51 protein-coding genes, 2 pseudogenes and 1 other annotated feature are annotated in these 54,091 nt (G+C 46.3%); of the genes and pseudogenes, 30 read left to right on the forward strand and 23 right to left on the reverse strand.

Features of this window, described 5'->3' with window-relative positions; translation table 11 throughout:
- The first annotated feature begins 264 nt into the window (after positions 1-264).
- The 3 genes from ACEW9I_RS15900 to ACEW9I_RS15910 all read left to right on the forward strand — a co-directional run bounded on the left by ACEW9I_RS15900 (position 265) and on the right by ACEW9I_RS15910 (position 2,549).
- Complete coding sequence (locus ACEW9I_RS15900) at positions 265-690, forward strand: fasciclin domain-containing protein (RefSeq protein ID WP_373541309.1); 426 nt, start codon at positions 265-267, stop codon at positions 688-690.
- Between the two features lie 113 nt (positions 691-803).
- Positions 804-1,853 carry a DUF3326 domain-containing protein gene (locus ACEW9I_RS15905; RefSeq protein WP_373541357.1) on the forward strand — a complete coding sequence of 350 codons (1,050 nt, stop codon included), beginning with the start codon at positions 804-806 and terminating at the stop codon, positions 1,851-1,853.
- A gap of 108 nt (positions 1,854-1,961) precedes the next feature.
- The gene (locus ACEW9I_RS15910) at positions 1,962-2,549 is read left to right on the forward strand and encodes a CPBP family intramembrane glutamic endopeptidase (RefSeq protein WP_373541310.1); all 588 of its coding nucleotides are present in this window, start codon (positions 1,962-1,964) and stop codon (positions 2,547-2,549) included.
- Between the two features lie 56 nt (positions 2,550-2,605).
- Here ACEW9I_RS15910 and cofH read toward each other — a convergent pair whose 3' ends face one another.
- Together cofH and ACEW9I_RS15920 are read right to left on the reverse strand one after the other, a co-directional pair.
- Positions 2,606-3,769 carry a 7,8-didemethyl-8-hydroxy-5-deazariboflavin synthase subunit CofH gene (gene cofH / locus ACEW9I_RS15915; protein WP_373541311.1) on the reverse strand — a complete coding sequence of 388 codons (1,164 nt, stop codon included), beginning with the start codon at positions 3,767-3,769 and terminating at the stop codon, positions 2,606-2,608.
- Between the two features lie 362 nt (positions 3,770-4,131).
- Positions 4,132-6,960: a Calx-beta domain-containing protein gene (locus ACEW9I_RS15920; protein WP_373541312.1), complete on the reverse strand. Its 2,829-nt coding sequence runs from the start codon at positions 6,958-6,960 to the stop codon at positions 4,132-4,134.
- 361 nt (positions 6,961-7,321) lie between these two features.
- On the opposite strand from ACEW9I_RS15920, the gene ACEW9I_RS15925 reads away from it, so the two are divergent.
- The 3 genes from ACEW9I_RS15925 (at position 7,322) to ACEW9I_RS15935 (ending at position 9,294) form a co-directional block, all read left to right on the forward strand.
- Positions 7,322-7,933, forward strand: a complete 612-nt coding sequence (locus ACEW9I_RS15925) for a Uma2 family endonuclease (protein ID WP_373541313.1) — start codon at positions 7,322-7,324, stop codon at positions 7,931-7,933.
- A gap of 108 nt (positions 7,934-8,041) precedes the next feature.
- Positions 8,042-8,671, forward strand: a complete 630-nt coding sequence (locus tag ACEW9I_RS15930; RefSeq protein ID WP_373541314.1) for a Uma2 family endonuclease — start codon at positions 8,042-8,044, stop codon at positions 8,669-8,671.
- Positions 8,672-8,979: 308 nt separating this feature from the next.
- A complete protein-coding gene (locus tag ACEW9I_RS15935) occupies positions 8,980-9,294 on the forward strand; it encodes a hypothetical protein (protein WP_373541315.1) in 315 nt (104 codons plus the stop codon).
- Positions 9,295-9,571: 277 nt separating this feature from the next.
- Here ACEW9I_RS15935 and ACEW9I_RS15940 read toward each other — a convergent pair whose 3' ends face one another.
- From ACEW9I_RS15940 to ACEW9I_RS15950, 3 genes are read right to left on the reverse strand one after another with little or no spacing between them, the layout of a single operon-like run.
- Complete coding sequence (locus ACEW9I_RS15940; protein ID WP_373541316.1) at positions 9,572-9,790, reverse strand: type II toxin-antitoxin system HicB family antitoxin; 219 nt, start codon at positions 9,788-9,790, stop codon at positions 9,572-9,574.
- On the reverse strand, positions 9,790-10,044 hold the full coding sequence (locus ACEW9I_RS15945; RefSeq protein ID WP_373541317.1) for a type II toxin-antitoxin system HicA family toxin: 255 nt from the start codon (positions 10,042-10,044) through the stop codon (positions 9,790-9,792). Before ACEW9I_RS15945 ends, ACEW9I_RS15940 begins: the two co-directional genes overlap by 1 nt.
- Before the next feature lie 41 nt (positions 10,045-10,085).
- Positions 10,086-10,409 carry a DUF433 domain-containing protein gene (locus ACEW9I_RS15950; RefSeq protein ID WP_373541318.1) on the reverse strand — a complete coding sequence of 108 codons (324 nt, stop codon included), beginning with the start codon at positions 10,407-10,409 and terminating at the stop codon, positions 10,086-10,088.
- Between the two features lie 261 nt (positions 10,410-10,670).
- Here ACEW9I_RS15950 and ACEW9I_RS15955 point away from each other — a divergent pair, with 261 nt between their 5' ends.
- Complete coding sequence (locus tag ACEW9I_RS15955) at positions 10,671-13,253, forward strand: M1 family aminopeptidase (protein WP_373541319.1); 2,583 nt, start codon at positions 10,671-10,673, stop codon at positions 13,251-13,253.
- A 318-nt stretch (positions 13,254-13,571) separates the two neighbouring features.
- Here the strand turns inward: ACEW9I_RS15955 and ACEW9I_RS15960 are convergent, their stop codons facing one another.
- Together ACEW9I_RS15960 and ACEW9I_RS15965 are read right to left on the reverse strand one after the other, a co-directional pair.
- On the reverse strand, positions 13,572-14,915 hold the full coding sequence (locus ACEW9I_RS15960; RefSeq protein WP_373541320.1) for a cytochrome P450: 1,344 nt from the start codon (positions 14,913-14,915) through the stop codon (positions 13,572-13,574).
- A gap of 266 nt (positions 14,916-15,181) precedes the next feature.
- On the reverse strand, positions 15,182-16,555 hold the full coding sequence (locus ACEW9I_RS15965; RefSeq protein ID WP_373541321.1) for a cytochrome P450: 1,374 nt from the start codon (positions 16,553-16,555) through the stop codon (positions 15,182-15,184).
- Between the two features lie 37 nt (positions 16,556-16,592).
- Here ACEW9I_RS15965 and ACEW9I_RS15970 point away from each other — a divergent pair.
- Both ACEW9I_RS15970 and ACEW9I_RS15975 read left to right on the forward strand, forming a co-directional pair.
- Positions 16,593-17,207: pseudogene (locus ACEW9I_RS15970) on the forward strand (TetR family transcriptional regulator); the annotation flags it as partial.
- Between the two features lie 57 nt (positions 17,208-17,264).
- Positions 17,265-17,364: pseudogene (locus ACEW9I_RS15975) on the forward strand (IS1 family transposase); the annotation flags it as partial.
- 203 nt (positions 17,365-17,567) lie between these two features.
- Here the strand turns inward: ACEW9I_RS15975 and ACEW9I_RS15980 are convergent.
- Entirely contained in the window at positions 17,568-18,251 is a 684-nt protein-coding gene (locus ACEW9I_RS15980) for a bacteriorhodopsin (protein WP_373541322.1), read from the reverse strand.
- Positions 18,252-18,446: 195 nt separating this feature from the next.
- Between ACEW9I_RS15980 and rpe the strand changes: the two genes are divergently transcribed.
- Positions 18,447-19,136 (forward strand): ribulose-phosphate 3-epimerase, encoded by a 690-nt coding sequence (gene rpe / locus ACEW9I_RS15985; protein WP_373541323.1) that lies wholly within the window; start codon positions 18,447-18,449, stop codon positions 19,134-19,136.
- A gap of 96 nt (positions 19,137-19,232) precedes the next feature.
- Here rpe and psbM read toward each other — a convergent pair whose 3' ends face one another.
- The 8 genes from psbM to ACEW9I_RS16025 form a co-directional block, all read right to left on the reverse strand.
- Positions 19,233-19,349 carry a photosystem II reaction center protein PsbM gene (gene psbM, locus ACEW9I_RS15990; protein ID WP_373541324.1) on the reverse strand — a complete coding sequence of 39 codons (117 nt, stop codon included), beginning with the start codon at positions 19,347-19,349 and terminating at the stop codon, positions 19,233-19,235.
- A gap of 109 nt (positions 19,350-19,458) precedes the next feature.
- The gene (locus tag ACEW9I_RS15995) at positions 19,459-19,755 is read right to left on the reverse strand and encodes a 2Fe-2S iron-sulfur cluster-binding protein (protein WP_373541325.1); all 297 of its coding nucleotides are present in this window, start codon (positions 19,753-19,755) and stop codon (positions 19,459-19,461) included.
- Between the two features lie 117 nt (positions 19,756-19,872).
- Positions 19,873-21,456 carry a TolC family protein gene (locus tag ACEW9I_RS16000; RefSeq protein ID WP_373541326.1) on the reverse strand — a complete coding sequence of 528 codons (1,584 nt, stop codon included), beginning with the start codon at positions 21,454-21,456 and terminating at the stop codon, positions 19,873-19,875.
- A 101-nt stretch (positions 21,457-21,557) separates the two neighbouring features.
- Entirely contained in the window at positions 21,558-22,916 is a 1,359-nt protein-coding gene (locus ACEW9I_RS16005; RefSeq protein WP_373541327.1) for a TIGR03279 family radical SAM protein, read from the reverse strand.
- A 47-nt stretch (positions 22,917-22,963) separates the two neighbouring features.
- Positions 22,964-23,401 carry a ubiquinol-cytochrome c reductase iron-sulfur subunit gene (locus ACEW9I_RS16010; RefSeq protein WP_373541328.1) on the reverse strand — a complete coding sequence of 146 codons (438 nt, stop codon included), beginning with the start codon at positions 23,399-23,401 and terminating at the stop codon, positions 22,964-22,966.
- Between the two features lie 160 nt (positions 23,402-23,561).
- Positions 23,562-24,260, reverse strand: coding sequence for a DevA family ABC transporter ATP-binding protein (locus ACEW9I_RS16015; RefSeq protein ID WP_373541358.1), 699 nt, complete (start codon positions 24,258-24,260; stop codon positions 23,562-23,564).
- Between the two features lie 39 nt (positions 24,261-24,299).
- Positions 24,300-25,484, reverse strand: a complete 1,185-nt coding sequence (devC, locus tag ACEW9I_RS16020) for an ABC transporter permease DevC (protein WP_373541329.1) — start codon at positions 25,482-25,484, stop codon at positions 24,300-24,302.
- 73 nt (positions 25,485-25,557) lie between these two features.
- Positions 25,558-26,967 carry a biotin/lipoyl-binding protein gene (locus ACEW9I_RS16025; protein WP_373541330.1) on the reverse strand — a complete coding sequence of 470 codons (1,410 nt, stop codon included), beginning with the start codon at positions 26,965-26,967 and terminating at the stop codon, positions 25,558-25,560.
- Between the two features lie 163 nt (positions 26,968-27,130).
- Between ACEW9I_RS16025 and ACEW9I_RS16030 the strand changes: the two genes are divergently transcribed.
- Positions 27,131-27,724, forward strand: coding sequence for a TetR/AcrR family transcriptional regulator (locus tag ACEW9I_RS16030; protein WP_373541331.1), 594 nt, complete (start codon positions 27,131-27,133; stop codon positions 27,722-27,724).
- 30 nt (positions 27,725-27,754) lie between these two features.
- Complete coding sequence (locus ACEW9I_RS16035; protein WP_373541332.1) at positions 27,755-28,111, forward strand: hypothetical protein; 357 nt, start codon at positions 27,755-27,757, stop codon at positions 28,109-28,111.
- 46 nt (positions 28,112-28,157) lie between these two features.
- On the opposite strand, the gene ACEW9I_RS16040 is transcribed toward ACEW9I_RS16035, so the two are convergent.
- From ACEW9I_RS16040 to ACEW9I_RS16055, 4 genes are all read right to left on the reverse strand, one after another.
- The gene (locus tag ACEW9I_RS16040; RefSeq protein WP_373541333.1) at positions 28,158-29,126 is read right to left on the reverse strand and encodes a histone deacetylase; all 969 of its coding nucleotides are present in this window, start codon (positions 29,124-29,126) and stop codon (positions 28,158-28,160) included.
- The gene (locus ACEW9I_RS16045) at positions 29,123-29,611 is read right to left on the reverse strand and encodes a hypothetical protein (RefSeq protein ID WP_373541334.1); all 489 of its coding nucleotides are present in this window, start codon (positions 29,609-29,611) and stop codon (positions 29,123-29,125) included. Before ACEW9I_RS16045 ends, ACEW9I_RS16040 begins: the two co-directional genes overlap by 4 nt.
- The gene (locus ACEW9I_RS16050) at positions 29,612-29,947 is read right to left on the reverse strand and encodes a hypothetical protein (protein ID WP_373541335.1); all 336 of its coding nucleotides are present in this window, start codon (positions 29,945-29,947) and stop codon (positions 29,612-29,614) included.
- 267 nt (positions 29,948-30,214) lie between these two features.
- Positions 30,215-30,496, reverse strand: coding sequence for a hypothetical protein (locus tag ACEW9I_RS16055; protein ID WP_373541359.1), 282 nt, complete (start codon positions 30,494-30,496; stop codon positions 30,215-30,217).
- Between ACEW9I_RS16055 and ACEW9I_RS16060 the strand changes: the two genes are divergently transcribed.
- From ACEW9I_RS16060 to ACEW9I_RS16070, 3 genes are all read left to right on the forward strand, one after another.
- Positions 30,433-30,789, forward strand: coding sequence for a recombinase family protein (locus tag ACEW9I_RS16060; protein WP_373541336.1), 357 nt, complete (start codon positions 30,433-30,435; stop codon positions 30,787-30,789). The two genes, ACEW9I_RS16055 and ACEW9I_RS16060, sit on opposite strands and share 64 nt — an antisense overlap.
- 98 nt (positions 30,790-30,887) lie before the next feature.
- Positions 30,888-32,048 (forward strand): CBS domain-containing protein, encoded by a 1,161-nt coding sequence (locus tag ACEW9I_RS16065; protein ID WP_373541337.1) that lies wholly within the window; start codon positions 30,888-30,890, stop codon positions 32,046-32,048.
- A 167-nt stretch (positions 32,049-32,215) separates the two neighbouring features.
- Positions 32,216-32,401 carry a hypothetical protein gene (locus ACEW9I_RS16070; protein WP_373541338.1) on the forward strand — a complete coding sequence of 62 codons (186 nt, stop codon included), beginning with the start codon at positions 32,216-32,218 and terminating at the stop codon, positions 32,399-32,401.
- Between the two features lie 49 nt (positions 32,402-32,450).
- Here ACEW9I_RS16070 and rsgA read toward each other — a convergent pair whose 3' ends face one another.
- Positions 32,451-33,527: a small ribosomal subunit biogenesis GTPase RsgA gene (gene rsgA, locus ACEW9I_RS16075; RefSeq protein ID WP_373541339.1), complete on the reverse strand. Its 1,077-nt coding sequence runs from the start codon at positions 33,525-33,527 to the stop codon at positions 32,451-32,453.
- 295 nt (positions 33,528-33,822) lie between these two features.
- Positions 33,823-33,986: a sequence feature (ribosomal protein L10 leader region), on the forward strand.
- Between the two features lie 48 nt (positions 33,987-34,034).
- Between rsgA and rplJ the strand changes: the two genes are divergently transcribed.
- The 10 genes from rplJ to ACEW9I_RS16125 all read left to right on the forward strand — a co-directional run bounded on the left by rplJ (position 34,035) and on the right by ACEW9I_RS16125 (position 46,311).
- A complete protein-coding gene (gene rplJ, locus ACEW9I_RS16080; protein ID WP_373541340.1) occupies positions 34,035-34,556 on the forward strand; it encodes a 50S ribosomal protein L10 in 522 nt (173 codons plus the stop codon).
- A gap of 54 nt (positions 34,557-34,610) precedes the next feature.
- Positions 34,611-34,997, forward strand: coding sequence for a 50S ribosomal protein L7/L12 (rplL, locus tag ACEW9I_RS16085; protein WP_373541341.1), 387 nt, complete (start codon positions 34,611-34,613; stop codon positions 34,995-34,997).
- 367 nt (positions 34,998-35,364) lie between these two features.
- Complete coding sequence (locus ACEW9I_RS16090) at positions 35,365-37,284, forward strand: hypothetical protein (protein ID WP_373541342.1); 1,920 nt, start codon at positions 35,365-35,367, stop codon at positions 37,282-37,284.
- Between the two features lie 300 nt (positions 37,285-37,584).
- Complete coding sequence (locus tag ACEW9I_RS16095) at positions 37,585-39,147, forward strand: glycosyltransferase family 4 protein (RefSeq protein ID WP_373541343.1); 1,563 nt, start codon at positions 37,585-37,587, stop codon at positions 39,145-39,147.
- Positions 39,148-39,375: 228 nt separating this feature from the next.
- The gene (locus tag ACEW9I_RS16100; protein WP_373541344.1) at positions 39,376-40,482 is read left to right on the forward strand and encodes a hypothetical protein; all 1,107 of its coding nucleotides are present in this window, start codon (positions 39,376-39,378) and stop codon (positions 40,480-40,482) included.
- A gap of 239 nt (positions 40,483-40,721) precedes the next feature.
- Entirely contained in the window at positions 40,722-42,353 is a 1,632-nt protein-coding gene (locus tag ACEW9I_RS16105) for a hypothetical protein (protein ID WP_373541345.1), read from the forward strand.
- 114 nt (positions 42,354-42,467) lie between these two features.
- Positions 42,468-43,229, forward strand: a complete 762-nt coding sequence (locus tag ACEW9I_RS16110; protein WP_373541346.1) for a peptidylprolyl isomerase — start codon at positions 42,468-42,470, stop codon at positions 43,227-43,229.
- Between the two features lie 404 nt (positions 43,230-43,633).
- Entirely contained in the window at positions 43,634-44,611 is a 978-nt protein-coding gene (locus ACEW9I_RS16115) for an FkbM family methyltransferase (RefSeq protein WP_373541347.1), read from the forward strand.
- A gap of 78 nt (positions 44,612-44,689) precedes the next feature.
- Positions 44,690-45,505: an ABC transporter permease gene (locus ACEW9I_RS16120; protein WP_373541348.1), complete on the forward strand. Its 816-nt coding sequence runs from the start codon at positions 44,690-44,692 to the stop codon at positions 45,503-45,505.
- A gap of 68 nt (positions 45,506-45,573) precedes the next feature.
- Positions 45,574-46,311 (forward strand): ABC transporter ATP-binding protein, encoded by a 738-nt coding sequence (locus ACEW9I_RS16125; RefSeq protein WP_373541349.1) that lies wholly within the window; start codon positions 45,574-45,576, stop codon positions 46,309-46,311.
- A 193-nt stretch (positions 46,312-46,504) separates the two neighbouring features.
- Here the strand turns inward: ACEW9I_RS16125 and ACEW9I_RS16130 are convergent, their stop codons facing one another.
- Entirely contained in the window at positions 46,505-46,903 is a 399-nt protein-coding gene (locus ACEW9I_RS16130) for a hypothetical protein (protein WP_373541350.1), read from the reverse strand.
- A 316-nt stretch (positions 46,904-47,219) separates the two neighbouring features.
- Between ACEW9I_RS16130 and ACEW9I_RS16135 the strand changes: the two genes are divergently transcribed.
- The 5 genes from ACEW9I_RS16135 to ACEW9I_RS16155 all read left to right on the forward strand — a co-directional run bounded on the left by ACEW9I_RS16135 (position 47,220) and on the right by ACEW9I_RS16155 (position 53,467).
- On the forward strand, positions 47,220-48,245 hold the full coding sequence (locus tag ACEW9I_RS16135) for a zinc-binding dehydrogenase (RefSeq protein WP_373541351.1): 1,026 nt from the start codon (positions 47,220-47,222) through the stop codon (positions 48,243-48,245).
- Between the two features lie 398 nt (positions 48,246-48,643).
- The gene (mutT, locus tag ACEW9I_RS16140) at positions 48,644-49,060 is read left to right on the forward strand and encodes an 8-oxo-dGTP diphosphatase MutT (protein WP_373541352.1); all 417 of its coding nucleotides are present in this window, start codon (positions 48,644-48,646) and stop codon (positions 49,058-49,060) included.
- A 157-nt stretch (positions 49,061-49,217) separates the two neighbouring features.
- A complete protein-coding gene (locus ACEW9I_RS16145) occupies positions 49,218-50,168 on the forward strand; it encodes an ABC transporter ATP-binding protein (RefSeq protein WP_373541353.1) in 951 nt (316 codons plus the stop codon).
- 33 nt (positions 50,169-50,201) lie between these two features.
- On the forward strand, positions 50,202-51,749 hold the full coding sequence (locus ACEW9I_RS16150; RefSeq protein WP_373541354.1) for a hypothetical protein: 1,548 nt from the start codon (positions 50,202-50,204) through the stop codon (positions 51,747-51,749).
- Between the two features lie 56 nt (positions 51,750-51,805).
- Complete coding sequence (locus ACEW9I_RS16155; RefSeq protein WP_373541355.1) at positions 51,806-53,467, forward strand: hypothetical protein; 1,662 nt, start codon at positions 51,806-51,808, stop codon at positions 53,465-53,467.
- A gap of 52 nt (positions 53,468-53,519) precedes the next feature.
- Here ACEW9I_RS16155 and ACEW9I_RS16160 read toward each other — a convergent pair whose 3' ends face one another.
- Positions 53,520-53,684: a ribbon-helix-helix protein, CopG family gene (locus ACEW9I_RS16160; RefSeq protein WP_373541356.1), complete on the reverse strand. Its 165-nt coding sequence runs from the start codon at positions 53,682-53,684 to the stop codon at positions 53,520-53,522.
- Positions 53,685-54,091 lie beyond the last annotated feature (407 nt).

Below are 54,091 nucleotides of genomic sequence, written 5' to 3' on the forward strand. Positions count from 1 at the left end.
GGCACAAGTATCGAGCAGGTTGAAATGCGACTTCTCACCTTTTTTGAAACTCAGCAATTGCAGACTCCAATTCAAATTTCAAATACGATTCAACATATCTACAACCTTATCCTATAGTCTTCTGGCGGGAAGGGAGTAGCTGGGGCGATCTCACCCCTTTGGACGATTTGGTTACCGCTGTATATTTGGTAAGGTGCAAGAGAGTTCGATCGCAACTTCAGTGAGTGCGTCAACAATCGTCTAAACTTCGAGCAGAAAGTAAGCATGGCAAATTTATTACAAACAGCTTCACAGTCTGGTGACTTTACCGTGTTACTAGCAGCAATTAAGGCAACTGAACTTGAAGATACTTTAAATAGTGAGGGTTCGTTTACAGTTGTGGCACCGACTGATGATGCCTTTGCGAAGTTGCCACCAGCAGAGCGCGACGCCTTGTTTGCCAATATTCCCAAGCTCAAACGGATCGTACTCTATCATGCCATATTGGGAAATGTCCGATCTGATGATTTCGCTGAAATCGATGAAGCTCCCACGGTAGAAGGCTCGGTAATTGCCATCAAACGATCGGGTGGCGAGACTCGCATTAACGATGCGCTGGTGACGCAGATGGATATCCTGGCTGACAATGGTGTCATCCACAAGATCGATACGGTGTTGATGCCTGGAATCTTGGCACACGAATACGACTAGGTTGGTGACGCTCGATCTCAGCATCGCAAGCTACTAGTAGCTTGAATCGATCGGGAATTTGCCTGATGATGGACACAGCCGCGATCGAGCGGTACCAACATCGCCTGTTATTTATGCCCAACCCTTATACAGTAGTTCTCATCGTCCCCACAGGTATCGGAGCCGCGATGGGTGGCTATGCTGGGGATGCTTTGCCCATCGCTAGAGCCGTGGCGGCAAGTTGCGATCGCTTGATTACTCACCCCAATGTGATGAATGGAGCGCAGTTGTATTGGAGTATGCCAAACGCGCTCTATGTCGAGGGTTACGCCTTGGATAAATTTGCCGCAGGTACCTGGGGACTGCAACCAGTGCGCCGCAATCGGGTGGGCATAGTATTCGATCGATCGATTCCCGATGACTTGCGCGTCCGACATTTGCAAGCCGCAGATGCAGCTAGAGCGACCCTAGGACTAGAGCTAACTGATTATGTGGTCACCGATCTGCCACTGGGAGTAGAGCTGCGTACGGCGTCGTCTGGAGCCTCCTGGGGGACGATCCAGCAGCCGGATAGTCTGTTGCGGGCGGTAGACAAATCGATCGCGGTGGCTGGAGCCGAAGCGATCGCCGTTATTGCCAGATTTCCTGACGATCCGGGCGCGACGATCCTCCATGACTATCGACATGGTATCGGTGTCGATCCGTTGGCAGGAGCCGAAGCCGTCATCAGTCATCTTGTCGTGCGTACCTTCAAGGTACCTTGCGCTCATGCGCCAGCTCTGTCACCACTGGATCTCGATCCCGAGATTTCTCCCCGCTCGGCGGCGGAGGAGCTGGGATATACATTCCTACCCTGTGTTTTAGTGGGCTTGAGTCGTGCGCCCCAATACATCACCGCAATGCAACCGCAGCAAGGGATCTGGAGTGATGAAGTGGATGCCGTAATTGTCCCTGAATCTGCCTGTGGCGGGAGTGGATTGATTAGTTTGGCGAGATCGTCACGCGCTAAAATTATTACAGTCTTAGAAAACCAGACGCGGATGGCAGTAACGCCAAAGCAGGTCAGGATCGAAGCGATTGCGGTAAGATCGTACTTAGAAGCGATCGGTGTCATAACGGTCGATCGCGCTGGCATGAGTCTCGATAGTTTCTACCCCCAGATCGATCGACTCCAAGAGTGTTAGATAGTTGACAGTTGACATGTTAATACACCTAATTAAACGCAACTAATACTCTCTGCCCTCCCTCTACCCCTACAGCCTAAAGCCTAAAACCTAAAGCCTAAAGCCTAGATGAGTAACTCGCACCCAGACACCGAACCCTTATCGCGAATGCAGATTTTGATAGCGATGGCGTTGACTGCCATTATTTTGGTGGGGATAGCCAAAACGTGGCTATATTTTGGAGATTTTCAGTTGCGCCCAGTTTCGATGACGGTGGCGGATTTTGGGATGGGGATTGCCTTGGGATTGGGATTGACTGGTTTGAGTGCGATCGTCTATGCTGCTTGGGCGATCTATCGGGAGAGTGCAGATTTTTATCTAGCAATGGTACTCAAGCCGTTGGCTATACCGGATATGTTTTGGCTGGGAGTACTACCTGGATTGAGTGAGGAGTTATTGTTCCGAGGTGTGATGTTGCCAGCACTGGGACTCGATCCGATCGGGATCGTGCTGTCTTCGCTGTGTTTTGGGGTGCTACATATGACCAATGCCCAACAATGGCCTTATGCAGTGTGGGCGACGGTTGTAGGGATATTATTGGCATTTACAACGGTCGAAACTGGGAATCTATTTATTCCGATCGTCGCGCATATTACTACCAATTTTATTTCTGGTTTGACGTGGAAGTTGCAACGGTTTCGTGTCGATCCGTTGTGATCGGCTAAACCGATCTCAGTCCCCAAGCAACTATCAACTCGATCGCGTGTGGCGATCTAAATTAGATCGTATAAAGTACTGCGTTGAGCATAATCGCGATCGATCTCCTGAATCGCACCTTGTAAATCCGCAACCGTCAGCGATGTGCCCCCCTTGGCTCCCGCCATAGTGGTAATATGCTCCTCCATCAGCGTACCGCCCAAATCGTTACATCCCCATGTTAGAGCAGTTTTCGCGCCTTCTAGACCCAATTTGACCCAACTGGGTTGATGATTGGGGATGTAGTTGCCCAAGAAAATTCGGGCGACGGCAGTGAGCAACAGATTGTCGGCGAGAATGGGTTGATCGCGACCGACGCGACTGCGGAGTGGTGCTGGTGCAGCTTCACCGACGAAGGGAAGGATAATAAATTCGGTAATGCGGGCGGGCGATTGAGAGTTGAGGGCGTGTTGTTGGATCTGTCTGAGTTGGGCTAAATGGGCGATTTGCTGGGTGGGTGTCTCGATGTGTCCGGCTAAGATGGTACTCGTCGTCGGCATTCCCAGGCTGTGAGCGGTGGTGATGATTTCGATCCAGGTGGCACTATCGATTTTTTCAGGACAAATGACGCGGCGGATATTGTCATCGAGGACTTCCGCTGCTGTACCTGGCATCGAACCCACGCCAGCTTGTTGCAGTGCAATGATGACATCGGCATAGCTCAAACCATCTTGACGGGCGATGAATTCGACTTCTTGCGGGGAGAAGGCGTGAAGATGGAGTTGGGGAAAGGTGGTTTTAATCGCGGTGACTAATTCTACATAAAAAGTTAGCGATCGACCCTCAATTTTTGCCCCTGGATGCAATCCGCCCTGCATACAGATTTCGGTGGCTGAAAGGGCAACGGCATCGGCGGCTTTGGCGAGGATCTGTTCGGTACTGAGCCAAAATGCACCTTCGGTACCTGCGTCGCGGCGGAAGGCGCAGAAACTACAGTGCTGTTCGCAGATGTTGGTAAAATTGATATTGCGGTTGATGACGTAGGTGACAGTATCACCGACTTGCTGTTGGCGTAACTTATCGGCGGTACTGTGAATCCGCTCGATCGCCTCTGGAGCAGTTTGAGTCAGTAGCAGCAGTGCGTCTGTGGCGGAAATATCATCGCCTTGCAAGACGCGATCGAGGATGCGATCGACTGTGTTAATGTCTGAAACAGTGGTTGAAGTGGCGATCTCAGACATAGCAATGATACCCAGGATGAACGACGAACGAGATGGACTGTCGATCTCTATTGTATGAGGTAGAGGGTAGCGATGCGCGCTCCTCGGGTTCCCCGAGGGTTTAGCGCATCAAGACAGAGGGTAGAGGGTAGGAAAAGATCCCCGACTTCTTCAAGAAGCAGTCCCAGTAGGGTCAATACGGTTCGGTTAGCTAGTTAGGTAGCGGTTGAAACCGCCGCTAGTGATGCAAAGTCCGCCTTCGCGGACTGACAATATCTAAGAAAATGGACTTAACCGAACCGTATTGCCAGTAGGGTGGGCACTGTCTTGACTCGCTCAATCTGGAGGAAACCTCCACAGCGCGAGTCGCTGCCCAGTTGAAGTTAATTTTTGATAGTCATTTGAAAGACTAAATCGTTATAATCGCGATCGCCACCACCATAGAGATCTTCAACTCCAAACTTGTTGTCACCGAGCAATCGGAAGTGATCTACTTTGTCAGGATTGGCACCAATATAGTTGAAGTAAGCATGAATGCTATTGTTGGCATTATTGTTGGGGTTCTGCTGGAGGAAGTTATCAAAAGTACCATTGGCAACTACTACCGGAGCCATGATTTTGCCGCCACCTACGAGCATATTGGTGTCAACTTGACTCTTGAATCTGGTACCGAGGACAGCACTCTCAATTGCGGCTTGAGCATAGCCGACATCGCCAGGTTTGAGTCCATTGGCGAGGGTACCGCGATCGTCTTCGACTGCATAGAATGCAATAAAGTTATTGTAAGCGGCTTCTCCGATCGTCTTCATATCGACGATCGCGCCACCACCGTAGCCGCGCAAATCGATAACTTGTCCTTCCAGCTTGCTTTGCAAACTAGTACCGCCTTGAACATTGATATTATCCAATGCTTCTACTTTTAAAGTGATATCTTTGAAGGCAAGATCGTAGGTACCATTGGTGTTGCTGGTAAATTTTACTTGCGGAGCATTACTGGGATTGGCAGATGGTAGCGAAAATAAGATATTCGCTGTGGGTTTGCCAGCCGCGAGAGCGGTTTTGACGCGATCGAGTGTATCGTTACTAACAGCCAAAAATTCGATTTTTTCGCCAGGGGCAAAGTTGAGATAACGTTGGGAATTACTATCCTGTTGGCGATCGAAAGCACTATCACCCATACTAGAAAAGATCGTACTCGCGCGCCCGATGGCGGCTGCTAGATAGCCACTTTCACCAGGCTTGATGCCATTAATGCTCCCCAGATCGTCATCGACGACAAAAGCAGCGATTTCGCTGAGTTCGCTACTTGGCGAGGCAATTTTGGTGAATTTGAGCAGCGTCTTGGCTGTACCGCCTTCAATTGTCAACAGATTTTTAACTGGTTCGAGCAGTTTGGGAGTATCCGAGTCATTATCGGCGATCGCGATCGTCCCACTATTTGCCCCAGTAATCAAATAATCCGCAGTTGATAGGGACAGTTTGACATTTTCGGTACCTTCATAGATCTTGTCATCGATCGGTTGGACATCAATAAATGCTGTGTCTGCACCGATGGCAAACAGGCTCGTACCAGTCAATGTTTGATAGTCAGCACCATTGGTACCCGTACCGGAAAGTGTATATTTGACAGTCAGCGATTTGGTCAGGTCGCCACTACGGGTAATTACAAATTGTCCAGGGTTGGCAGTTTCACCAGTTTTAGTTTCCCCAGCAGTTGCGTCGCTCACAGTCAGAGTGAGGGGGATATCATCGTTGACAATGGTGCCAATTGCTGTTTGTTCGGTACCGAGAGTGACATTAGTCGGATCGGAAAGAATAACGGTAAAAGTTTCGTCAGGTTCGATGTCGCGATCGCCACTGATGGATACTGCAATCTGTTTGGTAGTCTCGCCCGGAGCGAAGTAGACAGTTGTTTTGTCGAGAGCTGTATAGTCGCTGCCAGCGGTAGCTGTACCATCTGCGGTGGCGACCTCAACCGTAATTTCTACTTCGCTCGGTTTATTCAACGTGACATTGAAAATCGCGTCTTTTGTGCCGATATTACCTTCTGTAAAACCAACATTATCAATGCTGACTGTGGTAGGTAGCTCGACAATCGAACTATTATCAGCGATGGTGATTCGAGCTTGTCTGCTGCGATCGCTCAGGTTGTAGCCAGCACCATTATCGATCGTCAGCACTACCGATTCGATCCCTTCTGCGGTATTGTCAGCGGTAGGTTGGACTGTGACGGTGGCAGTTTCTTGACCCGCTAAAAACGTCACGGTACCAGTGAGATTGGTATAGTCAACACCACTTGTAGCTTTGCCAGAGAGTGTGTAACTAACAGTAATAGCCTTACTGGTATTAGCATTGACACGCGTCAGCGTAAAAGTTGCTGTATCCCCATTCTGTTCAAAAGCATTCGCATCAGTAGCTGCTACTGTAATTGTTTCTGGTAAAACAACTTGAGATGGCACACCAGAACCAAACAGCGTCTCAGTAACATAAGTTGTGGTTGCCCCTGCTGCTAATACGAAGGTATTTCTAAATGCTGGTGTGACATCATAAGGCGCACTATCAATAAATGAGTCGCCATTGGTATCACCTTGGATCGTTCCTGAGAGCGGATCTCCCGCCAAGATTCTGCTTTGTAACGAAGAATACTGACCGATTTCAAATCGGTTGGAAGTGAGTGTGGTACCTCCATTTGCTGTAATACCAACAAAGGTAGTCGGTGCTGCGGGATTGTCGCCACTGTCAGTTTCAAATAAGATATCCCGACCATTGCGGACGATCCTACCACCGCGATCGGCGATACTCCCATCAAACTGGAGATCGCCATCAAAGTAACGAACTAATTCAAAACTGATTGACGTATTAGTAGGATTGGTAATTTGATAAGTCTGAGTCAGACCGCTCCCCGTTCTTTTCCCACTCTTGGTCAAATCGCTAACGGATTGAACTAGGTCAAACTGCAAGCCAGATACTAAAAAGCTAGTAGCAGTACTGGTGGTGTCTATGGTCGTAGGTGAAGTGATATTTGTTGCTAATCCACTAATAAATTTGCGTACTCCAGTCGTACCAATCCGAAAGGCGACATCAGATCGAAAAGTTGTATCGTTCGCTTCTTGGGCACCGACTGGATCGTAGTTAGCTCCGCTAAAGGAGCCTGTACTACTGACAATTAAGTCTAATCCACCATCCCCAGCAGCAGTGTTTAGTTGAGTCATATTATAGATTTATTGGTAGATCTGCAAATCTCAATCTTGGTCGAGATTGTCTTGTTGGTATCTGTCGATCGAGCATCATCAGCCAAAATTCAGCCAAATCTCTCTGGACATAGTGTTCCCACAATTACTTACGTATCGAACTACTCATGATATAAACTTCTACCAGGGCGCGCGATACCATACCTGTTAGCACAACCGAGCTGAGTTGAGCCACCATGCGAGACTCGGATCGAGAGCGCAGATGCTGCGCGCCAAACTACAATCGATCTGGAGGGAGCGGGCGATCGCGAGTCAAGCAGAATCTCGCCAGTGATAGAATAAAAGCGACACAACATCGCTCTCATAGACGCTTGGAGGTTTGATGACGATCTCTACCGCTCCCACTCCGCCTGTCAATACTCAGCCATTGCTACTGGATGTCAGTAATACCACTCTGACGGTCACACCAGCGCAATTCGACAGGCTGTGTACAGACAATCCCGACCTCCGCCTCGAACTGACCCCAAATCGAGAATTGATCGTTATGGCTCCAACAGGCGGCGAAAGTGGGAAGAAAAACTTTAAGTTGTCAGGTCAGCTTTTTGTTTGGAATGAAAGCACCGAATTAGGTGAAGCATTCGACTCATCAACAGGCTATGATTTCACAGCATTCGGCGGTGGAAAGCGATCTCCTGATGTCTCTTGGATTGAGAAGTCGAGGCTGGAGGGAATAGATATCGTTGGATTTATCCCAGTAGCACCAGATTTTGTCATAGAGCTACGTTCTGCCACCGATAGCTTGACAGCAACCCAGAGCAAGATGAAAGAGTATCAAAGGCAGGGGGTACACCTGGGGTTGTTAATCGACCCCCAGCATAGAAAAGTGGAAATTTATCGCTCGGGACAAGAGCCAGAGATATTAGAGTCTCCAACGCAGATCGATTGTGGTGATGTGATGCCAGGTTTTGTACTGAGGATGAGTAAAATTTGGTAGTTTAACTTGCGGATTAAAGTTTGTGCGGTGCAAGGATTTGAGTCGTTATCGTTCGCCGTAAATTTCTGAGTAAAATATCTACAGCGACCCTTTCCCTTGGGAGCAGTTATGACCGCAACACTAATCCAAAGTCCAGATCGTGTAGTTCTCAAACATATTAGTTGGCAAACGTATCAGTCGCTCATTATTGACCTTGAGCGAGAGCCTGCGATGCGACTGACTTACGATCTTGGTACCCTCGAAATTCGTATGCCACTCGCTCCACATGAAACTTATAAAAAAATTCTCGGTCGCCTGATTGAGACGGCAACAGAAGAACTCGATCTGGAAATTCGCAGCTTGGGTTCGCTCACATGTAGCCGTGAAGATCTCGCCAAAGGACTAGAACCCGACCAATGTTATTACATCCAAAATGAGGCAATGGTGCGAGGTGTCGAGCAAATCGATCTGGCAAAACTACCGCCACCAGATTTAGCAGTGGAGATTGATATTACCAGTAGTTCTCTGGATCGATTCTCGATTTATGCCGACCTCAAAGTTCGAGAGATTTGGCGGTATGATGGGCAAGTTTTGACTATCTATGGACTGGTAGGATGTGAGTATATTGTCCGAGATAGCAGTATTGCTTTACCACGATTGAAAACGGCAGATGTTTTACGATTCCTAAGTTTGTCAGCATCAATTGGCGAAAATAATTTGGTGAAACAGTTTCGTCAGTGGTTGAGAACTCTTGAATAACCGATTTCAAAATCGATTAGCTGTTAGGATAAAAATCCTTGCTCTATATCATTTGTAGCTTGTGAGCAGTTCCCACCCTACAAAACTACTTGTGAATTGAAGTTGTGACTTGGCGAGGGTTTGAGTCGCGATCGCTGGCTACACTACATCGCTCTCATGATAACCCTCAGGTTGCTACTCTACCGATGAGTATAAGTCCATCGAGAGAGGATTTTGAGCAATATATTCGGAACAATAAAAATGTGTGAGGTGACTATTTGCAACAAATTACAGGATTACTCAAACCAAATCAATCATAGGAAGGTTTTATGGCTCAGGCTGATATCGACTCTACCATTGCGGCTCTACAACAGGGTCTGACGGCTATTCCTGCCGACCAAGCGGTCACTGTCATCGACAGTTGGCAACAACAGCTTCAGGGCAACCCCATCGCTGAAAAATTGGGCGACCTCAAAGCCGCACTGACCTCTGGCACTACCAGTAACGGGATGTCGCTCGCTGAAATTCTCGCTGACATTGGTCAAGGTACCACTGAAGCCGCCGAAAGTGCAGATCCAAGTGCTGCTGCTAAGGTGAAGCAACTAGGACAATTGCTATCTCAATCAGCTAGCTCGTTGAAGTAGTCTCTGACGATGGATAGCTGCTTCAATTACTAGTGCCTCTGCACTTACTTTTTATAGATAAGAAACAACCTGGAGGTTGGGTTGAGCATAGCTCAACCCAACCTCCAGGTTGTTTCTCTTTATTCAATTGGATACTGCATTTTTAAAAAGTAGAAACTACTCATCGATATCCCGCAGGGCTTGGGCAATCTCTTCAGGATGAGCATCTGCATAATTCCAGGCGGTGGCTAAATCGCTCTCTGTGAGATGGGGATACATCTGAAGGAGATCGCGATCGCTAAACACTCAAAGCTTTCATTTTTTCGATCGCTCCTGCTACATCGGGTAATTTCTGTCCGTATTTCTCGGCTGTCTCCAGCCATAAATCGGTCACGATTTTTAATTCGCCTAAAACTTCATCTATAGTTTCTCCTTGCGCCAAGCAGCCTTTCAATGCTGGTATTTCGGCAACATAGCCACCTTCTTCACAAGGATAAATTACAATTGGATACTGCATTAGTCTTCTTCCTCATTTAGTTGTGTATCTGCTGCTTCAATTAATTCCAAAACTTTTCGGACATATATTGCTTTGACTCGATTGTTATGGACAGGAATGACAAAGGTTGTTTCCGCATATTTGAAGATATGGTGACTGCCTGTAACTCTATCTAGATAAAACCCTTCATATTCTAGTAAATTGCGAAGATCGGAAAAAGTTGCATTCTGAGGACTATTTGTAAGTCTCTCGATTATTTTTTCTCTTTTGCCCATCGTCACCCAATTGAAATTAATTCATTTTTAAAAACCAGAAACTACTCATCAATGTCCCGCAGGGCTTGGGCGATCTCTTCAGAATGGGCATCTGCATAATCCCAGGCGGTGGCTAGATCGCTCTCTGTGAGTTGGGGATACATCTGCAGGATATCGCGATCGGTACAGCCGAGATCCTGGGCGTTGACTAGCTCCCAGATGGCAATCTGGGTATTGGCGATGTAGGCTGCACCGTCACTAATTTCTGGCGGTTTGGCAATTTCTGGCTGGGTACTCACCAAACTGTGCGTCAATAACTGGATGACGCGCTCTTTTTCGCTACGTGTCAAGGCTAGTAGCTGGGATTCTAAGTCTTTGAGCGTCATAATTTAAGGTAAGCCTTAGATAATTCGAGTTGTTAGTCATGACCCTAAGCGGTTAGAAACCGCTGTCTTGATGCGCTAAACCCTCGGCAAAGCCTACGTATCGCGCATCGCTCCTCGAGGTGCAAAGTCCGCGTAGGCGGACTAAAACCACTAGTCCGCCTACGCGGACTTTGCAGCATTAGCCACGATTTCAATCGTAGGCTCTCTAGGGACTAACAACTAAGCTTAGATGTACAAAAATAGTATCTATAGATTCTAATTATGCCTTACAGCCATTTCGATGAGAGCAACGGACACAAATCCTTTCAACTACCTGGTTCGCGCCCTCATTATAATCCCGATCGACCCGGACAGGTCGAGCATATTGCACTAGATTTGGTGCTCGATATTCCCAATTCTAGTTTCACGGGTACCTGTGCGATTCGGCTCAATCCGGTGCGAAATGCGATCGAGTCCCTCACTTTGGATGCGGTGGATCTGAAGATCGATCGCGTCGAAATTGACGGTACCGATTGCGAGTTTAATTATGATGGGGAATTGTTACATATTCCGGTGAAGGTTGATGTGATTGCTGGCAAAATCTTAGATTTGGTCATTTATTATGGCGTAAATAACCCGCAGCGCGGTTTATATTTTATCCATCCTGACGAACATTATCCCGACAAGCCGACACAGGTATGGACGCAGGGTGAAGATGAGGATTCGCGGTTTTGGTTTCCCTGTTTTGACTATCCTGGGCAACTGGCAACTTCGGCAATTCGGGTGCAAGTACCTAAAGATTTTGTAGCTATTTCCAATGGTGAATTAGTCGAACAAACTATGTTCGGTGAAGATCGCGTTTATCAATGGATGCAGAAGGAAATTCATCCCACATATTTGATGACATTGGCGGTGGGCAGGTTTAGCGAAATTGCCGATAGTTGGAATGGTAAGCCCGTTACTTATTATGTCGAGCAAGGGCTGGAAGAGTCTGCGAAATTGAGTATGGGGAAAACGCCCCAGATGATTGAGTTCTTTAGTGAGAAGTTTGGTTATCCTTATCCTTTCCCTAAATATGCCCAAGTCTGTGTCGCTGATTTCATCTTTGGCGGGATGGAAAATACTTCGGCAACACTGTTGATGGATCGCTGTTTGCTTGACAAACGGGCATCTTTGGACAACTTTAATACCGAGAGTTTAGTCGCTCATGAATTGGCGCACCAATGGTTCGGCGATCTGGTCGTCATCAAGCACTGGTCGCACGCTTGGATCAAGGAAGGGATGGCTTCATACTGTGAGGTATTGTGGACGGAATATGAGTATGACAAAGATGAAGCTGCCTATTATTTACTCGGTGAAGCGCGTAGTTATCTGAGTGAAGATAGCGGTCGTTATCGTCGTCCGATCGTCACCAATATCTATCGGGAAGCGATCGAGTTATACGATCGTCACATTTATGAAAAAGGTGCGTGTGTCTATCACATGATTCGGGCAGAATTGGGCGATGAATTATTCGATCGCTTCGTGCATACCTTTGTCAATGATAATGCTCACAAAACTGTCGAAACGATCGATGTGCTGCGCGCGATCGATAAAGCAACCGGACGAAATTTAGCATTCCTGTTCGATCAATATGTGTATCGCGGCGGACATCCAGATTATAAAGTTGCCTATAGTTGGGACGGTGATAGTAACTTAGCCAAACTAACAGTTACTCAAACCCAAGCTAAGGATGGGATTCATACCCTCGACAACGATTTATTCGATCTCAAAATCCCGATCGGTTTTGGTTATGTGAAAGATGGTGTCGCCGATGTCAAAATTACCAAAATCCGCGTTTATGAAAAAGAACAAGTTCTGTATTTCCCCCTCGAAACTAAACCCGATTTCATCAGCTTTGATGTCGGTAATAACTATTTAAAAACCGTTACCCTCGAATATCCCCTGCCCGAACTCAAAGCACAGCTCAAGTCAGATCCCGACCCGATTTCGCGGATCTATGCCACGGAAGCGATCGCCAAAAAAGGCAACCTCGAAGCAGTAGCCGCTCTAACTGAATGCCTAACAACTGAAAAATTCTGGGCGGTGCGACTCGAAGCCGCACAACAGTTAGCAACAATCAAACTCGATCTGGCTGTCACCAATCTAGTTGCAGCCATTGGGGATGAAGATGCCTTCGTGCGGCGGGCGATCGTCGATGAATTGGGTAAGATCAAAACGCCTGAAACCTACGCCGCCATCAACCAAATCGTTGAAGCTGGCGATGCTAGCTACTACGTCGAAGCTGCCGCTTGTCGCGCCCTCGGTGGGATGACTACCGCCAGCCTCAAAGACAAGCAGGAAGAAGCGATCGCGCTCCTCACAGATGTCCTCAATACCCGCGCTGGCTGGAATGAAATCGTCCGAGCAGGTGCGATCGGCGGTTTGAGCAAAATGACCGATGCGGAGACGGCCTTAAAAACCATCCTAGAATACGTCAAACCAGGCGTACCTCAACCACTCCGGTTAACCTCAATTCGTGCTCTTGGAGCCATTTCTAACGGTCAATCCGAGGCAAATCTGACTGCGATCGTCGAGAAGCTGTCCGAACTCTCCCGCGAGTCATTTTTCCTCACTCAAGTATCCGTAGTCAACGCCTTGAGCCAGATGGAGACCGTCAAAGCGATCGGAGTTTTGCAAGGTTTAGCAAGTCAAAGCCCCGACGGACGCGTCAAACGGATGGCTGATGAAGGTGTCCAAAAAGTGCAGAAAAAAATCGGTACGGATGGAGCGGTGAAACAGTTGCGCGAGGAGTTGGAAGAGGTTAAGAAAACCAATCAAGAATTGAAAGGTCGATTGGAAAATTTGGAGGCAAAAAGTAAATAACGTCAGTATCTCCTGTCGGAGAGGCTACGCCAACGGGATAACAAGAGCCTAGAGACTGAAGTCTCTGCTCATGATGCAAAGTCCGCCTGTCTTGTCTTGCTAAACCCTCGGCAAAGCCGAGGAGCGCAAGCCGCTACGCGGACTGTATCTTCAGTCCGCGTAGGCGGACTTTGTGACACTAGCCCCGATTTCAATCGTGGACGGGGCTAGAGCGGAGCAAATATGCTTATCCTGTTGGCGTAGCCTCTCGGAACGAGACACTCACGTTAGATCGGTTTTGAGCCTTGTCCTCACATACCTTGATTGCCAGCAAAAGATCTAATCGATCGGCACAAATGTTGCTCTTAGCTGCTTTTGCATCGTAAACGGGCGGCGCACAGGTGCAATTTTAGCAGTCGTGGGAGTCACCGTCCAATCGTATTTTTGGAGCAAAGTCGAGAGGATAATTTTCATCTCCATCTGGGCAAGTTCCACGCCGATACAGGTATGTGCGCCACCGCCGAAGCCAATTAAGGAATAAGGTTGTTTTTTGTCTTCCTCGCGCGAGGGCGCAAACCTGTCAGGATCGAATGAATCTGGATCTTGATAAATCTCTGGCAACCGATGAGTCAGCATCGGAGAGATAAAGACAAACCAACCAGCAGGAATCAGATAGCCAGCATATTCGATATCTGCCAATGCCACCCGAGCGATCAGAAAAGCTGGTGGGTAGAGGCGTTCGCCTTCTTTGATAACATTAGTCATCTGGGGAAGTTGACGCAGATGAGTCATCGAGATCGGCTCTTTACCTATTACTTGCTGCTGTTCGTCGCGCAATCTTTGTCGCCATTGGGGACAATTGCCTAGTTCAAATAACAACCAACTCATCAGGGTAGATGTGGTATCATGCCCAGCAAATAGAAATGCGATCGCTTGGTCGATTACTTGTGTTTCGGTAAATTTATTGCCATCTTCATCAATCGTATTTACCAGTAAACTAAGTACATCTGTCGATCGATCTAAGTCGCCGAGTGCGGATCTTTGAGCGATAACTTGACGAATATAATCAGCAATTTTACGACGGGCGGCTTGCCCGCGTCCGTAACTAGTCAGCGGACTATCCCAACGAACGACACCAGAGACACTATCGACTAAAGTATTGAACCACCCGCTTACCTGCTCGATCTCTGCCGTACTTTCGCTACCTAAGAAAATCTTCACCACGACAGTTAGCGTCAGCTTGTGTAACTCCGCACTCAGATCGATCGTCTCGCGAACGCCCCAATCAGCCATCGCAGCAGCGACAACCGACTGAATGGTATCAAAGTAACTCGCGATCGCCTGTGGCAGAAATACAGGCAAAATCAGCCGCCGATTCGTGCGATGCGCTTCGCCATCTTTTAGCAACACACTATCTGGCGAAATCGTTGCTAATAATTTATTGCCCAATCGCGATGATAGCTTGTCGGCGGCATCTTTTAACACCAGTCGATTCGCCTCTGGCCCCACTAGACAAACCGTTTTACCAAATATTAATGATGATGTTTTGAAAATATTGCCATTGTCTTGATGCTTTTGCCAATAAAATTCTTCCCGCTTGACAAGAAAATCAATGAGTTCGCCAATAATCGGCAATCCATAGCTACCTGGGATCAGCTCGGCAGATTTGAGTTTATTATTCATCGCCACGAATTTTGGCTAAGTGGGCATCTACCCAGGTTGAGTATGACTTCTATGTTAACGAAGATCTTACTATTGTGTCGATCGATTAAAAATATTCCAACACTAAGCCCATTCTCCTAAAAATCCCCTCCCAGGAGGGGTGCCCGACAGGGCGGGGTGGGTTCACCATCTCCGCTAGTACTAATTCCGATCGATCTGGCTGACTACTATCGATCGAAACGATCGGGAAGATAGTAGGTGAGATGCGAAGATCTACCCACCCCGCCCTACGGGCACCCCTCCTGGGAGGGGATTTTTACAAACGTTGCTATTAACTTTTTCTGCATACTAAAAGGTTTGCGTACTGGCGAAATTTCGGCGATGGTGGGTGTCACCGTCCAATCGTAATTTTGCAGCAACGTCGAGAGAATTATCTTCATCTCCATATTGGCAAATTCCACGCCAATACAGCTATGGGCACCACCACCAAATCCAATCAAGGAATAAGGATATTTCTTGTCCTCCTCGCGCGCGGGCGCAAATCTATCGGGATCGAATGAATCTGGTTCTTTGTAAATTTCTGGCATTCGATGAGTCATGCTGGGAAAAATCACAATATACCAACCAGCCGGAATATTGTAGCCAGCATACTCAATATTTTCTACTACAGCTCGACTCAGTGCATGAACTGGCGGATAGAGGCGTTCGCCTTCTTTGAGGACATTACTGAGTTGGGGAAGTTGACGGAGATGTTGGAGTTTTAATAGTTCGTTACCTGCTACTTGTTGCTGTTCTTCGCGTAATTTTTGCCGCCATTCGGGACGATTACCCAGTTCAAACATCAACCAACTCATCAGGCTCGATGTGGTTTCATGGGCGGCAAATAGGAAGCCGATCGCTTGATTGATAATTTGGGTTTCGGTAAACTTATTACCATCTTCATCGACGATACTCATCAAAAAGCCGATGACATCTTTGGAACGCTCTAAATCGCCGAGATCGATTCTGTCTTTAATAATCTGCCGAATATACTCAGCAATTTGACGACGTGCTGCTTGCCCTCTTCCATAAAAAGTGAGTGGAGTATCCCACTTCACCATCCCGTTGAGGCTATTGACTAGAGTCACATACCACTGCGATACTCGATCGATCTCTTCGGTCTTGGCACTACCTAAAAAAGTCCTGACAGCGATCGAGAGTGTCAGTTTTCGCATTTCTTTTTCCAGGTTAATCGTGCCCTGCTTGCCCCAATCTGCCACTGTTTCAGTCACAACTGCCTGCATCGTGTCAAAGTAAGACGCGATCGCCTGATGGTGAAATATCGGCAAAATCAGCTTGCGACTGGCGCGATGCTCTGCTCCATCTTGCAGCAATACCATGTCTTTACTAAGGATCGGTTCTAGCGATCGATTACCCAATCGCGATGATAACTTATCGGCTCCATCTTTTAACACCAATTGATTCGCCTCTGGCCCAATCAGACAAGCACATTTACCAAAACCGATCGCCTCTGGTAGCGATATTTTGAATATTTTGCCGTACTGTTGGTACTGTTGCCAATAAAATAGCTCTTGTTGAGCGAGGATGCCAATTGTCTGCCCGATTAGTGGCAATCCAAAGCTACCAGGCATCATGTCAGCGGACTTGAGTTTATCAGTCATAACAACAATTTATTCCAAATTGTGACATAATTAGTTTATGAGCAAGTCCTCATCTTTGTCAAGCAATAAAATTCTCCGCCGTCAACCCCAGCAACAACGCGGGAAACAGCGAGTAGAGAAGATTTTGATTGCTGCTGCGGAAGTTTTCGCGGCGGCGGGATTTGCAGCAGCTACGATCCAACAAATAGCCGATCGAGCCAATACTGCCGTCGGTTCTATTTACCAGTTTTTCCCAGATAAATTAGCAATTTTTAACGCTTTATTTGCCGAGCATCTGCGGCTGGCAGAAACCATCGAAGCGAATTTTTTTGCTCAGGATATTGACTTCCCACTCGCCCAAGGCATTAGTAAATATATCGATGCCAATGCGATTTATTTCGAGCAGCCGATTCCACGTTGTATCGCTTTGCAGGATTACTTACAGCCGATTGGGGGTCTAGATAGCATGATGGTGGATCTTCCCAATCTCCAGTCGATCTCATTCAAGCGACATGCTAATATGTATCGACAACGCAACCCCAACTTGAGCGTAGCCAAAAGTGAATTACTCTCAGAAGTTGCTCACAATATCGTGGAGGGGTTGGTGCTGAATGCGCTCAAAAGTGATAAAAAATATCGGCAGGATATCTATGCCGAAATCAAAGATGTTCTCTATGGCTATCTCAATCCGCACATTGGCGACCATCTTCTCGTTTTGCACAGTGATAAGATGATATGTCCAGATTGTCAGAGCGATCGAGTAGCCAAGAATGGCAAACAACAAGGTAAGCAGCGGTATGTATGTAGAGGATGTGGTCGGCAATTTGTCGATCGCTACGCAGATAGAGGGTATCCTCTAGAGATTAAGCAGAGGTGTCTCGATCTCCATCAACAGGGAGTCAGCTTTCGCGAGATCGAACGCAGTACCGGAGTCTCACACAACACAGTGATTAACTGGGTGAAAGATGTTCGGTTAAAGTCTGATTGAAATCGATATCCTCGCGATGTCAACCGATAAATCGAATGTAGATAATTAGGTAGTCTCCTGAACTTTTTGGGCTTCTAGCTGTCGGAGTGAGCTGAGCGACAGGAATCCAAATCCCACTTTGGAGGCGACATCTAGCAGCGTATAGCCCATCGTTTCGTACCCTTGACTGAAGACACCAAAGCCAGTCGCTGCTAGTATCCAGACTACAGGGTACAAAGTCCATAAGATGACATGGGCGGTGAGTAGTTTCCGAAATACCTGCTTGGCGTGTGGGTAGTGTCGTTCGGCTTGACGGCGGTAAGGCTGTAGCAATAGATAGAGCGTTGCGATAAAGGCACCACAGCTTACCAAATACCAAATTTGGTTCATCGGTTTGGGCGTAATTGCCCCGACAAAACCAGTCGCAATCATGTAGGCATTTGCCCCAATCAAGCTGCCTGTAATTGGTAAATTTGTACGACCCAAAAAAGCGAGATCGAGGATCAGCAGTGGTGTCGAGCAAAACCAGGTGATGTATCGCACCCAAAATGTCGGTCGCTCGTAAATCACCTGAAATCCCAAACCCAGGGACATCGCTAGATACAGTCCAGCCGCGATCAGACAGATAAAAAAGTTGAGGGTATAGAGGATCTGCCATCGCTGATTGGAGGCACGACTTGCGCCGAACCCAAACACGAGGCTACCAAATATCATCGCGATCGTGCCAATCTGTAGCCAAATTTGTACCATGACCTAATTTGAGATAAATAACTCTGAAAATACTTATCTCTAGTGTTGCGGATACTGGAGCTGTTGTTATCTAGCGATCGAGAGATTTACACTCATCATTAGCAACTTGTCCGATCGACCCCTAACCCCTGTTAAAATTGAAGAAATTGTAAAAATTTTTACCGAAATTTACTCATCAGGAGAACTATAGTAACTATGAGCGAAAAATCCCTGGCAATCTCCCCGTCCATCCTGTCTGCGGACTTTAGCCGCTTGGGTGATGAAATTCGGGCTGTGGATGCTGCTGGTGCCGACTGGATTCACGTTGATGTCATGGATGGACGGTTCGTACCAAATATTACGATCGGCCCGATGATTGTGGAAGCCATTCGCCCCCATACCACCAAGCCCTTGGATGTCCACTTGATGATCGTGGAACCCGAAAAATATGTGGCTGACTTTGCCAAAGCGGGTGCCGATATCATCTCTATCCATGTCGAGTACAACGCTTCCGCGCACGTCCATCGCACGCTCGGACAAATCAAGGAACTCGGCAAAAAAGCAGGCGTCGTGCTCAATCCTGGTACGCCACTGGAACTCATCGAGTATGTGCTGGAATTATGCGACTTGGTGTTGATCATGAGCGTCAACCCTGGATTTGGCGGTCAAAGCTTTATTCCCAGTGCGGTTGCCAAAGTCGCTAAGTTACGCCAAATGTGTGACGAGCGCGGACTCGATCCCTGGATCGAAGTCGATGGCGGACTCAAGGCCAATAATAGCTGGCAAGTCATCGAAGCTGGTGCCAATGCGATCGTCGCTGGTTCAGCGGTATTCAAAGCTCCTGACTACGCTGAAGCCATCAAAGGCATTCGCAATAGCAAACGTCCACAGTTGGTAACTGCTTAAACAGTTGACAGTTGACAGCGAAGTTGTTACTCAAAAGACTGCTGGAGTTAAACTCCGAGCAGTCTTTTTGATGTGAGCCAATTTAGCGGCAACAGCTTAGGAGTCAGTACCAGTATTGTTGGAGTTGGTTTGGATATAGAGAATAATTAGGAAAATCGAAGGGACTAGGACAAATAGTAAACTGGCAACAAAGCCTAAATCGTTAGTTTGCATAACAGTAATTCTTATCAAGAATGTCGATCGGTACCCTTACTAGAATATCATTTCCACAGACACTCGCCGATCGCCACAGATTCAGCCATCGATCGCCGCCGCCCAGCCATTAAGGCTTAGTATTGACGCAAACCGCACCATTAACGATGGTTTGACAGGAGAGACGGTAGTTATCCGGTTTTTTTGCCAATTTACGGTTCTCAAAATCAGTTCTGGGAGAGAGATTTTCCATCCCCTCGACGATCTCCACCCCACACATGCCGCACTGACCATAACCGCCACAGTTCATCAGTTTACCTTTGAAGGTGTAGATATCGATTTGGTTTTGAACCGCCTTCTCGCGCAGATTTGACCCCTGTGCGACGACGATCTCCTTGTTCTCTTTGATAAATTTGATTGCAGTCATCTCGATACTCCCTAAATTAATTTTGACGTCCTATTAAGGATTATTAAGATTTTTGACAGTTTTGCCAAGGGGGCAAAGGTAGCGATTCGCACTCTGACCCCAAAACCCAAAGCCTTCCTACTGTTCTGTCACTGTCGCCACCCGCAGCGTCGCTAACGCACGGTTGTAGTTGAGGATCGCCGTGATGCGATTGCCCCGCGCTGTTGCCAGAGCGGTTTGGGCGTTGATCACATCAGTTTGGGTGCCGACGCCAGCTTGGAAGCGCAACCGTGCTAGTTTGAGACTTTCTTCGGCCTGGGTGAGAGCCTGGGTGGATGTCGCGATGTTTTTGCGGTTGGAGCCGAGGTTGGAGAAGGCTTGCTCGACTTGAAACCGAATTTGATTGCGGGTAGTTGTGAATTGATTTTCAAAGATCTGTTGGCTGACGATCTCGCGGTTGGAATTGGCTCCGGCTGCGCCACCATCCAAGAAGTTCCAGCTCAATTGCGCGCCCAAGCTGTAGTTATCTTGAGCCGAACTATTAGTGCTCAAGCTCTTGCCCAGACCGTATCTAGCAAATAGATTGACCTGCGCGGAGTCAGCAGCCGAGGCAATAATTTGTTGTTGTTGGCTGATGCGGCGCAGGGAGAGTTGTTGAGCGGTTTCAGGACGATTGGCAAATGCCAAGACGATACTATCGTCGAGGGAATAGCTCCATGTCCCCAACTCCCGCACGGGATCGGCAGCAGTGAATTGAGTATTATTGTCTACGACAAGCAGTTGGGCGAGATTTTTGCGGGCGTTTTGCTGTTGTGCTTGAGAATTGGTGAGATCTTGATTGGCGGTGGCTAGTTGCACTTGAGCGCGGAGGATATCAAATTTGGTACCTACACCAGCTCGCTCTTGGAGCTGAGCATCGCTCAAGCTGCGCGTCGCATCGATTACGGAAGCTTGGTTGATGATGATGGCGGAATCCGCCGCTTGGAGGTCGAAGTAGGCGGTGATGACATTGCCACGAATTAGTTGCTCGACTCGCACCAGATCTAGCCTGTCGAATCTCACTTGTTCTTGGGCCGCACGGACACTACTTTCATTTCGTCCAGCACTTAGAATGTTATAGGTGGCTTGAAGTGTACCTTGCACATCGCTACTATTACCATTTACCAATGGAGATCGATCGCCGATAATCAGGGGCGATCCTTGATTTTGGATGGTACTTGTCACCCCCACTTGGACTGATTGAGCGGCTTGTGCTCCAGCGATGCCGACTTGACTGCGAGCGACAGTTAGGCGCGCGGCTTGAACTTGACGGTTGTTGCGAAAAGCAATTTCTAGAGCTTCTGGCAGGGTCAGAGATCTGGTCGTAGTAATTTGAACTTCTGCGCCTGTTTTGGGTAGATTGAGGTCGTTGGGCAGTTGGAGATCGCCGTTAGATCCTGATACTGGAGTGGTGCTATTATTCTGAGCGATGAGTGTTGGGCGAGATTGGTGAGTCGTGGCTGGCTGTCGATCTCGATCGATCCTGGCAAAATCCAAGGAGGTTGCCCGGGCGGTGGAGATCGACCCCAACCCACTGCAACTGAGCACAATCGTCGCCCAAATCGCTCGAAATCTGCGGGCGTGACGGTGACGATCGGCTAGAGTGTAACTGATGCTGGGTTGTGAGTTGACCTCAACGATGCGATCGATGAGCTGATGAATTAAGGCGATCGGAGTCAGCATGGTTAATTGGGATATAAAACTATGTATGAAAGAGATGGCGTTCGCGGATCGTACGGTCGGTAATCGCATCCTGAGATCGAAGTTGTTCCCGGCATCAGCTACTAGTCATCACCATTAGCCCCCAATCTATTTTCCCCTAATTTTTCGAGAAAATCGGCAATACCATCGACTGGAACTAGCGGGATTTGAAGTTTTTGGGATAGCTCTTCGATCGTCACATCATCGAGAAATTTGGCTTCATCATGTTTGAGCATTACGCTGGGAATTAAAACGCGATCGCCCAAATCTCGTCCTGGTAGCTCGGCAAGTAAATCTTGTCCGGTGACTAGTCCGGTGACTGTCATCTGTTGCCCCCAATATTGGCTGGCGATCGCCACCAAGTTGACCTGTAGACCTGGTACCTGATTTAACTGGTTAACGATGGGTTGGAAGGCATTCTCGACGGCATTGCCAACCACCCAAGTGCAGGTATGAGGCGGAGTTACTTCGCTCACTTCCCAGTCGGCAATCTCTTCGGCAAATTCATCTAGGAAGCGACGGATCGAACCGACACCATTTCCCAACTGGGGATAATCTTCGTAATAATCGCTGGGTGGGAGTTCGATCCCAGCAATCAAATACCATTCATCCGCTAACCAGACGAATGTGGAGCCGAATTGTTGCCGTAATTCTTGTTGTAAGGCTTCGACTTGGGCGACAACAACTCTGGCTACTGCTGGCGTGACGGGACTAAGTTCGGTGAGGTTGGGACGAAACCGCGTCAACCCGACGGGCACGACGGCGACGGAAGCCACTGCGGGGGTATCGCCATGATGGAAGCTAGCCAGATCGCGGATTGTTTGCTCTAGATGCGCTCCGTCATTAATCCCTGGGCACAATACTACCTGAGCGTGGATTTCCAAGCGATGAGACTGGAACCAAGCCAATTGGTTCATGATTTCACCTGCCCGAGCGTTCTTGAGCAGTTGCGATCGAATCTCTGGTTCGGTGGCATGGACGGATACATACAGGGGCGAGAGCCGCATCTGGGCGATCCGATCCCACTCTTTGGTAGTAAGATTGGTGAGCGTCAGATAGCTTCCATACAAGAAACTCAACCGATAGTCATCATCTTTAAAATATAAAGATTCACGTTTACCTGGTGGTTGTTGATCGATAAAACAAAAGGGACACTTATTATTGCACTGAATCAATCCATCGAATAAAGCCGACTCAAACTCTAGTCCCAAGTCTTCGTCGTAATCCTTCTCGATCTCGACTTGATGAGCTTTACCCTTGGCATCTAATACTTCTAAATCTAGTACCTCATCCGAACATAAAAACTGATAATCGATCAGATCGCGTGGTTTTTGACCGTTAATCTTTACCAATCGATCACCAGGAGTAAATCCAATTTCTGCCGCGATCGAATCGGGAATAATTCCGGTAATCATTGCCGGACGAATCGCATTTTCACTCATGAGGGGGGATGGGGAGACTGGTGAGATGGATATTTATTTCCTAAAGCCTAATTCCTACGTCCACGTCCAGATGGAGTCTTCTGATTGGGATCTACTGAGGGTGGGGCGACGATTTTGACTAGGACTTGGGTACCAACAATTTTAGCAGGATAGGCGGCTAAGGGCTTGGTCGCGGGGCCGTTGATAACGTCACCATTGGCTTCAAAGTTGGAGCTATGACAGGGGCATGTGTATCGTTTCTCCCCAGTTACCCATTTTACATCACAACCTTGATGGGTACATTTCGGGTTGACAGCAATTAATTTTTGAGGATTACTGGGGTTTCTTAAAACTGCAACTTCCTTGGTTTGGAGATATCCATTTTTTTCTAGCTCGGCAACAGTCCCAATCACTTTAAAACCTGCATCTATTTTAGTGGTGGCTGGTTTAGCAGGATCTTTATTAGGAATGGTTTGAGCGATTCTCCTTTGGAGAGGCTCCGCCAACGATTTAGTTGGAGTGCAGATTGATAAAATTATTGGGAAACAGCTAGTCAGCCAACCAATACTAAAATATCTGAAAAATGAGCGGCGTTTCATCATCATGGTTAACTAACTCGCATCTAACACTTCAATCTTAGCTAATTTTTACTACCATCATCCAGATTTAACGTGCTGTGACTAAATCTGGTGCTGTGGCTAATTTACCATCTTCCATATAGACGATCGCATCGGCAATATCCAGAATCCGATTGTCATGAGTTACGAGCAGGATCGTGCAACCTTGTTCTTTGGCTAATTTCTGCATCAGATCCACCACATCGCGTCCAGATTGTTTGTCCAATGCCGCCGTCGGTTCGTCAGCTAGCAAGATCTTCGGTTGGCTGACAAGTGCCCGCGCGATCGCTACACGTTGTTTTTGTCCGCCAGATAAGTTGTCTGGATAATAATTTACGCGATCGCCCAATCCTACTAATTTTAACATTGCGATCGCGCGATCGTTCATTTCCTGGATTGAATATTCAGGATGCAACTCTAAGCCCATCTTGACATTTTGGAGAGCAGTTAAACTCTCATGTAAATTATGCGCCTGAAAGATATAACCATGATGGCGACGTTCGAGTGTTAGTTGTTTAGCCGAAGCACCACACATTTCTGTACCCAACACTTTAAGGCTACCAGATTGTGCCGATCGCAATCCACCGCACAGAGTCAATAATGTAGTTTTTCCCGAACCAGATGGCCCAGTCATGATGATAATTTCACCTGCATTTATTTCTAGATTGATATCAAACAACACTTGCTTACGAAGTTGTCCCATACCAAAATAGTGGTCGAGTTTGCTAATAGAGATTACTGGCTCCATCATAATATTTAATTATCAATTATCAATTATCAATTAAATTTAGAACATATCAGCCGGATCGGCAGCCTGAACTTTACCCGTTGCAACAGCACCAGAAAGCATACACATAATCAGAGTACCTGTGAGTACCTGAGTTGCCCTCACCATCGTCATGGCGATCGGTAAATTGGTAGCACCACCTACAACAGTATAAAGTCCGATCGATACGATTAGACCTGGAATAAATCCCACTATTGCGAGAATTAATGCTTCTTCAAATACGATGCCAAGTAAATAAGCATTGCTATAACCCATTGCCTTAAAAGTCGCATATTCTCTGAGATGAGAGTTGACATCAGTGGATAAAACTTGATAAACAATAATTACCCCCACCAGGAATCCCATCACTGCACCGAGATTAAAAATCGGCCCAATCGGTGTTTGCTGTTGCCAATATCCCTGTTCAAAAGCAATATATTCCGCTCGTGTGAGTACCTTGATATCTTCTTTGGGTAAATAAGATTTTAATTGCTGGACTACTTGTTGAGGATCGTAGCCTGGTTTTAGGGTTATCAGCCCGACGTTGATATTACCTTGGGATTGTCGAGTAAATAATCGTAAATAATTATCTTCACTCGTCATTAGATGCCCATCGGCTGAAAATGAAGAACCGATCGAAAATAATCCATTAACAGAGATCGTACGTCTTTCGATTTCGGTAGTGACAGGTTTACCAGCATCAACACGCTCGACTACTTGTTCATAGTCACCAATTGCCTTGCGATCGAATAATAAAGTATCTGATTGTTTGATTTTATCTAACTGACTATTAACTTCAGGTAAATTAAAAATTGGTTCGTCAGGATTAAACCCAACAATGATGAGATTTTTCTTGTCACGAGTTTGGGGATTTTTCCAAGTTACTAGACTGACATACATCGGCTCTGCTGATTTTACTCCAGTTACATCCATCGACTGATATAGTCTGCGGCGGGGAAACGTAGACATTGCCCCGATATTTAATGCCTGGGGACTGATGATAAATACATCCGCTTTTAATTTTGAGTGCAATACGACAGCACTATCAAACAGGGCACCTTGAAATCCCAATTGCATCAGCATTAATAAGTCCGCAAATGCCACGCCAGAAATAGCTACTGCAAATCGACCTTTGTGCTGGGTCAATTGTAGCCAGCCGAGCGGAGTTCTCCGAGTCAGATTTTGGATAAATTTTAGATTAAACATAAAATATTTCGTAGGGTGGGCAGTGCCCACCATCTAGATTTTAGGCTTTCACAATCGATGAATAAGCTCTGACTTATTGAGAATCAAGATTAATCACTGCTTGAATTTGTAAATTAGTAAACTTAGCCGCTTTTTGGCTTGATGATGGATCTAAGATTGCATGAACTTCCACGATGCGATCGTCAATATTACTAGTCGGATCGGCATTAATTACATCTTGACGCTTAATTTGAATGCCAACTCGATCGATCGTGCCTTGGAGTTCACCAGGTAGAGAATTACTGGTGATTTTTACTTGCTGTCCGACGCGAATCTTATTCACATCACTTTGGTAAACTTCCACTACTCCATACATTTGACTAGTCTTACCAAGATCGGCGATGCCATCAGTACCAACTACTTCGCCAGGACGGGCAAAAATCTCCAAGATTTGACCATCTTGAGGTGACTTAATATAAGCTTGAGCGAGATTTTCTTCGGCGCGTTTTTGAGATGCGATCGCACTTTTGACATCTACCTCGGCGGACATGACATCTACCGGACGTACTTCGGCAATTTTATTAAGCGTGAATTGACTTTCTTTAATCTGCTGTTGCATCGATGTTTCTAGCTTTCGCAAATTAGCTTGTGCTTCATTGATTTGCTGTTGTCCCGATGTTTGAATCCGGCGCAAATTAGCTTGAGCTTCGGCTAGTTGTTGCTTCCCAGTAGATGCAATTCTTCTTAAATTAGCTTGCGCCTGATTTACTCTCTGTTGCGCTGTTTGTAGAGTTAGCCGCTTACTATCGCCGCTAGATGCTGACACCGCGCCCTGTCGAGCTAGAGTAGCATACCGTTTATCCTCAGCTTGAGCATTGAGCAGTCCAGCTTGGGCTTCGGCAATGGCTCCGGTTTGGGCTTCGATTTGAGTAGCTGTCTCGGCTCTGACTCTGGCGAGTGTCGCTTGCTGAGCTTCGATTTGGGTGGCTGTTTCGGCTCTGACTCTGGCGAGTGTCGCTTGCTGGGCTTCGATGCCCGTCCCGCGTTCGGCTTGCAACCTGCCAATTGTTGCTTGCTGGGCATTGATTTCGCCCTGCTTGGCTCCAGCTTTGACTTTTACCAGACTTGCTTCGGCGACGCTGACTTTAGCTCTGGCTTCATTTACCGCCGCTTGCAAGCGTCCCTGACTATCCAAAATCGCGATTAACTGTCCCGCTTTGACTGTCGCTCCTTCCTCTACCAACAGTTTCTCGATTTTTGCGCCTTCGACTGATGTCGGCGCAGATAGCTTGATGACTTCCCCTGTGGGTGCCAGTTTCCCCAATGCTGTCACAGTTGTGGGTGCGACTACGGCTGTCAATCGCTGCTGTGCTTGTTGTTGCTGTTGTGCTGCTTGCTGTTGGTTGATATAAATAGGGATACCGATACCGAGCAACGCCATCGCTCCCAAAATTAGCCGTATTCTAGCCTTCCACCAGGGCAATCCATCCGATTTTTGCAACATTCTCTCTCGCTCCAGGTTTACTAAACCGTTTAGTAATTTAGCAGATGATTTGAGTGTATCTTGACTAAACGGTTTAGTCAAGCAAGTAAAAAATAGTGGTTAGCTGCTTAGAATAGAATGTAGTGGAGAGTTATTCAAAATAAAGTTGACACAGGCGAGAGATTTGGACGCAGAACATCACGGGGAAAAAGTCGAGCAAATCCTGCAAGGCGCGATGCAGGAGTTTTTGACACGCGGCTATGCGGGTACGAGTATGGAAAAAGTCGCTGCTGCTGCTGGCGTATCTAAGCCGACAGTCTACAGTTATTTCAAAGATAAAGAGGTATTGTTTCAGGCTTTAATTGAAAACCTAGGCGAGAAAAAGTTTAACTCAACTTTTGGAAACGAACCACTTGTTGGAGATCCTAAAATTGTATTGCGAAATCTAGCCGAAGCAACCTTTAAAAAATTTGAAGATGAAGAATTTACTTCCTTTATGCGAGTACTGATCGGTGAGTCGGGACGCTTTCCAGAATTAGCAAAAGTATGTACTGTCAATCTTTTCAAGCCTGTACATGAGGTGGTTATTCAATACATAGCTGCACACCCAGAACTAAAAATATCTGACCCAGAAGCAGCAACCTTGCTATTTATTGGGACATTAGTTCATTATCATATATCCCAAAATATTCTGCATTCAAAAGAAGTGATGCCGATCGAGCGATCGCGAATAGTCGATAATTTGATGGAAATGATGTTGAAGTCGATCGACGAATAAATCTAATATTTCAGATAGATGATGAGCAAAATGCAGGAAGAAACAATCAAATATCTGTCGGCTCTCTCGGATGAAGAACTGCGGGAGGTGCTGTTCGAGGTCTTCCAAATTAAGCGTCCTAATCCAGAGGAGGACAAATACAATCACAATCGCTTCTTCTTGGGCACAGCATCGATTTTGGATGAGTCAAATCCAGAACAGCCTGAGCGATGGGGCAAACCGCATCTTCATGTAGTTGCTGATATTGACCGCAGTGTTTCACCGAGTAGTCTTGGGCCAAGTTGGGGTTTTTGCCAGTTTGGAACCTGCGAATGTGGCGTAAACGTCCGGTCAAATTACAAACAAGGCATTTGCCCAATCTGTTCGGCAAAAGTCAGCATGACATGACCAGCAACGCTAAACATCCACTCACGAGCATTATTTATGAAGTAGCTCAGTCTCCACCCCAAGTCTCGCACACCGCCCCAACACTCCTCGCCACCAACTGGTAACTCTCAGCCGTATAACCACCACTGAGCACCATTACCACCGGAATTCCCGCATCAACCAGCGTCTGAAATACCAACCGATCGCGTGCTAATACCCCCTCTGCCGAGATCTTTAACCGACCGAGGGGATCGTCCTCATAAATGTCTGTTCCGGCATTGTAGAAGGCGATTTTCGGTCGGATCTGTTGTAAAAAGGCAGGTAAATGTTGGTGAAGTTTCGCTAGATATTCAGAATCTCGCGTTCCCGATCCGAGGGGGAGATTGCAGTCAATTCGGGCGATCGCGCGATCGTCTTGGGGATAAATATCGCGATTGTACATATCGAGGATGTGAATGAATCGATCGCTCTCGAAAATCCGCGCTAAACCATTACCCTGATGGGCATCGAGATCGATAATGGCAATCGAGTCGATGGGGCTGAGTTGCCCCGATTGGCGGAGGCTGGCAATGGCGATCGCGATATCTGAGTAGACACAAAATCCCGACCCGCGATCGCGACTAGCATGATGATATCCACCCGATAGATTAATCCCGATCCCATGCTCTAGCGCAGCTTTCGCCGCGATAACCGTCCCCATCGTGGCAAGTCGCATCGGCTGTAATACATGGCGATCGAGAATGCCACTGGGCACCCAGGCGAGGGAAGGAAGTTCTAATGCGGCGGCAATCTGGCGGGAGTGAGTTAATTGCTGGAGATATTCAGGCGGATGAATGGCTTGGAGTAGTGCTACGGATGCCACCGTTGGAGTAATGGTTGCCGACTGCAACCCGTCGCCAAATCGATCGCGCAAAGCTTTCCAGGTGCGGCTGTATTTACAACTATCAAATGGATGCAGTTTTTCTAGTCCCAGCCAGCGAATATCATATCCTGGTGAATATATCAGCTTGGGTCGAATTTTCAAAGGTTCAATCATTTCTGCGATCGCTTAATCTCCTTGGCGTATTGCAAAATATGTTTTGGTTCCCATGCTTCCACTTGCCCCAAGGGAATCCCCAGCCCCACATAGGTATCGATCTCCGCCAGGGGCTGAAATGAAGGTTGTAAATTCGACCCAATATAGAGAGTATTGGCAACGATCGTCGAACAATTAAACTCCGTCAGTTCGTACTCCAATCCACTGGCTTGCACCTTTTGCCAGTATTTGTGAATTGCCACTTCATCGAGGGATTCGAGTTCGATGACGATCGGATCGGCTCCCTCTGCGGCTAAATCTGCGGCATAGTCCCGATAAAATGGCGATCGCTTGACATTCATGGTCATTTTTTGGATGGCACTCCGCACGAAACTTTTGCGCCCATGCCCGGGCCACAGGCTGACGTAGGCGAGATCGCCAACTTGCATCGAGCAATGACCCACTTTTCCACCTGTAGGTAGCCACACATATACTTTGACACCCACTTAAACTCTCCAGAATGTAATCACCAGTCCACCTGTGACAATTAAAGCACCGCCGACCCAGATCGAAATGCTAGGTGTTTGACCAAATCCAAAATAATTAATTAATTGCGCCACCAAGAAAAACAAGGTGACGTAAATCCCTAACAACTTGCCAAAATCCCAGGGAGGTAAATTGACCACAATCCCATAACCCAACAGCGTCAAGCCACCCAGCAGGATAAATTCCACTTGCTGCACCAGTCCGCGACTTTGCAATCCCTTTCTCACCAACGCATCGCCCCCAGCTTCTAAGACCGCCGCAGCCAACAAAATTAAAAATACCAATCCTTGGCTCACTGCGGTTGCTCCAGTTGCAATAATGTTGTCAGTTTGGCGATCTGCTCATCGACAATTTGAGCCAATAACTGCACTAAATAGTTGAGTGTATCGTAATCTTGCTACGCTACACTCAACCTCAAAATACTCTGATTTTCATAATAACATTTCTCAAATTAATATTGACAACTACTGAGCTGCACCTGATTTTTGGCGATCGAGTATCACGATTGGTGTGAAAATTTTACGCTAAAATGTTACTAATAATACAGATAAATTTGCCAGTTTTTAGATAAGTGTCGCTCCCCGATCGATCGAATGCAATCCTGTCTGGAAAGTGGCTGGGGCAATTCCTGCTTGGCGATCTTCCACGACTAGGATAAAGGCAACTCGGCACCCGATCGCCTGTGGATTGTCGAGGATAATTATTAAGGCGATCGGTGGAACAATCGTATTTCCGATCTCAGTCAGGGTATGCTTAGCTTGGGTAAAACTGGATGTGGGGAATGGCAGCCGAAAATTTTCGAGAACTTGAGGTGTGGGAGCGACTAGAGCAAGCACGAAGGGCAAAAGCAGAGCGGGGTGGCTATGCAGGCTATGGTTCTCCGGCTTTCGGACAACAATCGATCGCGGGAGAACTGGCTGAGAACCCTGACGAACAACAGATTATCGAACTAATTCGCCGCCATCACAAGTCGGGCAAATCCCTCCAACAAGTCGCTGACTGGCTCAACCACAATGGCTATCCTACCAAGCGCGGACAACAGTGGCAGCGGATCTCCGTCAAGCGGGTACTCGATCGGCTCTACGGCAAGACACCCAGACTTGCGGGTCTGAAATCACCAGCAGAGGATGAACCATAATTCACAATCCTTGCTGATGATGCCGCGTCTGGGCGATCGCCATCGCTTGATTGTGTGTGTTGCCTGGGATTGTTAGCTATTTCACTACATTCAATTATATGACCGCGCCCTTTGACAATTCACTCGGTACGCCACCCCTAGCCGATGCGATCGATCGACAGCCCCTGATTGTCACGCCCGATACTTACTTACTCGCTGTAGTAACACTGATGTATGCAACCGTGCAACATACCCATCCCGTGGCAAGTAGCTCGGATCGAGCTAGCGATTCACTCTGGGGCGCACGTTCTAGCTGTGTGTTGGTCATGGAGCGGGAGCAATTGCTAGGCATTTTTACCGAGCGCGACTTGGTACAGTTGACCGCTACAGGCTGCGACCTGCGGACGACAAAGATTGATGAGGTGATGCACCATCCCGTCCTCACTATGTCCGAACGCGAGCTGCACAATGTCTTTGCCGCCCTATTTTTGTTTCGTCGCCATCGCATTCGTCATTTAGCGATTGTGGACGATTGCCAGCAACTAGTTGGCGTTGTCTCGCTCGATAGTATTCGGCACATTCTCCGACCGACAAATTTGCTCAAAATCCGTCGGGTTGCCGAAGTGATGACCGCTAGCGTCACGACAGCAGCACCCACCACCCTCGTGCGAGAATTGACCCAATTGATGGCTGCTGCCCAAATTAGCTGTGTAGTCATCGTCGCACCAGATCGAGCCGACGAGATCGAGCGACCTGTGGGCATCGTCACCGAGCGGGATATCGTGCGATTCCAGGCACTAGGAATGGATCTCAACACTACTCCAGCTCAAATGGTGATGAGCACCCCGCTGTTTGTGTTGAGTCCTGAAGACTCGCTGTGGACGGCGCACCAAGAAATGGAACAGCGACAGGTGCGACGACTGGTAGTGTCCTGGAATTGGGGCGAAAAATTGGGAATTGTGACTCAGACTAGTATTCTGCGCGTGTTCGATCCGATCGAGATGCACAACGTGATTGAGACTCTCCAGCGCACGATCGGGCAATTGGGTCTAGATCTAGATAAAGTTTTGGCAGATGCGATCGACCATGATACTCATCTTGGTGCCTCTGCGCCCGCGCCCGCACAGCAGGCGATCCCCAACTTAAAAGTATTCTTGCACAATTTACAGCTTCAGATCGAACATCTGAGCGATCGACCCGATCTTCCGGTCGCAGCACGTCAGACAGCATTACTCGCACTGCGATCGGAGCTTGAGCAGTTTCAAGATTTACTGTGTTGAATCCGTTGCTGAGCGCATTGATATTCAGTCAACTAGCTGAAGGCGGTTGATTATTGCCCGCATAAAATAGAGACAGCAGCAGCAACTGAGCCAATAGCATTCGGCGATCGCGCTCTAGCTCAACATCACAGCAAACCCCTAATTGATTTCTGTTTGGATTGAATTAAATGAGTACTAATATTGATTATTTAGAGCTAATAAATTCCTATATCAACGTACATCCTCATCGTCAGCAGGAGTACTTCAAATTTCTTCATGACAATCAAAACTATGATGTAAATCGCTTGTCTTATCGATTCTTGCGAGCTGAGTATCTGCAAGCTAAATGTTCGAGTTTTAAAGTTATTCCCTAACCGTTATCAGGTGAATATTGGCGATCGTCGCCAATATTCACCCTCTCGGCTATTCATCCTCAAATTCGTCGGCTAGTTCAGCGAGCGATTGTAAGATCGTATGTCTGGAGATTTGACGATATTTAGAGTCCAATTTTGGTTCATATTGCTTTTTGCCTGTGCTACTTTTTTGTTTCAAACTATTTTCAAGTTTGGGTTGAGATTGCAACTGCTGTTCCCAGGCGATCGCGTCGGCGAGGAAATCGAGATAATGGGCATAGCGTTCCCACTCGCCCCGCACGACACAATTGGGTTCATCGCGGTGGGTACAGTTGCTAAACTGGCAGTTTCCCACCGCCAATCGCTGCCGAATCTCAGGGAAATATCCAGGCAACTCTGTCGGCGTACACGCGATATCTGGTTGATTGAATCCGGGCGTATCGGCAATCAAACCACCTGTGGGCATCGTAAATAATTGAACGTGGCGAGTGGTATGCCGTCCGCGACTGAGCTTGCCAGAGACAGTCGCCACGCGGATATTTGAATCGGGAATTAAGGCATTCGTCAGGCTCGATTTACCTACCCCCGAATGTCCGGCAAATACGGTAATCTGGCGATCGAGTTCTCGTTGCAACTCTTGTATCCCCACCCCCTGTTCCACACTGATGACGATCGGCGGGTAACCCCACTCACTCAACCGATCGCACCAATCCTGTCGCTCGACAGCAGTAACTAAATCGCTCTTATTTAGGCAGAGGCTGACCTGTAAGCCCGTCGATTCCGCTTTGACGAGAAATTTGCTCAACAGAAATGGATCGAGGGCTGGCTCGGCAAGCGCGAAGACTAGCAAGATCCGATCGGCATTGGCGACAGGCGGTCGATCGAGTAAACTATGACGCGGAAATACATCAATTACGACACCCTTTAAACCTTGCCAATCGATTTGGGCAATCGTCACGCGATCGCCAACAATGGCACTAATACCGATTTTTTGAAGTCGTGCGCGACGGGTACACAAGATTAATTTTCCGCCCACCATTGGCACATCTGGATCGATCTGCACCTGGCAGAAATTGGCTTGAACGGCAATAACGGTACCGACTAATGGGGTGAAGTTACTATCGGTGGCGGGTGAATTTTGCGGCACGTAGTCTATCGGTCTCCAGAGTTCCTATCATCTATCATAATTGTTCTGACTTCCCATCGGGATAGTCCCTGCTCTTTGTCAATTGTGTGTGTGAAGTCATGGCAGTATCTCGTTAGATTTGGCATCCACTTGGCGTTGTCCCCATTCCAAATTACTCGCACTCGCCCAAGCACCTAAATCGACTCAATTACCAAAACCTGTGGAGTCATGCTATAGTGATAAAGGCTTATTTGCGGTCTAACCGTAAATTATTTAAAGTATTTGAGGTTTCAGTCGCGGTTAAAATTACGCTCGACCAAAATTAAATAGCCAACCACAGACAGCAGGTGCCAAAAGCATAATTCCCTGCCGAGGTTAACGCAAGCAGATCGCCAGCGATCGCTACTACAACTAGCGATCGATCTATATCGACTGCATGACAACCTCGGCACTAAGTGTCGGGGTTAGTTTTATGCCTGTTGTCATCTGTTCCACCCAAAACTCGATCGATCGAGAGGTAACTATCACATGGGGAGAACCCTAGCAAACAAACAAGCGATCGTTGCCGATCTCAAGAAAAACTTGAGTGAAACGACCATGATCGCGGTGATTAACTACCAAGGTCTCACCGTGGCAGAAATCACCGATCTCCGTCGCCGGATTCGCCCCAAAGGCGGCATCTGTACGGTCACCAAAAATACCCTGATGGGTAAAGCGATCGCTGGTGACACCAATTGGCAAGCACTGGAGCCATTACTCACAGGTTCTTCGGCTTTCTTGTTGCTCAAAGATGATATTGGTGGCTCGATCAAAGCTTACCAAGACTTCCAAAAAGCGACCAAGAAGACCGTACTCAACGGTGGTGTCATGGAAGGTAAAGTCCTCACCGGAGCTGATGTCAAAGCGATCGGCGACCTACCATCCAAAGAACAGCTCATGGCACAAATCGCTGGTGCGCTCAACTCCGTCACCGCGAAAATCGCGATCGGCGTCAAAGAAGTACCCGCTTCGATCGCGCGTGGTCTCAAAGCTTATACGGAAAAGGAATAGATCGACTAGTCCATCCCGAAGCTACTATTTTCACCCATACTTAGGAATCTACACATGTCTGCTGCAACCGATACCATTTTAGAACAGTTAAAAACCCTCAGCTTGCTCGAAGCGGCTGAACTAGTCAAGCAAATCGAAGAAGCTTTCGGCGTCAGTGCTGCTGCTTCCGTTGGTGTAGCTGCTGCCGTAGGCCCTGCGGCTGTTGCCGAAGAAGCTGTCGAGCAAACTGAATTCAGCGTCGTCCTCGAAGGCTTGTCTGATGACACCAAGAAGATCGCCGTCCTCAAAGTCGTCCGCGCGATCACTGGCTTGGGCTTGAAAGAAGCCAAAGACTTGGTGGAATCCACACCGAAAGATGTCCTCAGTGGCGTACCCAAAGCCGCTGCTGAAGACGCCAAGAAACAAATCGAAGAAGCTGGCGGTAAAGTCGTCCTCAAATAGTCAACTCGATCGAGCTAGTTATCGTCACGGTTGCGTACGAAGACTGGCTCAATCTAATCAGTGTCAAAATTCACAGTAGAGAGCAATTTATGAATTGTTTCTCCTGTGAATTTTTTTGATTCGCCATATCCGCACCAGCGATCGCCAATCTCGTTCGCTAAATCTGCTAAGATTTTAAGATGTTATTATGTAATAATTCTCAACTAAACGTAGTAAACAGCAGCGATCGATATTAGTCACCATAGCTCGATCGGCTGAAGGCAAGCACCATACTCCTCCTCACGCCCGATCCCCTCTTCCCTACTCCCGTTCGTAACTAAGTAGACATCTCACTTAACTCAGAACAGCTATAACTTTCGGTTAATTTATGCACTCAGCGACGCGACTGGATGACCTCAAAATTTTAGAGTGTTTCCTGCAAAACTCTCTTCACGCTCATTTGGGGCGAATTGTCCCCTTTCGAGTGCAATGTTTACACAAAGACGAGACCCTGTGGGTACTCGCCCAACATCCGGCGGATGTGGTTATCGATATTCCAGATATCTTTAAAGTCATGGAACGTGCCCTCCAAGCAGAAGAGCCAAAGACCCCGCTGGCAGTAAAACTCTACTTGCGATCGGAAGGAAATCAACGCCCTTACAGTCAACAAAGCTTCACCGTCTACCCGCTCGTCCAAAAAACTGTACCAGGAGAAGCAGCTCCAGCAATGACTGGTAGCAACGAAGATCGGCTGGCATGGGAACGCAATGCTCAGACTCATCCAGCCGATCGACAGCACGATCTCGCGCCAGGGCAACCCTTGCAGATTTGGGAAAATCAGATGGACAATACTGACTCGCTCCCATCTACCGTACCAGAGGTAGTCACCAACGAGAACGATCGACGTTCGGAACAACGGATCGTCAAAATTGATGCCGATGTTTTTGCAGCCGATATCGAGCATTCCTTCGGTGCCACTAGCGAAGCTAATTATCAGACTGCTTACCCCGCAGCAGCCAAACCGCAGCGGAAACTACTCTTACCCATCCTCGGCGGTCTGGGGGTGCTAGCGATCGGTGCGGGGGCGGGATATATGGGGACGCGTCCGTGTGTCTTGTCAGTCTGTACGGAGCTAACTAACGCCACACAGCTCACTCAGGCATCGATCGCCACCCTCAAAAATCCAGGAGTGACCGGACAACAAATCTTGACCGCTCAAAAACAGCTCCGTCAAAGTGTGGTCGATCTCGAATCGATCCCCGTGTGGTCTGGTAGTCACAGCGCGGCTCAGCAGTCGCTCCAAACGTTAGTCCCGCTCGTGACGGATCTCGATACCACCGTCGGCGCGATGAATCAGGCATATCAAGCCACAACTACCCTCAACACCCCACCAGTACCGCTGCTCAAATGGCAACAGAGCAAACAGATGTGGACGGGATCGATCGTCAGTCTCGCCAAAATTCCGACCACTAGTCAAGTTTATCCCCTCGCTCGTCAAAAATCGATCGATTATCAAAGTCGATTGGCAGATGTCGATCGCCGGATTGAAGCCGAAACTACTGCCGATAAAAATCTCAAATCGGCGGTAGAAGGTATTAAAGCTGCTACCCAGTCGCAAGCTGCTGCCAAATCCCTGACTCAATGGCGCGGCGTCAAAGCTGAATGGGACAAAGTAAATAGTCACCTAACGAGTATCCCCTCTACGACTACCGCCTATACCCAAGCCCAAGAATTGCTCAAATCCTCCCAACCTCAAATGACGATCGCTCAAGACAAAGTAGTCGAGGAAGAAAAAGCGACCCAAAATTATCAAACAGCGGTCAAATCAGCTCAACTCGCCAAACAAGCTCAGAAAAACAACCAGCTCCCCCAAGCCCTCTCGCAGTGGAATCAGTCAGTAGTAGCGATTCAGAGCATTCCTCAGACTAGTGCGATGTATCCTCAAGCTAAACCACTAGTAGTAGAGTACACCAATGGCTTTCAACAGGTCGAAAGCAAACTGAAAAATATTCAAAAAGTCGCGCTAGCCAATAAAGATCTCCAACGCACTTGTGCGGGTACGCCGCAGATCTGTACTTATACAGTCGGCAATAACAGCATCGTCGTCAGACTGATGTCGCTCTATACCCAGACATTGAAGCAGACAGCGATGGCAGCAGCCACTCAAGGCGATGGCAATGCCAAGGTCGGGATCGTCAATCATGTCAATACGCTCGGTAATGCCCTCCAAGCTATCAGTGAAAACGCTAAACTGCCGCTCGAAGTCTATGGTGCAGATGGCAAGCAAATTCAAAAATATCGCCCTTAGGGGCAAAGATATTGCTGCTGTTGTCAATTTAACTTCAGTTCGAGAGGTATTTTCGATCTTCATCCGATCTAATTTATTGTCTGACGTGTAAAATAAGAAAGCGATCCACACCGACGATCGCGATTCCAGTTCTGTATTTAGGTAACCGATCGAGAGCGCAACGCCAGATTTTGGGATCGCATAATTAAGTACTATATTAATGCTAAAGCTAATTATGATTGGTACCGCTTGCTGATGTCTGACTAATTATTTGAAACGAGACATCTAACAAGCAACTGTAAAGCAAATTAAATTATAGAAATGGCTCGATCGAATATGAATCTGACGCGAGAATTTAAAAACAATAGCTCGATGAATAACGGTCAAACATTACAGCCACACGAATCAACTATCGAGTTAAGTCAATCCAATCATAAATCAAGTCCAGCTCACCTAAAAATTTTATTTGAAGCTTATCCTCTGACGCTCAAAAATGGTACGGGTATCTATGTTTATGCGATGAATCTGCTCAAAGGAATCGATGCACTCCGAGATGACAGTGTGGGATTACTACTGCTATTAGATGAGTCACTTAATATCCCGATCTTGGGTTTGAGTAGTTCGCAAGAATTAAGAAATATTCAAAGCTACGCCAAGCTACTATCACAACTATTTCAAAGTCGCTATCCTCATATCAGCCGCAACAATCGATCGAATAACTGGGTTGATAAAGTGCTCAACATATTCAAAAAAGCTGTAGATAGTAGCTTATTGCCGCTGTCTTTTTTTTTACAACCCAAAGCTTTTTCTTTTCCGGCAGTACTCAAATCTAGCCTAACCGAAATTTTAAATGATAGCTTTGTTAGCTATGATTTTCTATCCCGCCATCAACCGTACTTAGTAAATATTTCTCGCAACTTTTTAATGCTGCGAAATATATTTAGGTTGATACCCAATCGCATTCATTCTCGTCAGCTAGCCACAGATTATGACGTTTTTCATTGTACTCATCTCAGCCCTTTGACGGTAGTAAATTTACCTCAGGTGACTACAATTCACGACATCGTGCCATTAATTCGACCAGAATTGGTAAGTAACCAATTAGTGTTAGTTTTTGCGGAGTTACTCAAAGCAAATCTTCATAATTCCACCAAAATTATCGCCGTTTCCCAAGCTACCAAAGATGATTTGGTACACTATTGTCAAGTACCAGTAGAGAAAATCACGGTAGTCTATGAGGCAGCTCGTGCAGAATTTCAACCAGTTAATATTGAAATAGCCAGACCGATTTTGAGTAAAATCGGTTTGAGTACCGCTCAAGTTAATGTTCCGTACTTTATTTTTGTAGGCAATATCGAACCGAAAAAGAATGTGAAGCGGTTATTGCTGGCTTTCCGGCAATTTTCGATGCGCGATCGCCGTGGCTGTAAACTAGTGATGGTCGGTAGTGCAGCATGGGGATTTGATGATGTCAAAGAGCTGATGCAGGAAATGATTGCCGCCGAAATTTTAATTCATCCAGGTTATTTACCAACCAATGAACTACCAGCATTATTTTCTCACGCCCAAGCATTGATGCTCCCTTCTCTAATTGAGGGATTTGGTCTACCAGTATTGGAAGCGATGGCTTGTGGGTGTCCGGTGATTACTTCCGATATTCCCTGTATCCGCGAAATTGCTGGCGATGCAGCGATTAAAGTCGATCCGTTGTCGATCGAACAAATCTGCCAAGCGATTACTGCGATCGCTAATGATGAGTCTTTGAGAGCTAGTCTGAGCCAATTGGGATTGGCTCAAAATAAACTATTTAGCTGGGAACGTTGTGCTCGCGAAACATTAGCCGTTTATCAAGAAACCATTGCTGAGTTTACTCCCAATAGGTAAATATCATGCATGTTCTCCTCGGTGAGGTAATATTCAGTATGCCAACTATCAAAGCAAAACTGACTTGGCTGCGTTTATGACAGCTAATAATGTGGATTATTCGGTCTGGGGCGGCTGGATCTAGGCTAGTTTATGATGTTGCTGAACTATGGTAGTTTAGATGGATACGTGGGGTAATTCATGAATTGCCCTATGTCTTCAAAATGAAGCTAAACCCTCGGACACATTATGACACTCGGAAACATTGCGATTAGGTATGGAACTGCGAACAATGACACCATCACAGGTAGCAATTTGCAGGCAGTTTTGGGACTATCAGGCAACGATCGATTGACGGCAGGTAGCACTACAAATTTCTTGGCAGGGGGTTTTGGTGACGATACTTATGTCGTGCGTGTAGGAGAGGGAGCTACCATTTTCGAAAGTGGCGGTGTTGATACTGTCATCTTTCCATTCTCTACTACCTCAAACACTGGTTTTATATTTACGCTGGACAATCGTCATTTGGGTATCGGAGATCGGGCCACCAAGACTGGTGCGTTGATAATTGATTGGAAAAATCCAGCGAATCGAGTAGAGAAATTTGAATTTGTTGACGGTACCGCAACCTACGAGCAAGTTGTCAGCCAGTATACTTCTTCTCTCTCTTATATCGGCAACATCGCTATCCAGCAAACCAATCCAAATGCTGATGGTTACCTATTTCCTGCTACTGGTCTGACTCCCACAACATTCAATAGTTTTCTTGACGATATTTCGGCTTTAGCTGTAGGTACGCCTCTGACCACAGTATCTTTGGCTGACTTCAAAAAAGATCCTGGTAAATATATGGGATCGATTCGCGATTACGATGCCAATAACTTAGGTAGTGGTGATACTTGGAAATCGCTAGGAGACGTGGATATTCAGGGCGATGGCGACCTCGAAAGCATTTTAGTTAACCCCGCAATTGGTAGGTTTGCTAGCGTCGGCTCCATCAATGGTAATGTCGATTTTAGTAAATATGGTTTGAATGGCGATACTCGTGTCGTCGGTATTTATATCGATCCCACCCTCAAGAATAGTCCCCAAAATATCAATGGGCCATTTGATAGTCAAAGACGCTTTCAAGATGATTTGAGAAATGATAATTTACAAGTGCTAGCAGCAGGTGACTACAATAAAGATGGTTTCCAAGACCTGTACTTTAAGCTCGGTGATGGGAGTGCGGTCCTACGGGCATTGATGTTCAAGGATGGCAATATTCAGTACGCCAACTATCAAAGTAAAAGCGATCTGGCTAATTTTATGACAGCCAACAATGTTAGTTCTTCGGTTTGGGGTGGCTGGCTCTAAGCTCTACTCTATCCGTTGTCCGCTTGCGATCGACAATAGTCATTTACAGTACTATGAGGCTTACAGCTAATGACTGAGTTGAAAAATTGCAATTAGATCGTTAATTGTGTAACTCAAATGATATGTTTTATACCTTTGCTTCAATACGTAATAGTTAACATATAGAACTAGGGTAGTAAGCACTACTCGCTTTGCTAACCGAAGCTTATCCATCCAGCCCAAAGTTTATTGGAGACATCATGCCAAGCATTGCTCTAGGACAAGTTATACAAGGATCTTTTACTAATACCGATCCTAAGATTAATAACACTGATTACTATGACGAATACGATCTTCCCACTAACTTAGCTACCTATAACAACATCAGCATTACATTCAGTCCCAACAAAACAGGAAGTGCGGCCAATACCCCAGGTACTACTACCCTAGCCCTGATTAATGCTACAACGAATGCGATCGTATCCTCAGACTCTGTTAGTGGATCTAGTGCCAATTTAGCCTTAATAGATCAAGCGATAGCTCCAGGAATTAAATATAAAATTCGGGTTTCTAATAGCAACCTATCGAGCGGGAACTATTCATTATCGCTCCAAGACCAGGGTGCAGCAACATCAATTCTCAGTTATGGCTCATTTTTTGCCAATGGAACCTCTGGTGCTCAAGTTGGTACTGTTAATTCTGCTGGTAAGTATTTTCCCCTGGTAAAAACTACCTATGGTCCAGACGATATAGCTTTAGCCTCTAATGGCTTGTTGTATGGAGTTACACCTTCTTTTGGCACTTCTACGCCAGATCGAATTTATGTTACCAACCTTGCTACTGGAAATACATTTAGCTCCAGTATTATTAAAGATACTGCAGGAAACAATCTTCGTCAAAGTCTCAACTCTCTAGCATTGGCTAATACAGACGACAAACTTTACGCGATCGGCACTTCAGCGACCGGAGCGGGTAGTCTTTACCAGATCGATACTTCTAGTTTTGTGGCTACTTCACTCGGCAGCCTCCCGACCGGATTGAGTAATGCTGGAGATCTAGTCTATGATGCTGCCAATAATCGTTTCCTCGCTGTAACTCCAGATACCGGAGTAAGTGATGCCCTATGGTCGATTCCGTTAGCTAATCCGTCTGGAGCTACCAAGATCGGTCAGCTTGGTTTCAAAGGCATAACTGGTCTCAGTCTCGAAGGCATTGAACTGTTTGGGTTTGTCAGCAATACCTCTAAATACAGCATTAACACGACCAATGGAGTCGGTACTCTCAAACAAACGATTTCAGGTGTCGGCAGTGTTACTGGGGCATCGACACTCGTATATCCAGGACAAGTTCTTTTGAATGATTTCAAACAAGATCCTGCCAAATATATGAGATCGATCCTAGACTACGACGGCAATAATTTAGGTGTTGCCAGTTCGTGGAAATTGCTAGGTGATGTGGATATTCAGGGTGATGGCAGCCTCGAAAGTATTCTAGTCAATCCAGCCATCGGTCGGTTTGCCAGCGTCGGTGCTGTAAACGGTAACGTTGATTTTAGCAAGCATGGGCTGAATGGTGATACTCGCGTCGTTGGTATTTATATCGATCCTACTCTCAAGAACAGCCCCCAAAATATCGGTGGGCCATTTGATAGCCAGAGACGCTTCCAAAATGATTTGCAGAAAGATAATTTGAGATTGCTAGCAGCGAGTGACTACGATAAGGATGGTTTCCAAGACCTGTACTTCAAGCTCGGTGATGGGAGTGCGGTACTGCGCGCCTTGATGTTCAAGGATGGCAATATTCAGTACGCTAACTATCAAAGCAAAACTGACCTGGCTGCGTTTATGACAGCTAATAATGTTGATTCTGCTGTCTGGGGTGGCTGGATCTAGGCTAGGTGCTGACGTTGATGAAGTAATATAGTGAGATGAAGGAGTAGGGTAATTTGTAAATTGCGCTACTCCTTTAACATTAGGATAAATGTAAACCCGCTAGATCCCAATATTGTGACGGAAACTATTAAAGACACGATCGATCTAAATTCTCCGTTGGCAAGACTATGCCAAAATAGAATCTCTGGGGAGGAGGTAGTCGGACTCTTGCAGAAATACGGCATAATCTCGCAATTGCAGCGGGAACTAATTGTTGATAACGTGATAAAATCGATCGAGCTTACCGCTGAAGAAGTTCTTGGTGGCTACAAAGCTTTTTATCAACAGCATCAGATTAATTCAGATGAGGATCGAGCTGATTGGCTGGAGTGCAATCACGTTACCTTACCTCAATTTGAACATTTTGTGCTCAGAACACTCAAGCTCGATCGCTTCAAACGAGAAACCTTTGCGAGTAAAGTTGATTCTTACTTTCTAGAGCGCAAAAATCAACTCGATCGAGCGAGTTATACAGTCTTGGGAGTTAAAAGCTTTCATCTTGCTCAAGAGCTATTTCTTCAGGTTCAAGATGGAGAAGCAGATTTGTCAGATTTAATAAAGCAATATTCTGGAGGAGAAGCAGACGAAACTAATGGCTTGAGAGGACCTCATGAATTGTCCATTCCACACCCGATTTTAGCGACTCAGTTGCGATCGCTAAAACCAGGACAATTAGCTCCTCCATTGCAGATTGCAAAGTGGTTTATAGTTGTCAGATTAGAAAAATATTTCCCAGTTCAACTAGACGAAAAAACGCGGATGAGGTTAATCGATGAGCTATACGAATCCATGATTCATAGACAGTTGCATCAGTCGATCGAGGAATTAAAAATTTGAGGGGAAATTAATTTGTTCGAACTATAATTTTACTATTTACCATATTTTAAATTGTAGGATATCGAATCTAATTTAATAGAGGATAAAAATTAAAAATGTTTCCAACTAGCGATCGAAACTGGTTAGAAGTTGCTGAGTTAATTCAAGCTCATCTTCAAGATAATGACAAAATAGTTGCGCCAATTGAATTTAAGTATTTGACAAACAATTGTTTCGATTGTTTGCGAATTGACAGGTCAGCTAATTTTCAGTGGTTTGTATTACACAAGGGATGGCTAGACAAGCTCGATAATATTCTGATTCAAAGAGTATTAAGTGAAATGAATCCAGTTCACGGAAACTCAGTATTTATTACTTTTTCTACTCACCAAAATTTACCAGCTATCGATCGCGATAATGTCCACTTGACAGCTTTGCTAGCACAAATAAATATTCAAGAAGTATCAGATCGACAGTCAGAGCCTGTTGATAAATTGAAAGCTGTCTTGACAAGATTAGAGGATATCGATCGGTTAATCAAGACTGAAAAAAACATATTTTATGATATCCGAGAGATTGGGTACTTGAGTAGAAGCGTGGTCGAATTGTCATGTCGCAAGGCTTTTCAATCCTCTTACGTAGGAGCTGATACACTTTTATGTCGGGTTTTAACTAAGTATTTTTGCTATGTCGATGCTACCGATATCAGCTTAACCCCCCACTTGTTGTTAAATGGCTATTGGGAAATATGGATCGCACAGCTATTAGCACGAACTATCGAACCTGGCTGGAATTGTATTGATATCGGTGCAAATTGTGGATACTATACGCTACTGATGGCGGATTTAGTCGGAAATTCCGGTCGAGTTCTGGCGATCGAACCCAACCAAAAATTAGCAAGCTTAGTAGATCGATCGGTTCGAGTCAACGGGTTTAAGTCTTATGTTGAAATTAGCGATAAAGCTGCATCCAGTCGAGCAGGCGAAGCCATTCAACTTTGTGTACCTAATGGACTTTTAGGCGATTCTACAATTCATTATCCAGACCAATCAAATTTACAAAATCCATCCTCTCAATATTTCCCAGTCATCACAACAACAATAGATGAATTAGTACATGATTGGAGCCATGTCAATTTTATTAAAATTGATGCTGAAGGTGCCGAATGGTTAATTTGGCAGGGTATGCAAGAAACTCTATCAAAAAATCTCAAATTGACCATAATTTTAGAGTTTGCTAACTATCGTCTTACATACTACGATCCACGAAAATTTTTGCTAGAAATAGTAAATGCCGGATTTTCACTTAACTATGTAAATGATGAATCAATGATTAGATCGATAACATTCGATGAATGTTTAGCAAACAAAGACGGATTTCTAGATTTAGTCTTAATCCGTTGATAATAAATTATCTTCGAATCGTTTATTGTTATTTCTATCGCATAATACTATTTTGACATCTAAACAACTTCTATTTATATGACCAAATCACTCGCGATCGACTCTAGATTATCTGCTACAAAGCGGTATATAGAACTAGTCTATGTCCTAGCCAAACGTGAAGTTAAAGTGCGGTATCGTGGCTCTTTTTTAGGAGTATATTGGTCGCTATTCAATCCTTTGATGATGACTGGGTTGTATGCGATTATTTTTGGTGCTGCTTTTAAAAAGTATTATCATGAATCGCTGTGGGAATATATGTTAGCCGCATTCACTGGATTAACAGTAATCCAGTTTTACAATGCTTCCACGTCGCAGGCATTAGTGAGTATAGTTAGTAATGATTCATTACTAAACAAAGTTAAATTACCAATTAGTATTTTCCCCGTCTCAACTATTGTTGCCAATACATTTCAACTATTAATTGGGATGTTGCCATTATTGGTTATCGTCAGTGTTTTTCTATCACCTAATCCGTCAAGCTTTATCAATATTATCGCGATTCCTATCCCATTATTGGGATTAATTCTGATATCTACCGGAATCGGATTTTTAACTAGTTCTCTGTTCGTATTTTTTCGAGATTTACCTTTTTTATATGAACTGGTACAGTTTGTGATCCTGATGGGTAGTCCAACTTTCTATCCAGCCGAGATTGTCGATCCAAAAATTCGCCCATTCCTAACACTAAACCCACTCTATCCCGTAATAGAGAGCTTACGGCAAATTGTCTTGTCGGGCAATCCACCAGATCTAACTTTGATGATTAGATCGTTGTTGAGTGGGATTATCATTTTGGGAATAGGTTGGGTTTGTTTCACCTGGCTTCGTCCAAAATTTATGGATCTTTTGTAAAAATTTCGCTTGTCGGCTAGTATTTAGCCTATTATTAAAATCCAGAGTCACTCACTATATTTAGGTAGATGGAAGTTATTAGTTTCGATCGCGTGTCGCTATGGCGGCGTACTCAGGAAGAGTTTTCTTATGATATCAAACAAACTATTTTTTCGATTGTTTCTGGTAAATATCGAGTACCTGCTAAAAAACTAGTAATTGATGATGTCAATCTTACGATTAATGCTGGAGAAAAGATTGGAATTATTGGTGGAAATGGAGCTGGTAAATCAACCTTGCTCAAATTAGTTTCTGGCATCCTCGAACCGACAATCGGTAAAGTAAGAGTCAATGGAAATATTGCACCATTAATTGAATTAGGTGCAGGATTTGATGGTAATATTTCCGTCTGCGATAATATTATTATGTATGGCGTTCTGCTGGGATTTTCGCGGCAGGAAATGCAAGAACGTACGCCAATGATTTTAAATTTTGCTGAGTTAAATGATTATGCCCTAGTACCAGTCAAAGGCTTGTCTTCAGGGATGGTGGCGCGGTTGGGTTTTGCGATCGCGACAGATGTTCAGCCAGATATTTTGATTCTTGATGAAGTTCTATCTGTTGGCGACCAGAACTTCAAAAACAAATGTCAGCATCGAATCGATAAATTTCTCAATGGTGATACTACTGTGTTAGTTGTTTCTCACGATCTGGATTTTATTGGTGCTTCCTGCGATAAAGTAATTTGGCTCGAACGTGGTCGGATCGAATTTATTGGTAGTGGTAAGGAAGCAGTAGCTCGTTATCTCAATGCAGTCACAGTCTGAGTGAGTCAGAGCTGGAGATCGCTGATATCTCCCATATAACTATAATTTAACTACTATGATGCCACTAATTATAAGTGCAAATAGTCTGAAATTTGACTAACTCGAACTTAATCAGCTCGATCGAATCATTGTTAGAAACTCCCTCAATCCACACGATCCGACGAGCGGCAACTCAAGCGATATCGCTCCAATTTTAGCTCAACTGCCGATCGCGCACGATCGGTGCTTTGACTGGCTTCCGCTCTGGTTTTGGTTCAAAAACGATCGGACAAGACCAATCCACATCCCACCACTTACAGTGTTGGATCGGATCGTTGGGGTCGGGAATCAATCCTAGCAAATCCTCACGCACTGTGTCTAAAAATGCCCCTGTACCTACATCCATAAAAACTGTATTTAACAGTTTGAAATGTTGCTTGATCTTGATTTTAGTCCCATCTGCGGTATGGTATACCCTACTTTCAAAAAATTTGTTGACCCTACCGCCAGCTCTAGACCATTGATTGGTACTACCAGACTTGACCCACTGGACGGTACCATTTGCGAAATAAACTATTACTAATTTAGGATCTTCGACTTTTCTTTCGTTCATAATCACATTACTTAGCGAGAAATTGGCGATGACGATCGGTTATTTAGTGCGATCTACTCAGCTCGATCGGTCACTACGCCAATAGTCATCAACCTACAACACCATATTATATACTGTCGTTCCTAGTGCGAAAAGTTAATTCTGAGCCTAACTAACTATTTGTACGGGGTAATGTGAGAAACCCAGGATTGGTAGTAGTAGCTCTCAATCCTCGCTCGGCGATGGTGATTGTTGCCGTTGACTGGTAGTGGATCTTCGATGGCAAAGTTTCCTATACTGGAGTGGCTCTCAAGCAACTATTGTAACTGGTGATTTTGTGCTAGCAGCTCTCCTGTACGGTCGAGAAGATCTCCGCCTCGAAACGCTCGATCCCCCCTCACCTGCGGCGGGTGAAGTCGTCATCGAGGTCACCGCCGCCACTACTTGCGGCACCGACCTCAAGGTCTGGCGGCAGGGTGGACATGCCAAAATGCTCAAGCCACCAACTAGATTTGGACACGAAGCAGCGGGGAAGATTGTCGCCATCGGCGCGGGAATAACCGATTGGAGCATTGGCGATCGCGTAGTCGCCAATAACTCTGCACCCTGCATGAATTGCTTTTTTTGTCAACATCAGGAGTATTCCCTCTGTCCCAATTTAACTTGGAACAATGGCACTTTCGCTCAGTATCTGAGCATTCCCGCCCCGATCGTCCAGCACAATCTGCTCCCCATCCCCGCCGATCTCGATGCCGAGCTGGCGTCGATGACTGAACCTCTAGCTTGTGTCCTGCATGGGATCGCGCGGAGCAATTTTACGCCTGATTCTAGAGTAGTCGTAATTGGTGACGGGGCGATCGGGTTGATGTTTGTCGCGGTGATGGCAAGTCAATGTCGCTCGGTGTGGCTATGTGGTGGTAACGATCGCCGTCTAGCAATCGGCGCAAAATTGGGAGCCGAGCGCACCTGGAATTATCATCAGTTGGATCTGCCCAGCACCGTTAGGGGTTTAACCCAGGGATGGGGTGCCGATATCATCATTGAAGCGACAGGCGTACCCAGTGTCTGGGAAACCGCGATCGCTTGCGGTCGTCCGGGTGCGACCATTAATCTGTTTGGCGGGTGTCCCAAGGATACGCATATTAGTGTCAATACCGACAGGCTTCACTATAGCGAACTCACCCTCAAGGGAGTCTTCCACAACACGCCCCAGCACGTCCGTGCGGCTCTAGCACTGCTGGCAAGTAAGCAAATCCCGTTTGAGCTATTAATTAGCGATCGTCGTCCCCTGACCGATCTCGCCCAAACTTTCGAGGATATGAAAAATCGTGAGGTAATTAAGGTGGCAATGATGCCAAATTAAATTAATTGATAATTAACTGTTAACGTATAGCAACCGCCACAGCTGAGGACATGACAACGACTGGAAGTCGTCGCTCATGGTGCAAAGTCTGCCTCCGCAGACTAAAAGGCAGAGTGTCTTAACTGTCTTGGCTATTGCTGTAAATGGTGCTGTGAGGTGAATAGATGGCTACTCCCTTCCCACTCAAGAAATAGACATCCACCATTCACCCTAGATGTATAGCAACCGCCAAGGCGGTTAGGACAGCACAGCGATTAAAATCGCCGCTAGTGCTGCAAAGTCCGCCTACGCGGACTGAGATCTAGAGTGTCTTAACCGATTTGGCGACTGCTGTATAATTTGACACAGGGAAGGGAGTAGTAATCAAGAGCCAAAATTATTAGGATCGATAACTCCAAATGGTAAATTTAACGCTACCTCGAAAACAGATTGGGATCGCAGTCATCTGGAACCCGTCGGGACAAGTATTAATCGCCAAGCGCAAGGCTAGTGGGACGATGGGAGGACTATGGGAATTTCCTGGCGGGAAAATCGAACCAGGCGAAACGGCAGCTGAGTGCATCATCCGTGAGGTTCGGGAAGAACTCGCGATCGCCGTTGCTGTGGGCGCGCATCTGATTTCGATCGAGCATACCTACCCTACCTTCCACTTGAGTGCGATCGTCCATCATTGTCAGCACATTGACGGTATTCCCCAACCGATCGAGTCTGACGAGATTCGCTGGGTGGAAGTTAGCGATTTAGACAAATATCAGTTTCCAGCCGCCAATTATGCCATCATTGAGGCAATTTTGCAGTCGCGCACAAATATCTAACTCGCGCTCGATTCGCCAACTGTGAGGCTACACAACGACATTTCTGGAATCGCTAATTGCAACGTTGTATGAACTAAAAGTAGAGTTTTCAGCTTGAGCCAGATTATTTTGGTTTGACTGGGTACAATCGAAACAATACGGCACTGGTAATAAAGCGATGGCGACAGAATTAGCAATCCGCACCGAAGATTTGACCAAGCAATTCGATCGCCATATCGCCGTACATGGCGTAGACCTGGCGGTGGAAGCTGGCGAAGTCTATGGCTTGATCGGCCCCAATGGTGCAGGTAAGACGACCCTGATGCGGATGCTAGCCACTGCGGAGGAGCCAACACTCGGTGAGATCTATATCAATGGCGAACGACTGTTGCGCGATCGTAGCAATGCCAATCTCAAGCGATTATTGGGCTATCTCCCTGACGATTTCCCTTTATATGATGACCTGACGGTTTGGGATTATCTCGACTATTTTGCCCGACTATACAAATTGACATCCGATCGGCGTCAGCGACGGTTGTATGATGTCCTGGAGTTGGTACAACTGAGTACCAAGCGCAATAGTAAGATTGCCACTTTATCGAGAGGGATGAAACAGCGATTGAGTCTGGCGCGGACGATTATTCACGAGCCGATTTTACTACTGTTGGATGAACCTGTATCGGGATTAGATCCGATCGCGCGGATGCAGTTTCGACAGATTATCAAGACGCTCCAGGAAGCAGGGATGACGATCTTGATCTCCTCTCATGTGTTGAGTGATTTAGCCGAACTCTGTACGTCGGTAGGGATTATGGAGTTAGGATTTTTGGTCGAAAGTTGTCGGCTTCAAGATCTGTATCAACGCCTAAGTCGCCAACAAATTTTGATTAGTACATTGGGCGATCCTGAAGTGCTCAAACGAGAGCTGAAATCAAATAGTCTAGCTACAGATATTGAAATTTTGGTTGGTACCAATCAAGTCAGAGTTGGCTTTTCTGGGACAGAAGAGGATGCAGCAGACTTATTACGATCGCTGATTCACGCGCAGTTACCGATTACCAACTTTCAATGTACGCAAGAGGATCTAGAAACTATCTTCTTGAAGTTAGGACACCAACAAGCCTCCTAGATCTATTAATATTCGCTACTTGAAGTGAGAGTTATGTTAGACAAATCGGTCGATCTGATTGGTGACTGGAATCCCCAGTTATTCAAGGAGCTAAAAAGCAGGATTACTATTGCTCAGACGATCGCTACGCTCTTGGGATCTGTTTTAATGCAAGTAGCGATCGCGATCTATTTCGGTCTGACCGAAACTTCAGCTCCTAGTCAGCTCATTGATGCTGTGAATTTTATCAATTGGCTCATCCCGATTGTTTTAATATTAGGTAGTATTTATACCTTAGTTGCCGATCTCGATCGCGAACATCGCCAAGGCACATTAGATTTTATTCGACTCACCCCACAATCGGCTCGAAGTATCTATCTTGGTAAAATACTAGGAGTACCTAGCTCGACTTATCTGGGTATTTTAGCAACTATACCGCTACATCTGCTGCTGGGGATAAATGCTGGTTACAGCTTACCGGAGATGTTGGGTTGGTATGGGGCGATCGGGATGACGACCTATTTTTGTTTAAGTTTGGCGACTCTTTACACATTATCTGGCGGCAGATCGGCAATTCTCACAACCCTACTTTGTTGGCTACCTGTTCAAGGCTTAATTAGTGCTTATAATTATTACTTAGCGCAGGCGATCGCGAATCGAGTGCAGGATGATAGTGGCAAACCATTATTATCCTGGTTCTATCTACCGATCGTTGGCAATAGTACTTTCCCATTCAACTGCTTTATTATTTGCACATTGGCGGCGATTTGTTACTGGCTGTGGATAAAGATCGATCGCAGCTATATCAATTCAGCTAGCACGTCATTTACCAAAGAACATAGCTACCTGATGAACATTCAAGTTCAGATTTGGCTCTTGGGTTTTGCTCTACCGATCGCGACAGGAATCGATCGCCATAACTTAATTGGATTCTACATCTTAATTGCTGTATTCGCTAGTATTAGTGCGCTGTGGATACTGACACTAGTGCCATTAATATTACCAGCTCGACAGAGTACCTATGAGTGGAATCGCGATGTTCGCGAACATATCAGTTACGAAGATCGTCATTGGTGGCAACAGGATCTAGTTCGAGACCTCATCTGGCACGATCGCAGTCCGATTGTAGTAGCAATCCTCCTCAATTTAGCGATCGCAGCTACAGTTTGGGGATTGTGTTTCAGTATATTTATTGAAGATCGACAGTTGTTATTGAGATCGATTTGCGGCATCATCATTGTCAGTCTTTTAACACTGATCTATACCACAGTTGTCCAGACGATCGGGCTGCGCTCGTCAGCAAGCAAGCCCCAACCGATCTCATTGATTGTGCTGATGTCTTGCTTGCCATTGCTGTCGATCTTGATGGCTACAATTAGTGAAGATTTCCGCAACTTGAGCCTGAACTTACTGCTATTCTCGCCACTATCATGGGCAGGTATTTGGTACTTGTCGCTCCCAAATATCGGGATGATGATACTTGGGCAAATCTGGATCTTAGTGGGAGCAACCAAAATGCTGCAACGCAGGTTGCACAAGTTGGTAAGTGTGGCTCCGCAACCGAGTCAGCACCAACTGGCAGTAGGGAGGACAAATATATGAGGTGAATGCCTGTAATTTCAACCAGACTAACTATTAATATTTAAGTGAGATTAATCATGATCCTAAACAGACTAATCGATCGAGCGGGTGACTCGAACCCCCAGATATTTCGAGAACTCAAAGAACGCCTAACACTGCGGAACATCGGGATTGCGATCGCCACTGCTGTATTGCTGCAAGGACTCGTCCTCCTCTATTTCAACGGACAAATTCCCATACCTGTATATGACGAGCCGTCGAGTCCTGGTGCTTCAATCCAAAAACTGCGAGAAACACACAATACCTATTGTATGTTTCCGCGTCTCAGCGGCGATCGCTACGACGATCTGTGCAAGCTAGCCGATCCTGGCAATTTTGTGATTAACTGGCAAAAATGGTGGTCGCATGTATTTGCCGCGATCAGCTGGATTTTACCCCTGGGACTGATTTTAGGCTCGGTTTATTTACTAGTTGCCGATTTAGTCCAAGAAGAAAAGCGCGGTACTCTCAACTTTATCCGGCTCAGTCCCCAATCAGCACGCCAAATTTTTATCGGCAAAATTTTTGGTGTACCGATTATGGTGTATCTAGCCGCTGCACTAATGGTGCCGCTACATGTAGGTGTAGGACTTACCGCTGGTGGTAATTTACCATTAATTGCTAGCTGGTACGCGGCGATCGGCGCGTTGTGGTTCTTGCTCTCTAGTGCTGCGGTATTGTATGTGCTGCTCGGTGGTATTCAAGCGATCCTGACAGTCATCGTCGTTGGATACCCGATCTGTCTACCCTTAGCAGCCATCAATGTCTTTACCTTAGCAACCATCGATCGGGAAAAATGGTTGAACGCCAGCGATCCCGATTTTTCTTGGTTTGGATTGCCAATCGCTAGCAATGCGATCGGATTTAATGCTTTTAGCATTGGCTGTTGTTTAGTCATCAGCTACTGGGTATGGCAAGCTTTGGAGCGTCGCTATCTCAACCCCACCGCCACCACCATCGGCAAATCTCAAAGCTATCTGATGAATCTCTGCCTCCAGGTAGGAATTGCCGGATTTGCGATCCCGCTGGCTCTCCGCTCCAACTATTACAAAGAGGGGGGAGTTGTGGGGCTAGCAGTCATGGATGCACTCGTCTTAGCACTATTGATTCCGATGCTATTGCCAACCAAACAAGCATTGCAAGATTGGAGTCGCCATCGTCGCGAACGTGTCACTCATCAGCAGCGATTTTGGAAACGGGAGTTATACCAAGATCTAATCCACAACGATAAGAGTCCTGCACTACTAGCGATCGCGATTAATATCGGGATGGCGATGGTATTGTGGCTCCCGTTGGCTGCGATCTCATGCCCCTCTGACCGTTATGGCATCAGATTCTTGGCTAGCGTGTGTCTGGCTGCTAGCCTGATGTTAATCTACGCCGCGATCGCCCATCTAGGTCTATTCCTCAATGTCCGCAAGCGCAATGTCTGGATTCTGGCGATCGTCGCTGGCGTCATCACCCTCCCATTGGTTGGTGCTTTTATCCTCTCTCCCCATCAATCGCCGACTGGACTGGCAGCGATTATGCTGTTATTCTCGCCGTTTGCCGCGCTCGGGATGATGCAACTCAGTGGCGGCACGATCTTGGCAACATTCGCCGCACAGTTGGTAGTGTTTGCAGCTCTCACTCGTCAATTACAACGAAAAATACAGATTGCTGGACAATCATCAACCACAAAGTTATTGACTCAGACTTGATATTTGAGCACATCGAATCTATTTACCCAGTTGCTGCCAGCCGCTGGGTTTTTTAGCGATCGGTCAGATCTTCATCCTTGGGCTTACTTTTTGCCTTGCGGATCAGTTGGGCGATCGTGCGTGACAAAGAGAGTCCAGACTCCGCCGCGAGCTTTTCCAACTTCTCCCGCTCGATCGGATCGAGGGAAACATTCAAGCGATTTTTTTTTGTGCTCACAGCGCAAAAGTGGTGTAACTATGGTACCCATTGTCCGAGTTAGAAGCTGGACAGGGTAGGAATATTAACGTTTGTGACAAAGATGAGGGAAAAACAGATAAGAGTTCGCGTACCATTGTATAAACTTAACTTAATAGGTAATACTAGTTACTGGTGACTCTTACAGATGCTAACTGGCAAAAATGAGTCAGCCTCTCATATTAATACGAGAGTTTTCCCAAAATCGTTAAGCTATGTTACGTAATTTGTGCGCGACAGCAGCCGAAAAATTGGACACCAAAACTATTAAACGCATCCAGGATTAAATATATGTTAGACGGATTCTCCAAGGTTGTCGCCCAAGCAGACGCACAAGGTCAATACCTCAGCACCGGACAATTAGACGCACTCGCGGCCATGGTCGCCGA

Source organism: Chamaesiphon sp. (assembly GCF_041738855.1).
GTDB lineage: Bacteria > Cyanobacteriota > Cyanobacteriia > Cyanobacteriales > Chamaesiphonaceae > Chamaesiphon.

Excerpts from the sequence above, each read along its gene's own strand:
- ACEW9I_RS15910 (WP_373541310.1), top strand. The coding sequence starts at position 1,962 with ATGAGTAACTCGCACCCAGACACCGAACCCTTATCGCGAATGCAGATT.
- ACEW9I_RS16155 (WP_373541355.1), top strand. The coding sequence starts at position 51,806 with ATGATCCTAAACAGACTAATCGATCGAGCGGGTGACTCGAACCCCCAG.
- rplJ (WP_373541340.1), top strand. The coding sequence starts at position 34,035 with ATGGGGAGAACCCTAGCAAACAAACAAGCGATCGTTGCCGATCTCAAG.
- ACEW9I_RS16015 (WP_373541358.1), bottom strand. The coding sequence starts at position 24,260 with ATGGAGCCAGTAATCTCTATTAGCAAACTCGACCACTATTTTGGTATG.
- mutT (WP_373541352.1), top strand. The coding sequence starts at position 48,644 with ATGGTAAATTTAACGCTACCTCGAAAACAGATTGGGATCGCAGTCATC.
- ACEW9I_RS15920 (WP_373541312.1), bottom strand. The coding sequence starts at position 6,960 with ATGACTCAACTAAACACTGCTGCTGGGGATGGTGGATTAGACTTAATT.
- devC (WP_373541329.1), bottom strand. The coding sequence starts at position 25,484 with ATGTTTAATCTAAAATTTATCCAAAATCTGACTCGGAGAACTCCGCTC.
- ACEW9I_RS16100 (WP_373541344.1), top strand. The coding sequence starts at position 39,376 with ATGACACTCGGAAACATTGCGATTAGGTATGGAACTGCGAACAATGAC.
- psbM (WP_373541324.1), bottom strand. The coding sequence starts at position 19,349 with ATGCAAACTAACGATTTAGGCTTTGTTGCCAGTTTACTATTTGTCCTA.
- ACEW9I_RS16105 (WP_373541345.1), top strand. The coding sequence starts at position 40,722 with ATGCCAAGCATTGCTCTAGGACAAGTTATACAAGGATCTTTTACTAAT.
- rplL (WP_373541341.1), top strand. The coding sequence starts at position 34,611 with ATGTCTGCTGCAACCGATACCATTTTAGAACAGTTAAAAACCCTCAGC.
- ACEW9I_RS16130 (WP_373541350.1), bottom strand. The coding sequence starts at position 46,903 with ATGAACGAAAGAAAAGTCGAAGATCCTAAATTAGTAATAGTTTATTTC.
- ACEW9I_RS16025 (WP_373541330.1), bottom strand. The coding sequence starts at position 26,967 with ATGTTGCAAAAATCGGATGGATTGCCCTGGTGGAAGGCTAGAATACGG.
- ACEW9I_RS16060 (WP_373541336.1), top strand. The coding sequence starts at position 30,433 with ATGGCAGCCGAAAATTTTCGAGAACTTGAGGTGTGGGAGCGACTAGAG.
- ACEW9I_RS16150 (WP_373541354.1), top strand. The coding sequence starts at position 50,202 with ATGTTAGACAAATCGGTCGATCTGATTGGTGACTGGAATCCCCAGTTA.
- ACEW9I_RS15925 (WP_373541313.1), top strand. The coding sequence starts at position 7,322 with ATGACGATCTCTACCGCTCCCACTCCGCCTGTCAATACTCAGCCATTG.
- ACEW9I_RS16095 (WP_373541343.1), top strand. The coding sequence starts at position 37,585 with ATGGCTCGATCGAATATGAATCTGACGCGAGAATTTAAAAACAATAGC.
- ACEW9I_RS16005 (WP_373541327.1), bottom strand. The coding sequence starts at position 22,916 with ATGAGTGAAAATGCGATTCGTCCGGCAATGATTACCGGAATTATTCCC.
- ACEW9I_RS15940 (WP_373541316.1), bottom strand. The coding sequence starts at position 9,790 with ATGCAGTATCCAATTGTAATTTATCCTTGTGAAGAAGGTGGCTATGTT.
- ACEW9I_RS15945 (WP_373541317.1), bottom strand. The coding sequence starts at position 10,044 with ATGGGCAAAAGAGAAAAAATAATCGAGAGACTTACAAATAGTCCTCAG.
- ACEW9I_RS16120 (WP_373541348.1), top strand. The coding sequence starts at position 44,690 with ATGACCAAATCACTCGCGATCGACTCTAGATTATCTGCTACAAAGCGG.
- ACEW9I_RS16065 (WP_373541337.1), top strand. The coding sequence starts at position 30,888 with ATGACCGCGCCCTTTGACAATTCACTCGGTACGCCACCCCTAGCCGAT.
- rpe (WP_373541323.1), top strand. The coding sequence starts at position 18,447 with ATGAGCGAAAAATCCCTGGCAATCTCCCCGTCCATCCTGTCTGCGGAC.
- cofH (WP_373541311.1), bottom strand. The coding sequence starts at position 3,769 with ATGTCTGAGATCGCCACTTCAACCACTGTTTCAGACATTAACACAGTC.
- ACEW9I_RS15995 (WP_373541325.1), bottom strand. The coding sequence starts at position 19,755 with ATGACTGCAATCAAATTTATCAAAGAGAACAAGGAGATCGTCGTCGCA.
- ACEW9I_RS16090 (WP_373541342.1), top strand. The coding sequence starts at position 35,365 with ATGCACTCAGCGACGCGACTGGATGACCTCAAAATTTTAGAGTGTTTC.
- ACEW9I_RS15905 (WP_373541357.1), top strand. The coding sequence starts at position 804 with ATGCCCAACCCTTATACAGTAGTTCTCATCGTCCCCACAGGTATCGGA.
- ACEW9I_RS16070 (WP_373541338.1), top strand. The coding sequence starts at position 32,216 with ATGAGTACTAATATTGATTATTTAGAGCTAATAAATTCCTATATCAAC.
- ACEW9I_RS15950 (WP_373541318.1), bottom strand. The coding sequence starts at position 10,409 with ATGACGCTCAAAGACTTAGAATCCCAGCTACTAGCCTTGACACGTAGC.
- ACEW9I_RS15935 (WP_373541315.1), top strand. The coding sequence starts at position 8,980 with ATGGCTCAGGCTGATATCGACTCTACCATTGCGGCTCTACAACAGGGT.
- ACEW9I_RS16125 (WP_373541349.1), top strand. The coding sequence starts at position 45,574 with ATGGAAGTTATTAGTTTCGATCGCGTGTCGCTATGGCGGCGTACTCAG.
- ACEW9I_RS16035 (WP_373541332.1), top strand. The coding sequence starts at position 27,755 with ATGCAGGAAGAAACAATCAAATATCTGTCGGCTCTCTCGGATGAAGAA.
- ACEW9I_RS15965 (WP_373541321.1), bottom strand. The coding sequence starts at position 16,555 with ATGACTGATAAACTCAAGTCCGCTGACATGATGCCTGGTAGCTTTGGA.
- ACEW9I_RS16040 (WP_373541333.1), bottom strand. The coding sequence starts at position 29,126 with ATGATTGAACCTTTGAAAATTCGACCCAAGCTGATATATTCACCAGGA.
- ACEW9I_RS15955 (WP_373541319.1), top strand. The coding sequence starts at position 10,671 with ATGCCTTACAGCCATTTCGATGAGAGCAACGGACACAAATCCTTTCAA.
- ACEW9I_RS16000 (WP_373541326.1), bottom strand. The coding sequence starts at position 21,456 with ATGCTGACTCCGATCGCCTTAATTCATCAGCTCATCGATCGCATCGTT.
- ACEW9I_RS15930 (WP_373541314.1), top strand. The coding sequence starts at position 8,042 with ATGACCGCAACACTAATCCAAAGTCCAGATCGTGTAGTTCTCAAACAT.
- ACEW9I_RS15900 (WP_373541309.1), top strand. The coding sequence starts at position 265 with ATGGCAAATTTATTACAAACAGCTTCACAGTCTGGTGACTTTACCGTG.
- ACEW9I_RS15980 (WP_373541322.1), bottom strand. The coding sequence starts at position 18,251 with ATGGTACAAATTTGGCTACAGATTGGCACGATCGCGATGATATTTGGT.
- ACEW9I_RS16145 (WP_373541353.1), top strand. The coding sequence starts at position 49,218 with ATGGCGACAGAATTAGCAATCCGCACCGAAGATTTGACCAAGCAATTC.
- ACEW9I_RS15960 (WP_373541320.1), bottom strand. The coding sequence starts at position 14,915 with ATGAATAATAAACTCAAATCTGCCGAGCTGATCCCAGGTAGCTATGGA.